Source organism: Mariniflexile aquimaris, assembly GCF_042676825.1.
GTDB lineage: Bacteria > Bacteroidota > Bacteroidia > Flavobacteriales > Flavobacteriaceae > Mariniflexile > Mariniflexile aquimaris.
Window position 1 is genome coordinate 922,745 of the sequence record NZ_JBHTIB010000002.1, and the last position, 57,671, is coordinate 980,415.

The window sequence follows — 57,671 nt, forward strand, 5'->3', positions numbered from 1 at the left end:
TTGGCGTGCAAGAATTAGGGCAGTTAGATCGGGAATTTAAAAAAGAACAGAAGCTCGATTTAATGCATATAGCTATTTGTAAATTACTAACTCCTTATGGCTATTACACGCTAGATTTTGTCGATGCCGAAGGTTGGCCGCATTATAAAGCCATAGAAAGTTTGCCAAATTTAAAAGCTGGCGAACAAAGTGTTTTAATGAAAGAAGCCATAGTAAACTATTTTCTTGAAACCGAATATATCGATTAATTTTTGGGCGTTACCACAAGGGTCGGGCTTTCTGTTGCAATCTTTTTTGTGTCATCCCAAAGAAATAGTTTAATTTTCTATGGCAATCTCATAATCAAAAGAGAAGGCGTATCAGTTTGCAAAAAAGGATTTCCACTTCAATCCCTAACGCAACCAGTTAACTTTTTAAAGACATTACCAAGTAAATTGTTTGTTGGCTATGGCAATTGCTTTACTTTTTAAAAGATTAGTTGGTAGTTTCCGCTTCGTAATGAGGATATTTTGATTAAATTTGCCGTCTTATTAAGGATGTTATGATAGACAAGATAAAAGAATTAATAGCCGAAGCCGAAGCCTTTAAAGCACAAACTAAAGAAGAGGTAGAAGCTTTCAGAATAAAATTTTTGGGTAAAAAGGGACTTCTAAATGAGTTTTTTGCAGAGTTTAAAAACGTTGCAAACGATCAGAAAAAGGAATTCGGACAAACCATAAATACCCTTAAAAAAACAGCCGAGGATAAGGTAAATGCCTTAAAAGAAGAGCTTGAGAGTAAAGTCGAGGTAAAAGGGGTTTATGGCGATTTATCAAGACCAGGAGATCCCATTCAATTGGGTGCGCGTCATCCTATATCCATAGTAAAAAATCAAATTATTGATATTTTTTCAAACATAGGTTTTAATGTAAGTGAAGGTCCGGAAATTGAAGACGACTGGCACAATTTTACGGCATTAAACTTGCCAGAATATCATCCGGCACGCGATATGCAGGATACCTTCTTTATTCAAACCAATCCAGATATCTTATTGCGTACCCACACCAGTTCGGTACAGGTACGTTATATGGAAAATAATCAGCCACCTATTCGTACTATTTCACCAGGTCGCGTGTATAGAAACGAAGCCATTTCGGCGCGTTCGCACTGCTTTTTTCATCAGGTAGAAGGTTTGTATATAGATAAGAATGTAAGTTTTGCAGATTTAAAACAAACACTTCAATATTTTACTACCCAAATGTTTGGTAAAAGTAAAATACGCTTACGTCCGTCGTACTTCCCATTTACAGAACCAAGTGCAGAAATAGATGTGTATTGGGGTTTAGAAACAGAATCAGATTATCGTATAACCAAAGGAACCGGATGGTTAGAAATTGGTGGTTGCGGTATGGTAGACCCTAACGTGCTCGAAAACTGTAAAATCGATTCTAAAGAATATTCTGGTTTTGCGTTTGGTGTTGGAGTAGACCGTATAGCTATGCTACTGCATCAAATAAGCGATATTCGTTTACTAAGCGAGAACGATGTTAGGTTTTTAGAGCAGTTTAAATCTGCGTTATAATTTTGAAAAAAGATATTGAAATCCCTAAGGTTGAAGACGTTTATATTGCCGTTGTTAATGAGTATAACGATATTTATAAAACTCAAGATTGGAACGCCTATATTATCAATACCAAAGAAGTTGATTTAGAAATGGTGCTTATTGTTAGCACGGGTTACACCGATGAAAAAATAACATCAACCTTTAGGAAAAAGCTAGATGTTTTACCTAAAAAAAGTTACGCCAAAATAGAGTTGATGCAAGAAGAATTATTTGCATTAAACAACACTTTTAAAGTGTCTTTTTTTGAAGGAAACAGAATGTTCGATAAAACCTATTTGTTTAGAAAAAACACCATTAATTTAAAAGCTTTACAGCCAATTCCTTTAATGGAAGCACGAGGTGTGCTGGTGAAATAATAAATTCCTGTGAAGACAGGAATCTCATTAAATTTAGACTTGTATATAATTGGAAGTTCTGAATTGCATTAGGGATAGTAGTGGAAACCCTTTTTTGAGGCACGAAAAAAAGATTGTAACCCTTCGACTGCGCTCAGGATAAACTTTAAGCCCGACCCAGCTCCTATACTTGTTTCAGGAAAAGGGTAACGCCCAAATAAACAGATTGCTTCACGTTGTTCGCAATGACGAATTAATCCACCTTCCCTTTAAAAGTGAAGGATTTAAATACCGATTAACTTTTAGTCAAATGACTAGGAAATTCTCCTCCTTTTGAAGGAGGAGTGGATTCTATTTCGACACCTCGAAATAGAAGACGAGGTGGTTATTCGCCATTTTTAAAATTGCTAATAATTTCATTTAAAACTCCCTGTAAATTTTCAAACACTAATTTGTTTTCAAAGCGAATAACATTGAAACCTAAAAACTCTAGTTGTTTTGTTCGTTCAAAATCGTATTGTTGTTGTGCAAAGTCTAAATGATAGGCGCCGTCTAATTCGATAATGAGCTTTTCTTTCGCACAATAAAAATCGACAATAAAGTTTTTAATGCTATGTTGCCTTCTAAATTTTCTACCTTGTAATTGGCTTTTTTGAAGGTATTTCCACAAAGTAGCTTCAGCAGATGTTAAATTTTTTCTGAGTGCTTTTCTGCGTTCTTCAAGATGTTTTAAATTGTGAATGTTTTGTTTCATGGTGTTTAACCCTTCCGTCTTTCATTTTTATCAAAATGAAATCCACCTTCCCTTAAAAAAGGGAAGGAATTGAAGTGCAGTCATCAATCCAACTTCTCGGTTAATTTTTTAAACGTTTTTTTCGGGTCTTTACCTTCGTAAAGTATGTCGTAAACCGCATTTATAATAGGTAAACGCGTTTTCTTTTTGTTTTTTTCGTTAAGTATGTGGGCACTTTTAGTAGCGTAATACCCTTCGGCAACCATACTCATTTCCATTTGGGCCGATTTTACGGTGTAACCTTTTCCAATCATGTTTCCAAACATGCGGTTTCTGGAAAAAACGGAGTAACCTGTAACTAATAAATCGCCCAAATACGCCGAATTGTTAATGTTACGTTTCATTTTATGCATCTTTTTAATAAAACGTTTCATTTCACGAATGGAGTTACTCATAAGTACACTCTGGAAATTATCACCATACCCTAAACCGTGTGCAATTCCTGCAGCAATAGCATAAATATTTTTTAGCATAACGGCATATTCCACGCCTATTATATCGTCGCTAATTTTAGTTTTAATATAATCGCTAGAAAGTTTGTCGGCTATTTCCTGAGCTTTTTCAGCATCAGAACATGATATTGTTAAATAAGATAAGCGTTCTAAAGCCACCTCTTCTGCATGGCAAGGGCCAGCAATAACCGCAATGTTATTATAGGGTACTTTATAAGCCGCATGAAAATGTTCTCCCACTAAAAGTCCAGACTCGGGCATAATACCTTTTACAGCCGATACAATTATTTTATTAGAGATATCAACAGTTAATTTTTCTAATTCACTATGTATAAATGCAGAAGGAATAACAAAAATTAAAACATCGGCATAATCGGCAATTTCGTTAATATCATTACTAAGCTTTAATTGGTTTATATGAAATTCAACCGAACTTAAATAATTAGGGTTATGATACTCTCTTAATAAATGCTCTTTGGTGTAAACACTGCGCATATACCACCCCACTTCATCTAAATTTTCACAAAGCATTTTTACAATGGCAGTTGCCCAACTCCCCGCACCAAAAACCGCGTATTTTAAAGGTTTATTCATAATAAGAATGATTGTTAGTGATTCAAAAATACATAAAATATCATTGAAAGTTAAGAGATGAAAACAATAACATTTCTTTTTTGGCACGCGTTTTGAAAACTAATAAAATAGAAACTATAAAAACGTTTGATTATGAAGACTATAAAATTACTTTTCGCATTTGCTTTATCAGCAACCTTATTTACTTCTTGTTACACAGAAGTGATTGTAGACGATTATAATCCTGCACCTCAAATATCATTAAATCAATTATTGAATTCTTACGAGTTGTGGTATGTAGATATTAATGCTACTAAAGGGTATGGAGAAACACCTTTTTTGCAAAAAGCTTTTACCATATCGTTTAGAAGTGGGAATGTTTATGCGAATAATAATATAGTAGGTCTTGGAAATACAGGAAACGGTTTTGGTATTAAGGTAGGAAACTACGATGCGTATGATATGATATTAGATGTATACCATGTTATTGATGGGTTTGAAACTTTTGATATTTATCAGATTGATAACAATACCATCGAACTTTATAATCCAAATAACGATACCTCGTACTTTTTAGATGGCTACCAACGCAGTAATTTCGATTACGATTTTGTATTCTACGATAACATTCATTATTTCTTACAAGAATACAATGCTTGGGAAAAAGTATTTACCAGTAATTACGGAGCTATAAATGAATTTGATAACGAAAACTTTTTACAATTTTTATCTGGTGGTAACGATTCGGAGTTTAGAAGTTCTCAAGACCCTAAAGGCACCAATGTTAATAATTTATATTGGGATTATACAGGTTTGTATGGCGTTGGAAATATAGCTGGGAATAACAAGCTTAAAACTTTAACATTAGATTATGATTATTTCGACAATGAATATTTCGAATTGAGCGTTATTAATGATGGAAGGATAGAATTGTACCATAACGCTTCTGGAACAGCTTATGAGTTTGTAGGCAGAGGTTATATTCAATATTTAAAAACTACAGATTCCAAAGGGAAATCTGTAACAACAGAAAAAATGCGTAAGTATAGAAAAGATAAAGTAGAAAACCCTAGAGAAAGTACTAGAGTTTTATAAAAACTTGGTTGGTTATTTAGTTAGAAACCGTTTAAAGATTTGTTCTTTAGGCGGTTTCTTTTTTTATTTTATGTTCTTTTTTAAAACAATCAATTTCTTACAAATAATATAATATTATAGATGAAATGTTGTGTTAGTGCGTAACACAACGATTAAATTGCTCTAATTACTATTAGTATTTTATCTTTATCTAAACCTACTTAATTTTTATGTTATGAGAAAATTTACTCTTTTAATAGGGGCATTTCTGGTTCTAACATTTAGCGGTTGCAATTTAGAACCGATAAGCGATCTTGACGCCAGTGAATCAGCGAAAAAACCTATTAAAAATGTAGAGAATACGAATCTACCAACCAATGACTATGTTAATCTAAACGATGGAACCCATTGCGAAGTTATACGTTTAATGGCGGGCCAGCATTATGAAGCAGGTATTATTACGGTTGATAATGATGGACAAAATCTTATTATAACCTATTCAACAAATGGCGACTGGACCATTAATGCGACACATTTAAGCATCATAGATTGCAGTTCGGAGAGTTTTCCAACTACGAATGCTGGAAATCCTAAAATTGGACTTTTTAAATATAGCGATACTTTTGAAGATGGCGTAAATGTAGTTGTCTATTCAATACCTTTATCTGAAGTAAGTGAAAACTATTGTTTCGCTGCACACGCAGAAGTTTTGGGTCCAACTGGCGAAGAAACTGCCTGGGGAGAAGGTAAAGACTTTGGCGGCAAAAGTTGGGCTATGTATGTTGAAGCTAATTTAAGCGACTGTAATGGAGGAGGTTTAGGTTACGGATAAAACTTAAATCAAGTCTATTTATAAAAATTCATCTCATCCAAATACTCCCAAACATGTTCTGGTAGCATGGGTTTTATGTTTTTACCTGCTTTAATAGCATTACGTATAAAAGTGGAAGAGAGTTCCATTTTCGGGGCATCGATGTTGTGAATTTTTTCGTGCCCATCAAATTGATGTTTCTCCCGATAACTATCGGGATTATCATCTGAAACGCGTGGATACACATAAATGTCGTGATTTTCAAGAATAACATCGTAGTTTTTCCATTTATGAAAACTTTTTAAATTGTCTTCGCCCATAATTAACGAAAACTCATAATCTGGATATTTTTCCTGTAAATATGCGAGGGTGTTAACCGTGTAATTGGGTTGTGGTAAGCTAAATTCTATATCGCAAGGTTTTAGTTTGGTGTAGTCTTTCGTGGCGCGATATACCATTTCTAATCGCTGATGGTCATCTAATAAAGTACTTTTCTTTTTAAAGGGATTATGCGGTGTTACAACAAACCAAACCTGATTTAAATCGCTGTGTTCTACTATATGGTTGGCAATTACCAAATGCCCAATATGTATGGGGTTGAAAGAGCCAAAATACAGTCCGATTTTCATATGTTAGTTTAAGAATTTACAAAATCGCTTACCAGTTTTTCGGCTTTAGCAAGTGCTTGTTCCAAATCGTCGTTTACAACAATAACATCGAAAAGAGGTGCTGTGGCTAATTCTGCCGAGGCTTTAGCAACGCGCATACTTATTTTTTCTTCGGTTTCTGTTTTGCGATTTTTAAGTCTTATTTTTAGTTCGTCTATACTTGGTGGTTTTACAAAAATAGCCAATGTTTGTTCTGGAAATTTTCGTTTTATTCGCAATCCGCCCGATACGTCTATATCAAAAATGACGTTTTTACCTAAGGCCCAAATACGCTCAACTTCGGTTTTTAAGGTACCGTAAAAATTATCGCGGTACACTTCTTCCCATTCTAAAAACTCGTCGTTTTTAATCTTGTTTTTAAATTCTTTTAAAGAAAGGTAGTAGTAATCTTTTCCATCAACTTCGTTACCGCGTCTTTCTCTAGAGGTTGCCGAAATTGAAAACTCTAAGTTTAAATCTTTAATACCTAATAGATGCCTAACAATGGTTGTTTTTCCAGAGCCAGAGGGCGCCGAAAAAACAATAAGCTTTCCTTTATGTGTAGTTTCTTGTTTTGTCACTAATATTTTTGTTTTTAAGGACTCGGTAGCAAGCAACCAGAAACCTTGAATTTACTGAAAACTGATACTGAATACTGCAATCTAATTAAAGTACATTTAATAATTGTTCTTTAATTTTCTCCAATTCATCTTTCATTTGTACCACCAATTGCTGCATGGGCGCATAATTACTTTTAGAACCAATGGTGTTAATCTCTCGACCCATTTCCTGACTTATAAATCCTAATTTTTTTCCGTTAGAATCATCAGAATTTATACTATCAATAAAATAATTTAAATGATTTTTTAAACGGACTTTTTCTTCAGTAATATCAAATTTTTCAATGTAATATACCAATTCCTGTTCAAAGCGGTTTTCGTCGTATTTATCTTTTAATTCTTCAACACCTTTTAATAAGCGCTCGCGAACGCCAACAATTCTTTCAGGATCCATCGCCATAACTTGTTCCAATAAATCATCAATAATTGCGACGCGTTGGTTAAAATCTTTTTCTAAAACCTCACCTTCATCTAAACGATGGTTTATTAAATCTTTAATAGCCACATTGATTTCATTTTGAATGAGCTCCCATTCGTTTTCGTCAATTTCTTCACGAACCGTATTTAAAGCATCCGGAAAACGAACCGCCATTTTTAACAATTCAATTGGGTCACCATCAACAACTTGTCGTAATTGTTCAATGTATTGTTTTACTACGGGTGTGTTGATTTGGGTTGAGGTATCTTCGGCAGTGGCTTCAACATATATAGAAAAATCTATTTTGCCACGTTCTAAAGTATCGGCAAGTAACTTTCTAATAGTCAGCTCTTTTTCCCTATAAATAGAAGGCATTCTTGCGTTTAAATCTAAGCTTTTACTGTTTAACGATTTTAACTCTATAGTTACTTTTTTAGTTGGTAATTGCAACACAGATTTTCCGTAACCTGTCATCGAATATATCATAAACATTTGTATTAAGGTTTACAAAGGTAATTAAATCCGAAGGTTTAGAAAATAGAATATACGTTCTTTTACTTTTAGGTTAAAAGGTTGTATTTATTAATATTTTTATAGCTTAAAGAATTAAATGTTTCGTTATTTTTTATGGAACAGGTAAGAGGTGAATAAAATAAACCATCGTAATATCGTAATACCGAAAACGAGTTTGGAGCGTTGTTTAAAAAATAACAACTACAATATTCGCATAAGGGAAGTAAATGGATTAATTAATACAAACTAATTATTACTAAACTGCGGGTATTGTAGTTGCTAATCACTAATATACGAAATATTTTTGAAACATACATCATAAAACATTCATAATTAACAACTTATAGTTAAATTAGGATGTAGAAATCTATAATCAGCACTGGTTTCTTCAAGAAAACCGTAAGCTAATGTTTCTAATTAATTTGGCGATGATTAAAAAGTCGTTTAAGCACCCACTAATTAGCTCCTATGTATTTGTTTATTTTATAATTTATTCAAAACAAAAAACCTATAAATCATTGATTGTGAATGATTTATAGGTTTGCAAGTACTCAAGGTGGGAATCGAACCCACACTCCTAAGAACCGGATTTTGAATCCGGCGCGTCTACCAATTCCGCCACTTGAGCTTAAACAGGGTAGCAAAAATAAATATTTTTTCCATAATAATCATAAAAATACTGGTCAATATACTTTTTAGGTTAAAATAAATGTATAAATTTGCACCTCGTTTAAAATAAGGCGCGCTTTTGCGCTATAAAACAACAAGTTAAGTATGCCAATTGTAATTACCGAGGCGAAAATTTTTGCATGTACTCAAAGTAAAGTGTTGGGTGAAAAAATTGCTAAATCTTTTGGAGCCGATTTAGGAAAGGTTATTACCTCCACGTACAGCGATGGCGAATTTCAGCCATCATACGAAGAGTCCATCAGAGGAACGCGTATTTTTATAATTGGTTCTACCAATCCGGGTCCGGAAAACTTGATGGAAATGTTGTTGATGATTGATGCGGCTAAACGCGCTTCAGCAAGACATATCACCGCTGTTTTACCATATTTTGGATGGGCAAGACAAGATAGAAAAGACAAACCTAGAGTGCCAATTGCTGCTAAATTAGTAGCTAAAATGTTGGAAGCAGCAGGCGCTACTAGAATTATAACCATGGATTTGCATGCAGATCAAATTCAAGGGTTTTTTGAAAAACCGGTAGATCATTTGTTTGCATCAACCATTTTTCTGCCGTATTTGCAAAGCTTAAATTTAGATAATTTAACCATTGCTTCGCCAGATATGGGTGGCTCAAAAAGAGCATATGCCTACTCGAAAGCATTAGAATGCGATGTAGTAATTTGTTATAAACAACGTGCTAAAGCCAATATCATTTCGCACATGGAGTTAATTGGCGATGTTACTGGCAAAAATGTAGTATTAGTAGATGATATGGTTGATACTGCTGGTACTTTAACAAAGGCAGCCGACTTAATGATGGAGCGTGGTGCATTAAGCGTGAGAGCCATTTGTACGCATCCGGTGTTATCTGGTAAAGCATACGATAATTTAAACAATTCGAAACTAGAAGAGCTTATAGTAACCGATTCTATACCCGTTAAACCTTTAAGCGATAAAATTAAAGTTTTAAGTTGCGCCGATTTATTTGCCGAGGTTATGGAAAAAGTACATAATAACAAGTCTATTAGTTCAAAATTTGTTATGTAATCTCGTTATAGAAACAAGATAGCATAACAACAGTATTAATAAATAATAGTAATAATAAATAAATAAATTTTAAATGAAATCAATTACAATCAACGGATCTCAAAGAGAAAGCGTGGGCAAAAAAGCAACAAAAGCCTTACGTAATGCTGGTCAGGTTCCTTGCGTATTATACGGAGGAGATAAGCCAGTTCATTTCAGTGCAGAAGAATTAGCGTTCTCACCACTTGTATACACACCAAATGCGCATACAGTTGTGATTGCTCTAGAAAATGGTGAAAAATTCAATGCTGTTTTACAAGACATTCAATTTCACCCTGTAACCGATAAAATTTTACACATCGACTTTTATCAATTGTTTGAAGACAAAGAAATTACTATGGAAATTCCATTAGTATTCGTTGGAAATTCAAGAGGTGTTAAAAATGGTGGTGTTTTACGTAAAAACAGACGTTCTTTAAGAGTAAAAGCATTACCAGCAAACTTGCCAGATTTTATCGAAGCAGATATTACGCCGCTTAAAATTGGTAACAAACTTTACATTACAACGTTGGCAAACGATGCATACAAATTTATGCACCCAGACAATACAGTTGTATGTTTAGTAAGACGTTCAAGAGCTTCAGTAGATGCTTTCGAAGAGGAAGAAGAAGAAGCAGCAGCAGAGGCAGCAGCAGAAGTAGCAGCCGAAGAAGCAGCATCTCAAGAATAAATAAATTCTTAGTAAAAAACTTAAAGCATCCTGATAACTTCGGGATGCTTTTTTGTTTTTACACCAAAAGCTATTTGGGCGTTACCCTCCCGATAGCTATCGGGACGGGTCGGGCTTTCGCAAGTCGCGCTCTGCGAGGCGCTCCAACAATTGCTCAATCCCTAACGCACCCATCAGCCAATAACAAAGCAAATCCAAAGTTTTAGAAAACAAAAATGTATTTTTGCTAAAAATTTTAAAAATCAAAAAATATCATGTGGCAATTTTTATTAAACCTGTTTAAAAAGAAAAGCCCACAAGACGAACAAGATACCATGAAAAAGTATTTAATAGTAGGGCTAGGAAATATCGGTGAAAAATACGCTAATACCCGACACAACATAGGCTTTAAAATATTAGACCATTTTGCATCACAAGAAAACTTCATTTTCGAAACCCAAAAACTGGGCGATGTTGCCACCTATAAATTAAAGGGCAGAACGTTTATATTTCTAAAACCAAGCACCTACATGAATTTAAGTGGAAAAGCAGTCGTGTATTGGCTAACAAAAGAAAATATTCCTTTAGAAAACATGCTGGTTGTAACAGACGATTTAAACCTACCATTTGGTAGCATCCGAGTTAAAACCAAAGGAAGCGACGGTGGTCACAATGGTTTAAAAGACATTCAAGAAAAATTAAACACCACGGTTTATAACCGATTCCGGTTTGGAATAAGCGATGCCTTCAATAAAGGGCAACAAGTAGATTACGTTTTAGGAGAATGGACCGACGAAGAAAACAAAAACCTTAAAGAACGTTTAGATAAATCTATCGAGCTCATAAAATCATTTGCATTGGCCGGTATTAATATTACCATGAATACTTTTAATGGTAAATAAGTTGTAAGATTAAGTGGAGTATAAACCTAATTTCTACTTAATAACTATCTTCTTAGTAGACCTTCTTACCCCATCATTAACATCTAAAATATACATGCCAGATTGTACATTGTTTAATTGTATTTCCTGACTAAAATCACCAGCATCGTTAGGGTACGTGTTAGCGTAAATATGTCGTCCTCTAATATCAAAGACATTTACATTAATATTGCGTTCTATTGCGCCATTTAATTGAACACTAAAGCTGCCATTGTTTGGGTTCGGAAACACAATAAAATTTTCGAAACCAAATTCTTCAATAGATAAAGTTGGTATTACATTAATCGTGTAGTCTTCAACTTCACCATCAAATCCGTTTTCGCAGGCTACAGGTAAACCGTCATCTTTATATTTTGTAGATACACGCATTATGGTACTTCCTAAAGGTGCTGTAACAGGAACGGTAATAGAACGAGGCGATAAAGCAGTTGTTCCGTTCGATACATTTGTGGCATCTCCTAAATTATATTCTTCGCCAGCATCATCAAAGCTACAGTTTTGGTTCCAGTCTATCCATACTTTGGTCGCAGTTGTATAATCGCCGTCTGTATTGACTCTAACCGTTATATTATAAGAGCTATTTCTGTTAACGGTAGTCGACGTTGCGGTGTAATCGCTATATCCCGAAGGTTTTGCAGACGATTTGTTTATAGTATTAAATTGTACCAAAGTCGTACTTGTGTTGTAATCGAAATTAGCAATCGATGAACAAAGTCCGTTATAAAAAGGAAAATTAATGCTTTTATTTTTAGACTTTGTTGAGGCAGTTCCTGTAATAGTAATCGGGTAATCTGCTTGTGTAACCCCTGTTAAGTTGCTAATTGTCATAGTAACTTCTCCCGATGTATTTAAACTAGCAGGCGAGAAAGTAACAGTAGAACTTCCCGGATTTCCAGAGGCACTAAATACCGTTGTTTCCGAAAAACCATTCGCCGTAGCATAATTAAAGTGATATGTTGCGGTGGTTTCGGCACAAGCTATAGGGTCTAAAGTTTCTTCAACTATAAAAAAATCTGGTTCTGTCGAAATTGAAAAATCAAAATCAGAAACATCGTAAAAGATGTTATCGGCAGCTTCAATCAAAACTCTAGCGGTACTGATATTAGACATTGTAGGCACTGTATAAGTAAATGAGCCATCATTAGGGGTATTAGAAGCTATGGTTGTTGGAAACGTAGCACCTCTATCTATCGATAGTTTAATATTTACATTTTGGCAATTAATAGTTGCATTTGTAGTTTGTCCTACGGCCCAGTTAATTGCAACATTGCTTCCAGGAGTCCAATTTACTGGATTTGTAATCGTAAAAGGTGTAACATCTTCAACCGTAATTTTCATAGTGTCGTAACTACTTTGTGCACCAGTAGGGTTAGTTGTTGTGCGGTCTCTAACGGTTAATGCCCAATTTAAAGTTCGTCCCACCGTCGACACAGTTTCCCAATCGCTTCCCAGACTCGGATTTGTTTGTGTTGTATTACCTGCTAAAACGCTACTGAATTTTGGAATGTATCTGTTTGAAGAGGTTGTTGGCGGTAAAGAGCGGTTCATGGAACCAGAAGTTAAATCTGGTCCGAAATTTAAATAATTTACCATGCCACTATCAATTTGCTCCCAACAATAGGTTAAATTATCATTATCAGCATCGGTAGCCGAACCTTTTAAAATATAGGCGGTTCCTGCTGGAATGGAATAATCATTACCCGCATTTGCTACAGGCGGATTATTCAAAATTGCTACCTCTGTTTGGCAAGTTTTATCAACTAAATTATCTAAGATCTGTTTGATGCTTTGGTAATGAAAATAAGTATCGCTATTTGAGGCTACGTTATTAGAGCCTTCCAAACCGGCATAAGCCATAATTGTGGTACCACTTCCTGGTTCTGAATTGACTCCCGTACCTTCAGTTTCGAAAGCAAAGGTGTGATTAGCACCCATTTGATGCCCTATTTCGTGAATTACAAAATCAATATCGAAGGTGTCTCCTTCAGGTATTCCGTTTGAAGGTGATGTAAAACCACTTCCTTTCGAGCCATTAACACAAACACAGCCAATACAACCTGCGTTTCCACCACCACCGGTAGCACCAAATAAGTGCCCAATATCGTAAGCGCTTTCTCCAATAACGCTGGTTAAGGTATTTTGAAGTTCTGTACTCCAAGCACCATCGGCGCCTATGTTTGCTGGCGAATACGGATCGCTCGAGGCATTGGTATAAATTAAATTAGGCGCATTTACTAGTTCGAAAGTAATGGCCATATCGGTTTCAAATATTTCATTAACTCGACTTAATGTCGCATTAATAGCGGCTAAAGCATCTGCCACAGCATCACCATTAGCAGCGTTTCCGTCGTTGTGATACGCGGTATATTCGCCCGTTACAGAAATGGCTACCTTAAATTTTTGAAGGGTTTTAGTATTGGCACCTCCTTCATTTAGACTCGATTTTGATGCGATGTCGTTTTTACTAGCAGCGTCATTGGTATTCCCGAATGTTTTACAGGTAAATCGATTCGTTTTACTGTTTTTAGCATTTCGCGAATAAAGAATATATTCTGCAGATCCTTTTGATGCGGGTTGCATAAAAACATCTGGTCTATCAACATAAGTTATCATGGTTTGAACGCCCTGCGGAGACACACTCATTCGTAATCGCGTGCCAGAATTATCGTTGCTAATACCTACATACGATTTAATTTCTGGGTACAAAGCAGCCAAATCTTTAGAAAAAACAGAAGCTTCATAAATGGTGAAAGCGATTAAATTACCGTCTTCAGAAGGAATATTTATAATGGTAGAGCTCTTTTTTGAACTATCATTTTTTAATGTAGCGTTTGAAAGTGATGCTTTAAACGAGGCCATATTAAGTTCGAAAGCCTGTACTTTGTTGGCGTCTAAATTTAACTTAGAAACAGATTTGGTATCTTTAATGGATTCAAGTTTTTTCCAAGACGGATTTTGAGCAATAACCGAAAATATAGACAAAAACATTGCTATTGAAAAAACATAATGTAGTTTTGCTTTCATAAAAATATTTGGAGCGATTTTATTAAACAGCGGTAACAAATCTAACTTTTTTTAATCAAATTAGCAATTAAAGGCTTGCTATGAGCAAAATAAAAAATATCAACGCATACAATTCCTCAGAACCTACAATAGTTACTATTGGTACTTTTGATGGAGTTCATATTGGGCATCAAAAAATAATTAATCGTTTAATAAGTATCGGAAAAGAAGCAGAATTAAAATCTGTAATCCTTACATTTTTTCCGCATCCGCGCATGGTTTTGCAAAAAGATTCCAATATCAAACTTATTAATACCATCGATGAGCGTCGTGCTATTTTACAGGAATTAGGCTTAGATTATTTGTTAGTAAAGAAGTTTACAAAAGCGTTTTCACGCCTTTCGGCAGAAAATTTTGTAAAGCAAATATTAGTGGATAAGCTGAATGCAAAAAAAGTAATTATTGGTTACGACCACAGATTTGGTAGAAACAGAAATGCCGATATTAACGATTTAAAGGTTTATGGCGCTGAATATGGATTTGAAGTTGAAGAAATATCCGCACAAGATATCAACGATGTAGCGGTGAGTTCTACTAAAATTAGAAAAGCTCTTATTGAAGGCGATATCGATAAGGCAAATGCCTACTTAGGTTACAATTTTATGTTAACTGGAAAAGTGGTTAAAGGAAAAGCACTAGGACGAGAGCTAGAATATCCTACCGCTAATATTCAAATAGATGAAGATTATAAACTAATTCCTAAACACGGCGCTTATATTGTGAGTTCTATAATTGAACACAAACTGGTTTACGGCATGATGAATATTGGCTTCAATCCAACGGTTGAAGGTGAGGTAGAAACCATTGAAGTCCACTTTTTTAATTTCAATAAAAACATTTACAGGAAAACAATTCAGATTGATGTGCTGCATCGTTTACGCGATGAGCAAAAATTCGATTCTGTCGATGCCTTAAAACACCAGTTATTAAGAGATAAAGAAGCATCTCTTAACTATATAAATGCTCATTTTAAATAATTCCATTTTACGCTTAAAAGAATCACAAATATCTAGGCAATTCATTAAATTTGTCCCTTAAATTTTCAAAACATGTTACAAGTCCCTTTTATAAGAGAAAACAAAGATTTGGTAATAACCCGGTTAGCAAAACGAAATATTGATGCTACAGAAATGATTAATAACGTTATTTCTTTAGACGAAGATAGAAGACGTATTCAAACCGAGTTAGATAATACCTTGGCAGAATCGAATGCACTTTCAAAGGAAATAGGGAACCTATATAAATCGGGCGAAACTCAAAAAGCAAATCTGTTAAAAGAGAAAACAGGTCAGTTAAAAGAGGCATCAAAAGAATTAAACGATGCCCTTAATTCAACATCTGAAGCTTTAAATCAACTACTGTATAAAATTCCAAATGTTCCAAATGAGATTGTTCCAGAAGGAAAATTAGATACTGATAATGTTGAAGTATACAAAGAAGGCGACATTCCTGTATTGCACGAGGGCGCTTTACCGCATTGGGACTTGGCTAAGAAGTACGATATTATTGATTTCGAATTAGGTAACAAAATTACGGGGGCAGGTTTTCCGGTTTATAAAGGAAAAGGTGCTCGTTTACAACGCGCCTTAATAGCCTATTTTTTAGATAAAAATACAGCTGCGGGTTACACAGAATACCAGTTGCCACATTTGGTGAACGAAGCTTCAGGTTTTGGCACAGGGCAATTGCCAGATAAAGAAGGGCAAATGTACCATGTAACCGAAGATAATTTGTATTTAATTCCAACCGCAGAAGTTCCGGGAACTAATATTTTTAGAGATGTGGTTTTGAATGAAAGCGAATTACCAATAGGCATTACCGGATACACACCATGTTTTCGTCGCGAAGCAGGAAGTTATGGCGCCCATGTTCGTGGATTAAACAGATTACATCAGTTTGATAAAGTAGAAATTTTACGTGTAGAACACCCAAGTAAATCGTATGAAGCTTTAGATGCTATGGTAGAGCATGTAAAAACGATTTTGCAAGAATTAAAATTGCCATATAGAATACTTAGACTTTGTGGTGGCGATTTAGGCTTTACCTCGTCTTTAACTTACGATTTTGAAGTATTCTCAACCGCACAAGATAGATGGTTGGAAATTTCATCTGTCTCAAATTTTGAAACCTTTCAAGCAAATCGTTTAAAATTGCGTTTTAAAAACAGCGAAGGTAAAAACGAATTGGCACATACACTAAACGGAAGCTCGTTAGCATTGCCTCGTGTTTTAGCAGGTATTTTAGAAAATTATCAAACAAAAGACGGTATTGTAATTCCAGAAATTCTTCAACCATATACCGGTTTTAAAATCATTGATTAAAAACAAATTTCAAACATAAATTCTGAATTTAAAACCTACAATATTGTAGGTTTTTTTCAATAGTATCGATAAAGTGCAATATTTAAACGTTTTTAAACGAATAAATTACCGTTTTCTTTGAGTTTTTCACAATAATATCGATGTTAGTGGTACCAAATCTATTAAACCTGGTAACCATGAAAAATATTAAACGATTGGTAATTTTAATTACATTAATTTTTTTCGCAAGTCAAGTGTTGTTTTCAGATTTTGAAATCACGAAATCTGAAATCAATTTAACTGCAATTGCGAACAAATAGGGATTTATTTCTAAAAAAAAGACTGTCCCCAATCTAGTACAACGTTTTTTATATTAACGGTAGTTAATGGAACATTTATTTTGGTTGGTTAGTGCCCGAATTTTAATTCGGGCATTTTTTTTATAATTATATTAGCAATATCTACAATTCACATTTGTTATATTTACCCAATCATGAGACTGCTATTCATTTTTTGCTTACTAATTAGCTCCCAAATATTCTCGCAAGAGGATAGTAATGCTCGAGACTATTTTAATAACGGCGATTTTGAAAAGGCATTATATGAGTATAAAGAGTTATATGCTAAAGCACCCTCTAACCTTACCTATATTTCTCAAATAGTATCGGCGCATCAGCAATTAGAACAATATGCCGAAGCCGAAGCTTTTTTATTAAAACTTCTTGAACGGGTTAATTACCCTGCTTTTTTGGTAGAACTAGGATACAATTATCAACTACAAAACAAGTTAGAAAAAGCAAATACAGCTTATAACAAAGCGTTGGCAAGTATTAACGAAAAACCAAGTAATGTATTTTCGGTAGCCAAAAGTTTTCAAAATCATGTATTGTTAAATGAAGCAATTGCCGCCTACGAAAATGCAATGACGCTGAATACAGAATTTAATTTTAAATTGCAATTAGCACAATTATATGGCGAACAGGGAAATATTGAAAAAATGTTTACCAATTATATAGATTTTGCCGAAGCGAATCCGGTTGCCCTCGGAACTATAAAAAAAGCGATTAACGAATTTATTAGCGAAAATCCTGAAACCGAAAACAACCTGTTGCTGCGAAAAATTTTGCTTAAAAAATTACAGCAAGAACCTAATTTAATTTGGAACGATTTGTTGAGTTGGTTATTTATTCAGCAGAAAGAATATAAAAAGGCATTTTTACAAGAAAAGGCAATTTATAACAGAGAACTTTTAAGTTTGGACAGAATTGAAGAATTAGCTTTAATTGCAGCGAATGATGATAAATTTGAAGAAGCTAAAGAGATTTTTGCATTTATAATTAGTGCCGGACATGATTTAGATTCGGTGCTTGAAGCCAATTATAACTTACTTCAAATAGAAACAAAATTAAGCACTAAAGAAAATTACGAAGCTATAGATTTAAAATATCAGGAGTTGTTAAAACAATTCGGCACGTTTTCTCAAACCTTAAAAATGCAAATTGCTTACGCTCATTTTTTGGCATTTTATAAGAATGAAACTAAAAAAGCTACCGAGCTTTTAGAGAAAGTTTTGGAGTTGCCTTTAACCGAAATTCAACAAGCCGAAGTAAAACTGGAGTTGGGAGATATTTTGGTGCTACAAGAAAAATTTAACGAAGCGTTAATTTACTTTACTCAGATACAACGAAATTTAAAAAACAGCACCATTTCGCAACAGGCCCGTTTTAAAGTGGCACAGGCCAGTTACTATAAAGGCGATTTTAAATGGGCTGAATCACAACTTAAAATTTTAAAAGCGTCCACTTCGCAACTCATCGCTAATGATGCCCTCGATTTAAAATTACTTATTTCAGACAATAAATATGAAGATTCCCTGCAAACAGCCTTAAAGCTTTATGCTAAAGCAGATTTATTGGCGTTTCAAAACAGAGTAGACGAATCTATAACGGTGTTAGATAAAATATTAGCAGAGCATAAAACAGAGCCTATCATGGCACAAGCACTTTTTAAGCAAGCACAATTGTTTACGCTGAAAGGGCAATTCGCGAAAGCCGAAGCCAACTACGAATCGATTATTGATAATTACAGGGAAGGTGTTTTAATTGATGATGCCTACTATATGTTAGCAGAACTCAACGAAAATCAATTAAACAACCCAGAAAAAGCAAAAACATTATACGAGAAAATTATATTTAATCATGCCGATAGTATTTATTTTGTAGAAGCCCGAAGGCGTTATCGAGCTTTACGAGGTGATGCTATTAATTAGATTGATAGACTTATTAGAGCAGTTAGATTGTTAGACAGATTAGATTGTTAGACATGTTAGATTGTTAGACATGTTAGATTTTTAGATTAGTTAGACCCAACGCTTAAAACCGAATACCTAAAACCCAACACCCAACACCTAAAACCCAAAAGCAATGATAATATATAATGTCACTTCAAATATAGACGAAAGCATCCATACCGATTGGCTTACCTGGATGAAAGAAGAACACATTCCGCAAGTATTAGCCACCGGAAAGTTTGAAAAAGCAACTTTAGTGAGAGTATTAGTTGAAGAAGACATGGGCGGTGTTACCTATTCTGTGCAGTACAAAACAAATTCTAAAGAAGCTTTAGAAGGCTATTATAAAGATTATGCCCCAAAATTAAGGGCAGAAGGTTTAAAAAAGTTTGCCGACAAAGTCTTATCTTTTAGAACTGAGCTTCAAATTATAGACGAGTATTCCGTTACTTTTAATTAAAAAAGAGAGGTAACGGCAGATTATTAACAACAATCATCGCAGCTTCATACCATTGCGAGAAAATCTTTTTATATTCGTGTTTTCGTGGCATAACCCAATTCCTAATAATCAATTCTAATGACAGTAAAAGCAAAAAAACATTTAGGGCAACATTTTTTAAATGATGAAACCATTGCTCAAAAAATTGCCGATACGCTTTCTTTAAACGGCTACAAGACCGTTTTAGAAATTGGTCCGGGAATGGGTGTATTAACAAAATATTTACTACAAAAAGATGTAACCACGCACGTTATTGAAATCGATACAGAATCGGTAGCATATTTACAAGCCAATTATTTAAATCTAGCCTCTAGAATTATTGAAAAAGATTTTTTAAAATACGATTTAAACGAGGTGTTTAAAGGCGAGCCTTTCGCTATTATTGGCAATTTCCCCTATAATATTTCAACGCAAATTGTGTTTAAAACCTTGGAGATGCGCGACCAGATTCCGGAGTTTTCAGGCATGTTTCAAAAAGAAGTAGCCGAACGTATTTGCTCTCAAGAAGGCTCTAAAGTTTATGGTATTTTATCTGTTTTAACACAGGCGTTTTACAAAGCAGAATATCTGTTTACGGTACCGCCAAATGTGTTTACACCACCGCCAAAGGTAGAGTCTGGGGTATTGCGATTAACGCGAAAAGCTGATTATACATTGCCATGCAACGAAGCGTTATTTTTTAAAGTGGTAAAGCAAGCATTTCAGCAACGAAGAAAAACCATGCGTAACAGTTTAAAAACATTCAATTTAAGCGATAATTTAAGAGAAGATAGTATCTTTGATAAAAGACCAGAACAATTAAATGTTCAACAATTTATAGAACTTACGCAGTTAATAGAAAAAGATAGTTAAGCAACAAATTTTGGCCGAAGAAATAGAAAATATAGGGTTTGAATTAACAGATGAACTCTTAATAAAAGTTGAACAACTTATCGCTTTAAAAAAAGATAAGGAACTTCAAAAATTATTAAGAGATTTTCACCATGCCGATATTGCTGAAATTCTAGACGAACTCGATTTAGAAGAAGCTATCTATGTAATTAAGCTGTTAGATTCCGAAACGACTGCCGATATCTTGATGGAACTCGATGAAGACAATCGAGAAAAAGTATTAAGAAACCTGTCGTCTAAAGAAATTGCCGATGAGATTGGTGAGTTAGATACCGATGACGCGGCCGACATTATTTCAGAATTACCCGAAGATCGTCAGCACGAAGTTATTTCGCATATTGAAGACGAAGAACATAAAGCCGAAATTAAAGAACTCCTCACTTATCATGAAGATACGGCTGGTGGTTTAATGGCCAAAGAGCTCGTAAAAGTGTACGATACCTGGACTGTTGCCGGGTGTTTACGCAGAATTAGAGGGCAAGCAAAAGAAGTTACCAGAGTTCACTCCATATATGTTGTAGACAAACAAAACCGATTAATCGGCAGGCTTTCTTTAAAAGATTTAATCGTTGCTAAAAGCGATCAAAAAATTGAAGATATTTATATTTCGAGTGTAGATAGTGTTAATGTACACGACGATGCCGAAGATGTTGCCAGAGTGATGCAGAAATACGATTTAGAAGCCATTCCGGTGGTAGATAACAATCAAAAACTTTTAGGCAGAATTACCATCGACGACATAGTAGACGTCATGAAAGAAGAAGCCGAAAAAGACTATCAATTGGCAGCGGGTATCACCAGCGACGTAGAAGCCGACGATAGCATTTGGGAACTTACCAAAGCACGACTTCCTTGGCTTTTAATAGGTATGTTTGGTGGTATTGGTGCTGCGAGCATCATCAATGGGTTTAGCGACGCCATGTTAAAATTCCCAGCACTGTTAATGTTTATACCCCTAATACAAGCAACTGCAGGAAATGTAGGCGTACAATCCTCGGCCATTGTGGTGCAAGGATTAGCCAACGACACTATAGATGGTAGCCTATTTAAAAGACTCTTAAAAGAATTCGCCTTGGGCTTGGTAAATGGGTTGGCTATCGCGCTCATTGTATTACTAATTAGTCATTTCGCATTTCACACTACCTATTTAGAGTCGTTAACCATTTGCATCGCACTAATTTCGGTAATCATTATGGCGGCAATCATAGGAACTTTTATCCCCATATTTTTAGATAAACGCGGTATCGATGCCGCAGTAGCAACCGGTCCGTTCATCACCACAAGCAACGATATTTTTGGTATTTTACTCTATTTCTTAATAGCTAAAGCAATTTTAGGATTTTAAAAAATTTAGGCGTTACCTTTATCTTGAGCGCAGTCGAAAGGTTACAAGTCCTCACTCTCCCGACGCTTCGGGACAATCGCTAACGCAGCTTATCAGCAAAGTTCAGTACTACTCATTCAATTTTAGTTTTTTTTATTTAAAACTTCCTAAATTTACAGCCTAATACTAGTCTATGAAAATCCTTCATCTCGATACCAATCACCCACTCTTAATAAATCAATTACAAGAACTTGGTTTCATCAATCACGAAGATTATGTATCTTCAAAACAAGCCATAGAGGCTAAAATTTCAGAATATGATGGCATCATATTAAGAAGCCGTTTTTCAATCGACAAACAATTTTTAGATGCCGCAACCAATCTTAAGTTTATTGGTCGTGTAGGTGCGGGGTTAGAGAATATAGATTGTGATTACGCTATTTCAAAAGGCATCGAACTTATTGCAGCACCAGAAGGGAATCGAAATGCTGTGGGCGAGCATGCATTGGGTATGTTACTATCATTATTAAATAAACTAAACAAAGCAGATCGCGAAGTGAGAACTGGTAAATGGTTGCGCGAAGTCAATCGCGGAATAGAACTCGATGGCAGAACAGTAGGACTTATTGGTTACGGTAATATGGGAAAAGCGTTTGCTAAAAAACTTAGAGGATTCGATGTTGAGGTGTTGTGTTACGATATAAAAGAGCATGTGGACGATGCTAATGCTACACAAGTGTCGTTAAAAGAATTTCAAGAAAAGGTTGAGGTTGTTAGTTTACATACGCCACAAACACCTTTAACTTTAGGTATGATTGATTCACAATTTATTAATGCCTTTAAAAACCCGTTTTGGTTTATAAATACGGCACGCGGAAAAAGTGTAGTGACTCAAGATTTGGTTTCTGCTTTAAAAAGCGGCAAGATTTTAGGCGCTGGTTTAGATGTGTTAGAATACGAAAAATCATCGTTCGAGGATATGTTTACTAGCAGCATGCCAGAACCGTTTCAATATTTAATTCAGGCGGAAAATGTATTATTAACACCACATGTGGCAGGATGGACTATAGAAAGTAAAGAAAAATTAGCACAAACCATTGTAGATAAGATTAAAGCAAAATTTTGTTAATGTTACATCTTGTTTGAATCATCCAGTCGGTCAATAAAACTACTTAGTTGTATTCTGGAATGCCTACTTTTCCCATAAAGCAAATAGAACCCGTTTCCTTTTCTGTGATGGCAAAAATAAAAGGCCTGTTTAATAAAAAGTGTTTTGGGTCTCCTGCAGAGGTAGTTTCAATACCAACAACAGTTACCGCCGCAGCTTCAGTACCTTTTTCATTAACATCAATAAAAGTCTTTTGTAATACAAACGAAATTTTGGTGGGGATATCACTTAAACCACTAAAATTAGCATTATCACTAAAAGCAATTCCCAGACCCAAATTAATCAGGGCGTCGTTAAATTCTTTTTTATAAGAAAACGTAAACTTAGGAATCGTAATTTTTAAATTTTGTGTCGAATAACTTTTTTGCCACTCAATCCAGTTGTCATTATTCATAATTGCTATAACATCATCCGTTGTTTTTTCTACATTCGGAAGCATAAGTGTCATAATATATTTGTCATTTTTATATGGCAGTTCTACTGAAGAAAATACGGAATTTGAAAAGTATTTCAAATCGTTATTAAGCGTCATCATGTCTACTTGTTGTACCAAGCCAGTGCTTAAATTAAAAGGTAATTTTTTCGTGTCTTGAGGATCAAAACGGTACTTCCAATCGCTTTTAAAATAAAGCGCATTGATGGCGTATAACACAGCATTCGCTGAAATATCATCTAATACAATCGGGATTTTTCCATGGGTTTTATTGGATGCCCAATTGTTTATGGATGCCAAAGTTTTTGGGTCGCTAAAATCTTTGTTTTGTACTTCGGCAAAATAGTAGGTTCTGTTGGTTTTCAAAAAATTTTCATTTACTGGGAACGTATTATTTATCCACAGTGAATTAGCAATCTCGAAGCTTGTCCCAGAAGCGTTGCGCGTTAAGTTTTCTATAATATTTTGGTTTACCAAATTAGCTTCTTCTAAAGTAATGTTGTCGTAATTAAAAACATTAGAGAAGGCTTGCTTAGTTTCGCCAGCAGCACCATTATAAACCATGCCTAAAGCGAGTGAAGCACTCACAGGAGAAATCATGAAATTATCTTCAGTTTCAGAATCTGAAATTTCCTTTAACATGGAAAAAGCAAAAATATTATTAGCCGAAACAAGTTGGCTTCCTTTTGCAATGCTGTTAAAAGGTTCTAAGGGTGTTTCTTCTTCTGTACTACAAGATTGAAAAGTAATAAAGCATACTAAAATTGCGATAGAGGCGGAGTACATGTTTACTATTTTCATGGAATTGTTTTTAGTATCTTATTAGATAGATGTACAAAGTAACTAAAGGTTGCTTCGAATAAACAAAAAAGATTGTGAAATTAAAATTATAGAATTTTGTTAACTTTATAAAAATTAAGCTAACGCCATGCAGTACAAAGCGGACTCACCCGAAGAATATATCAACCAACTTCCCGAAGAAAGGCAAGCACCCATAAAAAAGTTGCGTGAAATCATCAAAAAAAATCTACCCAAAGGCTTCGAAGAAACTATAAGTTACGGGATGATTGGTTATGTTGTGCCACATTCCATTTATCCAGATGGCTACCATTGTACACCAGAGTTACCGCTCCCATTTATGAATATTGCTTCTCAAAAGAACTTTATAGCGGTGTATAGTTCTAGTGTTTATGCAACAACAGAATTGAATGATTGGTTTGTAAATCAATACCCAAAACATTGTAAACGCAAACTTGATATGGGCAAAAGTTGCATCCGGTTTAAATATATCGATGACATACCATACGATTTAATTGGAGAACTCGCCTCTAAAATGACCGTTGAAGAATGGATTGCCATTTATGAAAAGAATATTAAAAAGTAATTTATAAAACATAACGATATGAAATTAGGAGCCTTTTCAATTAGCCTTAGTGTAAAAGACATTAAAGTTTCGAAGGAGTTTTACGAAACGCTTGGTTTTTCGGTATTTGCTGGGGATATGGAAAAAAATTATCTCATCATGAAAAACGGCAATGCTTTGGTAGGTTTATTCCAAGGTATGTTCGAAAATAATATCTTAACATTTAATCCAGGTTGGGATGAAAATGCTAATACGTTAGATGCGTTCGATGATGTTAGAACCATTCAAAAGCATTTAAAAAGCTCTGGAATAAAACTTGAAAGTGAAGCCGATGAAAACAGCAAAGGGCCTGCAAGTTTTGTGGTTTTAGATCCCGATGGCAATGCCATACTTGTTGATCAACATGTTTAATTCAATCTGAATGAAATGAAAAAAAGAGTTACAGGTATTGGTGGGTTGTTTTTTAAATCTAAAGACCCAAAAGCTGCGAAAGCGTGGTATCAAAAACATTTAGGTTTTAATACAGACGATTATGGAAGTACCTTTTGGTGGCAGGATAAGGAAGGTAATGATTGTTCTACACAATGGAGTCCGTTTCCTGAGGAGACCAAATATTTCGAGCCTTCAAAAAAGGACTTTATGTTTAATTATAGAGTCGAGAATTTAGAAGCCTTACTAAAAGTTTTAAAAGCCGAAGGTGTTACCGTTGTTGGCGACATGCAAGAGTTCGAATACGGTAAATTTGGGTGGATTTTAGATAACGATGGCAATAAAATAGAACTTTGGGAACCAATAGATAAAGCCTTTTTATAATTTAATTCTATTTTTGCCAGAACTTAGAACCCAATACCTAATACCCAAAACCAAACACCTATTTTAATATTTTGACATATCTAAATCTTCTTCAATCGTATAATTTAACGGTAGTACACTGGTTATTTATTTTTCTGGCTGTTTTTATTTTAGGATTATCAAAATCGGGCATCAAAGGTATCGGAATATTAATTGTGGTTATTTTAGCCTTTGTTTTTGGCGAAAAAGCATCTACCGGGGTTTTGTTACCCATGTTAATTTTCGCCGATATTTTCGCGGTAGTTTATTATAATAAACATGCACAATGGCATTTTATAAAAAAACTGTTGCCTTCAATGGTTATAGGGGTTTTGGTAGGCGTTTGGGTAGGTAATGACATTTCTGAAGATTTATTTAAGCAAATAATGGCCGTAATTATTATAGGTTCGGTATTTATTATGTTTATCATGGAAAGACGAAAATCGGCCAGCGTACCAACCAACAAATGGTTTTCAAATTCGGCCGGATTTCTCGCTGGTTTTACTACTATGATTGGGAATTTAGCAGGCCCCATTTCAGATATTTATTTCCTCGCCATGCGTTTACCCAAGAACGAGTTTATTGGTACAGCAGCATGGTTATTCTTTATTATAAATGTGTTTAAACTACCCTTTCATATTTTTATTTGGAAAACTATTACCGTAGAGTCTTTGGTTTTAAATTCGGTATTAATCATACCTGTTATTGTTGGGTTTTTCTTAGGGGCTTATATTGTTAAATTAATTTCGAACGTAAATTACAGACGTTTTGTACTTATTGTCACCGTTCTTGGTGGAATAATTATGTTAGTACGATAGGGAAGGTTTATTATTTTTAAGTGTTTATTATTTAGTTACTTGCTGGTATTTAGACCTGTTTTTTTATTAACTTTGATAGGTAATCAATAAAATTAATTCGCCATGGCTGATAAAAAGAATCTAAAAGAGGACCTAAACGATATGTTAGGTGATGCGAAAGAAAGTGCTAAAAAAGCAGTAGATAAAGCAGAAGATTTTGCAGATGAAGCTAAAGAAAAAGCTAAAGAAGTTTTTGAAGATGTAAAAGAAACAGCATCTGAGTTTGCTGATGACGCCAAACAAGTTTTAAGCGATGGTAAAAATGTGGCAATTATTGCTCATATTACACTTATTGGTTGGATTATAGCATTGATTATGAATAGCAACAATAAGAACGAATTCGCCTCGTTTTATATCCGGCAAATGTTAGGATTAATGATTTTGGCATTTCTTCTGTCTTTTGTGCCTATGTTAGGTTGGTTTTTAAATTTAGGAATGATAGTGCTTTGGATAATAAGTTTAATGGGAGCTTTCGAAGGCCAAAAAAAGTTGGTTCCTATAGTTGGCGAGTATTTCCAAGATTGGTTTAAGTCTGTTTAAATAAAAGACAATACAAAAAATGTTTCCGATTTATTATGTAACACTTAGTTAGATAATAACTTTAACTTTCATTGTTCTCGCTAAGTTTACGCTCTAATTCAGCTTGAAATTCTTCCATAACAGGGCGAACGGTACTTTCTGGTAGGTCTGCTATTTTAATGTACATTAAGCCATCAACAGCATTGTTAAACAAGGGATCTACGTTAAATGCTACTAATTTGGCATTTTGTTTTATATACTTTTTTAGTAGTACTGGTAGGCGTAATGCTCCTGGTTCTATTTCGTCAATAACTTTATCGAATTTATTTAAATCGGCTTCTGTTTCATCAAAAACAAAGTCTTTATCGGCGTCTTTTAACTTTACTTTAAATTCTTTTTTAGGATGTACATATTGCGCTATGTATGGATCGTAATAATGCGATTTCATAAACTCAATCATCAACGATTTCGAGAAGTTCGAAAACTGATTGCTTATACTTACACCGCCAATTAAAAACTTGTGCTCTGGATAACGTAATGTGGTATGCACAATCCCTTTCCAAAGTAAAAACAGCGGCATTGGTTTTTGCTGGTATTCTTTAATAATGAAAGCGCGTCCCATTTCGATAGACTGACTCATCATTTTAAACAATTCTGGTTCAAACCTAAAAAGATCGTGTAAATAAAAACCATCAATACCGTAGCGTTCAAAAATTTTAGACCCTAATCCCATACGGTAGGCACCTGCAAGTACATTACTTTCGTTATCCCATAAAAACATGTGGTGATAGTAATCATCAAAAGCATCTAAATCGATGGATTCGTTAGTACCTTCACCAACTTCTCTAAAGGTTATTTCACGCAACCTTCCAATTTCTCGTAAAATGTTCGGAATTTGTGAGGCTTGTGCCAAAAACACCTCGTAGTTTTTACTTTGTAATAAACGCGAATCGTCTTTTCGTAAGGCTTCCACCTCTTCAATCATTAAATTTGTTTCAACCGGTGTTACAATATTTTTTGGAACTTTAGGTGTTTTTAAGGTTGACTGAATGTTATCTAATATTTTTGATTTGTCTTCAAATGAATTTGAAAGCATATAGGTTTTACGGCGTACAAATTCTGAAAATTCATCGAGTGAAACATACTCTTTTTGATCGTCTACCGAGATAGGTTTTCCTATTCTAACCTTAATAACGCGACGTTTTTGGGTTAACAATTCCGAAGGCAGTTTAGCGGTTCTTAGTGTATCGTTAATTTTAGAAAGTTTGTAAAATAATTTACTGTTTTTAGCATGAAAATAAATAGGAACCACTGGCACTTCGGCTTTTTTAACCAATTTCATAGCAGCATCTTCCCAAGGTCTGTCTACCATTAGCTTGCCATCTCTATAGGTAGAAACTTCGCCCGCAGGAAAAATTCCTAATGGATGCCCTTCGCGTAAATGTACAATGGCATTTTTAAAACCAGAAAGGCTAGATTTAACATCCTTTCTGTCTTCAAAAGGATTTACAGGCATAATATAAGGCTTTAGCGGTTCTATTCTGTGGAGTAAAAAGTTGGCTATTATTTTAAAATCGCTGCGCTGTTCTAGCATTAATTTTAAAAGTAAAATGCCATCAATACCACCTAGCGGATGGTTAGACACCGTAATATAAGGCCCTTCTTTTGGTAGGCGCTTTAAATCTTCTTCAGGTATTTCAAATTTAATTTGAAAATCATCTAAAATGGCATCTAAAAAACAAAGGTCTTTTAGGTGTTTGTTTTTGTTATATATTTTGTTAAGCGTTGATATTTTAAGCACCTTCATTAATAGCCAACCAATAAATGTTCCTATAAAGCCATAGTTATCTATGTTTATTGCTTTAGCCACTTCTTTAGCTGTAACTAATCCGGTATCTTGATGTTTGCTCATGCCTGTAAATGTACTAAATTGTTTATTTACTTACTATTTGAACTGTTTCTTGGGTTAATTGTTTTAATAACACGGTTTTACCTTCTTCAATTTGATTTATTGCGGCCTGATTGTAATGGCGAATGGTGTAAAGCGAGACGTTTTCATGGCAAGTAACCTTAAATTTTGCCTTTAAATGATGCAATAATTTATCGAGATTATTGTAAATATTGTCTACACAAACCGAAAAGCTAATGGCTGAATTTTGAATAACATCCACTTTCATTTTAAAGGAATGCAGTAGGTTGAATATTTCGCTAATATTTTCTTCAACGATGTACGAGAAATCTAACGATGACAGCGATATTAAAACCTGATTTTTCTTAACAATAAAGCATGGAACCATAGGTTCGAGCGCTATATTTTTCCCTATGCGCGTTCCGGGAGCTTCTGGATTTAAAAACGATTTTACAAACAGTGGAATTTCTTTTCCTTGCAATGGCTGCAGCGTTTTTGGGTGAATAACCGATGCACCATAAAACGCCAATTCGATTGCTTCGCGGTAACTTATTTTATGTAATAGTTGCGCATTTTCAAAATAACGCGGGTCGGCATTTAAAACGCCAGGAACATCTTTCCAAATGGTTACACTTTCGGCATTTAAGCAATAGGCATAAATAGCAGCGGTATAATCGCTTCCTTCTCTTCCTAAAGTGGTTGTAAAGTTGTTAGGGTCGCTACCCAAAAATCCCTGGGTAATATTTAAAACAGATTTATTAAAATTGGCCGTTATTAACCGTTGAGTTTCGTCCCAATTAACATTAGCACGTCTGTAATAATTATCGGTTTTTATTTGTTCGCGTACATCTATCCAGTTGTTTTTTAAACCAATTTCGTTTAAATAGGCGCTAATAATTAGGGTAGAAACCAGTTCGCCAAAGCCAATTACTTGGTCGTAAACAAAGTTATAATCGGGTGATTTGTTCGATTTTAAAAAACTGTTAAGCTCGTCGAAAAATGAGGCAACTTTTTTATAAACTGGATGCTGTTCGTTGGGAAATAAATCTAGCAGAATTTCATTATGGTACTTTTTAACCTCTTGAAGCGAACTTTGTAATTCGGGTCTATTTTCAAAATAATTCTTTATAACAACTTCTAAAGCATTGGTTGTTTTTCCCATGGCAGAAACTACAATGAGTGTGTTTTTATAGCCAACTTTTTGCAATACTCCGGCAATATTTTTAACACCATTTGCGTCTTTTACTGAGGCGCCACCAAATTTAAATACTTGCATGTTATAGCTTTGAAATGTAGTTTTTTATGCTTTGTTCGTCCATATGTACCACGCGCCATTCGTCTTTAATCGCGGCGCCTTTTTGTTTGTAAAATTTTATGGCGGGTTCGTTCCAATCTAAAACCTCCCAATTAATACGTTTTACACCTAAATTATGGCCGTATTTAACGATTTCATCTAAAAGCGCCGAACCAATACCACTGCCTCTTGCTGATTCGTTAACAATAAGATCTTCTAAATGAATGGCTTTACCTTTCCAAGTAGAATAGCGTTGATACCCCAAGGCAATGCCTTCAATTTTCGAATCTATTTCGGCCACAAAGCAAAAAAATGCTGGGTGTTCGCCAAAGCCATCTTTTTCTAAATCGTCTACGGTAATAATAACGGCATCGGGCTCATTTTCAAAGTGTGCTAATTGATTAATTAAAGCCAGCACCTGTGGCATATCTTCTTTTTTAGCTTTTCTAATTGTGAAAATCATAATATTTTGTAATTATTTCAAAGATAACTTAAAGTTGAATATATCAAAAGGTAATCTTATGCGAAAACGTTGTAGTTCATGAAAAAAAAATAGATATTTGTAATATAAAAATCACATTTATATGGCTCATAAAAATCAAACACTCGGCGAATTTATAATTGAAAATCAATCTTCTTTTAAATATTCTTCGGGAGAATTATCCAGTCTACTAAACTCCATTCGATTGGCAGCTAAAATTGTAAATCATGAAGTAAACAAAGCCGGATTGGTAGATATTATAGGCGCTGCGGGCGATACCAATATACAAGGAGAAGACCAGCAAAAATTAGATGTGTATGCTAATGAAAAATTTATTCAAACACTAACCAAGCGAAATATTGTTTGTGGAATTGCCAGTGAAGAAGAAGACAATTTTATTTCGGTAAACAGTATTGATGAAAACCACCAAAACAAATATATAGTTTTAATTGACCCTTTAGATGGTTCGTCTAATATTGATGTAAATGTATCGGTTGGTACTATTTTCTCAATTTACAGACGGGTTACGCCTATTGGAACCCCAGTAACTATTGAAGATTTCTTGCAAAAAGGCAGCAAACAAGTAGCAGCAGGCTATGTGGTTTATGGAACTTCTACTATGATTGTGTATACAACTGGCGATGGTGTTAATGGGTTTACCTTAAATCCGGCAATCGGTTCGTTTTACTTATCGCATCCAGATATGAAATTTCCTGAAGATGGTAATATTTATTCTGTAAATGAAGGGAACTATATTCACTTTCCGCAAGGCATAAAAAATTATATAAAATATTGCCAGAAGGAAGAAGGAGACCGACCATATACCTCGAGATATATTGGCTCTTTGGTGTCTGATTTTCACAGAAACATGATAAAAGGAGGGATTTATATATATCCGCAAAGTTCTAAAAACCCTAACGGAAAATTGCGCTTATTGTATGAATGTAACCCAATGGCGTTTTTAGCTGAACAGGCTTCTGGGAAAGCAAGCGATGGGTTTACAAGAATTATGGATATTCAACCTACCGAATTGCATGAACGCGTTCCATTTATTTGCGGCAGTATAAATATGGTTGAAAAGGCAGAAGAATTTATGCGTGATGCACAATAAATGAATGATAATATAAAAAAAATGCGAACTGTTTAGTTCGCATTTTTTTTAGTAGATATCTTCAACGTTATCCTTAATCCAACTAAGGCATTCATTGAACGATTCAAATAAATATTCTTTCGGAATTAAATCTGGAATGATATCAATTCGTTCCATCATCAATTTTGGTTGGTTAAGTAAACCTACAAACAATACCGTAATGTTGTCTTTTCTTAAATCTACCAAAACATCTTCCATAGCATACAACCCAGACTGGTCTATATAAGGCATTTTTTCTAAACGAATAACCACCGTAGAGGCTGTTTTAGGGATTTGTTTAGCAAGTATTTGAAAATCGCTCGTAGAACCAAAAAACAACGGACCTTTAATATGTTTTATAAAAACTTCTTCTTTTAATTTTTCAGGGAAACCAATTTCATCTTTCCATGCTTCTTCTTTTAATGGTTTAACATCAGAACTAAGCGCGGTTAAATCTCCGATTTTTTTCATAAACATAAGCGAAGCAATAATTAAACCTATTCCTACGGCATAAACCAAATTCCATAAACTGGAGAGTAGCAAAACGACCATCATTATTATAACCTCCGAACTCACTCTAAATGGTCCAATTTTGGCATCTCTTGGTAAACTAGGTATGGCTTTAAGTCCTTTATAATCCATAACACCAATTCCAACTGTTATTAATATTCCAGCTAATACGGCAGCAGGAATTCTTGATGCTACTGGCCCTAATGCTAATAAGATAAATAGTAGTATAATACCCGCTATCATTCCCGAAAGCTTGGTTTTACCACCCGATTTTATATTAACAACCGTTCTAATAGTTGCTCCTGCTCCTGGCAATCCGCCAAAAATGGCTCCAATACTATTACCTATACCTTGCCCGATAAGCTCTTTATTTGGCTGGTGTTTGGTTTTAGTCATATTATCAGCAACAACACTCGTTAGTAAGGAATCTATTGCCCCTAAAAGTGCTAGGGTTAGTGAGGTAAATATATAGGGGGATAAAGCAGTAAAACTAAAGCTAGTTATAATTTCTAGGTTAGGTATTGGTAACCCAGAAGGTATTTCTTCAATGGGTCTGTAGTCTAAACCAAACCCAACGGCAACTCCAGACACAATTAATAAGGCTACAAGCGTACTTGGTATAGCCGTGGTGATGCGTTTAAAACCGTAAATAATAAATATGGTTGCAAGTGCCAAAATTAATTCCAACCAACTTATTTGTTGAAGGGCTTGCGGTAATACTTTTAAAGTTCCTAAAACTCCTGATGCATTATTTGAAGCAAGTGTTTTAGACTCTTTAAGGATGTCTTCTTGGGTTATTTTACTTGCTCTGTCAACCGTTTCGGTAAAATCTTCTAAAACTAAAATATCTTCTCCAGCCTCCTCTTTTAAAATGTTTTCTAATATGATGGCTTCAGCCTCAGGTTTAAATGTTTCAACGTAGGCTTTGTCTTCTTTAGGATAATATCCAATAGCCGGGAGAATTTGAGTTACCAAGATAATAACGCCAATGGCCGTCATAAAACCAGAAACCACGGGGTAGGGTATGTACTTAATATATTTTCCAAAACCAACAAGTCCTAGACCAATTTGTAGTAAACCACCAAGTAAAAATACCGTTAAAATAATTGGCAGGGCCTTATTTATATCGCCATCATTTGCAGCCAGAATACCAGCTATTACCACCATACTTACTGCCGTCATTGGAGCCGTTGGACCAGAAATTTGAGTATTGGTACCACCAAATAACGCTGCAAAAAAGCTTAAGAATATCGCCCCATATAATCCGGCACTTGGTCCTAATCCAGAAGAAACTCCAAATGCAAGGGCTAGAGGTAATGCTACAATTCCAGCTGTAATACCGCCAAATGCATCTCCTTTAATATTTGTAAATAAGTGCTTCATATAAATAGCTATTAGGTTAAAAATCTCTCTAATTTAGTTATATTAAGTCAGAAAAAAAACCAACACCATAAAAAGTGTTGGTTTGTTAATTGTAATTACCTTTTTACTAAAAGTTTATAAATGTTATGATATTGAATTGATCACGACCCGAAGTTTCAAAAAACTGATTCATATAGCCAGCTTCTAGTTTTATACTTTTATTTAATTGATAACCAATGCCTCCATAAAGCCTATTTCTATCAAAAATTGCGGTTTTAGTATTTAAAAATATTTCATTGTAAGCCGATAAATAATAGTTGCTACTTTGGGAAATGGGAACATTTAAGCCTAAAAAGTACCGAAAGCGCATTTTAAAATCGTCTTCCACAAAGCGCTGTTCAAAGCGATAGCGATGGTTCAGTTTTACGCTTCCTATAAATTGAGACGCTGTAAATTGCTGAAAGATTCTATGCTCGTTAACACTTATTTTATCATCGGTTTCATCTATATAATTTTTAGATAAAATATAGCCATAACCTAGTAAAACATTGTTTTTTCCTTCGTTAAAAGTATAGCCTAAACCAGTTCTTAAAAGTAATTGTTCTAAATCTCCAACGGCGTTATAGTTTCTGTATTGAACTTCGTTATGAAGATTCCATTTGGAGTTTATTTGTTTATTTCCAATATAAATTAACCAGTTGCCAAAGTCGCTATTTTGACTAAAAGCAATAAAAGGTAGTGTTACTAATGCAAGTAACACTATCTTTTTAATGGTATTTTTTGTTTTGGTTAAAATCAAAACCTAGTGTTCAAAAAATTTAACTTCACCTGTATTGATATCGTACATGGCACCTACAATCAAGATTTCGCCATTTTTTTCCATCTCGGTCAGAATAGGACTTTCGGCGTGAATGCGGTCGATAGTTAATAGCACGTTTTTTTCTGCTACGTTATCTACAAAGTCTAAATTTTTAGAATTTCTTAAACTAGCATCTATTGGTTCTGTAACAGCGTTAACGGCTGGAGTGATTTTTTCAATAAGTTTTGTTAAATTACCCATTTTAGCGTCATCGCAAGCGCCTTTTACGGCTCCGCAACTGGTATGGCCTAAAACAACTATTAGCTTTGTTCCAGCCAGTTTACATGCAAATTCCATACTACCTAAAATGTCTTCGTTTACAAAGTTTCCAGCGATACGTACACTAAAAATATCGCCTAAACCTTGATCGAAAACCAATTCTGCCGATACTCTAGAATCTATACAGCTTAATATGGTAGCAAATGGAAATTGGCCATCGCTGGTGTCATTTACCTGTTCTAATAAATTACGGTTTGCTTTTAAATTATTTTGAAATCTTAAATTTCCTTCTTTTAAATATTGTAACGACTTTTGAGGCGTCATAGTAGCCTGCGTTTCTCTTGTGTGTGCTTTCATAATATTTTTACTTTTAAAGTTTAATTATTCTTTTATAAATCTGTAATAAGATTATTGTATTAATTGATGCCCGTTCCTGTTAATAAGACAGAGACATTAAGCTTATTTACGAGATCTTTAATACTAGAATTTATAGATTCTGCTTTTTTTGTGTTCTGATAATCTCTATTTAAACATAACAAATTAACATGACTTTTTACCAGATATTTTGAAATGTTATTTAATGCATTATCGTTTGATTCAAATACATATTCTCGGGTTTCTATGTCTGGCAAACTATTTTCTGTTTCTTTTAAATCGTTTGAATTTTTAATTATTTTGAACGATTTAAGTGGTTTCTGAGCATTTTCGAGTAAGTTCTCAGCAAAATCTATATTAAAAGCATTTTTAACGTTATTTAAAACGCCTAATGACAACTCCCCATTCGGATCTAAAGTATTTTTACTATCGGCTATCATTATAACCCCTTCAAATGTTTTTAAAATTACATCAGTAACACGATCTCCAACAATATTAAAGGTTTTAGATTTCCTTTTTCCTAAAACAATAATATCTGGTTTATGCTCTTTAATGTACAATAAAATTTCATCTTTTACATTACCAAAAGAAAAAGAAGACTGAATGTTCACACCATATTCGGTCGAAATGGGTTCTATAATCTCCTGTAATTTCTTTTCTGTTTTTGGATACTCTTTGTTGATGGTTCTCATTGCTGAAAGTTGATTTTCTTTTGCAACTATGTCGGTAGGTTTTCGCACATAAAACATTTGAATATCGCCATTAATCATTTTTGCCAAACTAACGGCACTTTTTAAAACCGTGCTCGTTGATTTTTTCATATCAGAAAGCACTAAAATTTTATATTTATTTTTTTTCATGATATTTAATTTTAACTTAAACTTAATTCTGATTTCGGTCTTTGATTAAAGAATTCTATAAAACTTTCCGGATTTTCAACAATACCTCGTTTAGAAACTAACTTGATATCGATGTGTCTTTCTTTTGCTTTATATAGAAAATCTTCTAATATTTCGATAACATCGTTGTCCAAATACCTAGTTTTTATCAGATTGATTTCTAAATAAGTATCTCGTGGCAAACTATCCAATTCTTTTAGAATAGCACCTTTGTTAAAAAAGGTAACTTCTTCAGCAAGGGTCATTTTTATTTTATGTTTCCCGTTACTTTTATCTTCAATATGAAGAAAGTGAGAGTTTTGGTAGCTTTTTAATAAAATAACTACAATACCAACTAAAAGCCCTAAACTGATGCCTACTAATAAATCTGTAAAAATGATACCAACTACGGTTGCGAAAAATGGAACCCACTGTTTCCAACCTAAATTGTACATTTTTTTGAATAAAGACGGTTTAGCTAGTTTATACCCTACTACCAATAAAATGGCGGCTAGTACCGATAACGGAATCATGTTAAGCAAGCGTGGAATTAATATTACTGATACTAATAAAAGAAAGCCATGAAAGATGGTTGATAATTTGCTTTTGCCTCCAGACTGTACATTTGCAGAACTTCTTACAATTACTTGGGTAATTGGTAAACCGCCAATCAAGCCAGAAACGATATTTCCAGCACCTTGTGCAAATAGCTCTCTATTGGTAGGTGTAACGTTTTTTTCTGGATCTAGTTTATCTGAAGCCTCCACACACAATAAAGTTTCTAAACTTGCCACTAGGGCGATGGTAAAAGCAACAACCCAAACTTCAGTATTGGTAATGACAGCAAAATTTGGAAAACTAAATTGATTAAAAAATGAGGTAGCATCTTCTGGGATCGGCACACTAACCAAGTGTTTTGGTAAAATGGATAAACCAGTATTGCCACTTGTTACAAAAACATAAATAATTCCGATTACTACAGCCACTAAAGGTCCTTGTATTACTTGAAAAAATTTCGCTTTTTTAGAAAGTACTAAATCCCAAAACAGAATGATAGTTAATCCAATAGCTCCAATTAATAGTGATCCTAAAGTAATATTGTTAGTAATGTTTAATATGGCGCTAAAGGTATTTTCACCTGATGCTGCCATAAAGCTATCCGCCCCAGTTGGTTCGGCATCATAGCCAAAAAAATGTGGAATTTGTTTTAAGATGATAATGATTCCAATCCCGGTAAGCATGCCTTTAATAACCGACGACGGAAAATAATAACCAATTACTCCAGCCTTGAGTATTCCAAATATGATTTGGATGATACCTGCTATTACTACCGCTACTAGAAAATTTTGATAACCGCCTAAAGCGCCAATGGCAGTTAGTACAATGGCAGCTAAACCTGCGGCTGGTCCGCTTACGCCCACTTTAGAGCCACTTAATCCTCCAACAACAATTCCTCCAACAATTCCAGCTATTACTCCTGAAAAGAGTGGTGCTCCACTGGCAAGAGCGATTCCTAAACATAATGGTAAGGCAACAAAAAATACAACGATACTTGCAGGCAAGTCGTTTTTAATAGTTTTAAACATATTATAATAATTTTTTACCCTTTGAGTATAGTCAAAAGGTGTTAAACGTGAAATTTAGATTTTTCAAAAAATCTATAAAGCCGAAAATTATAATATGATGTGTTCCGGGGGCGGGGAAATTAAATTGAGATGCGGTTTTGGATAGGTTTTAAATCTATAACTAAAAAACTGAGAACTCTTTAAGTTGAAGTGTGAAACGGTTTCACTTGAAACTAACGAAAAAGGCGACACAACGCTCTTTACTTTACCATTTTCTTCTTCTTCTGTTATAGAATAAAATATAGAAGTATCAATAGTATCATCTAATGCAACAATTACTGAAGGCGCAATAATAAGCGCCATAAATAGTGTTGTAAAAAATATTGCTATTGCCTTTTTATGCATCTAATTTTTTTATTAAAAAGCCAAATATAAAAATTACGGGCTCTTAAAAGTGTTAAATAAAGTTTAAATTAATTTAAAATGAAAACTCCTTTTTATGCAAATAAAAAGGAGTTTTGCGGTTTTTGTATTTTATAAAGCAACTAAATCGCCTGCTTCATTTTTTGTAGGCAAATCTGATTTGCCCATTAAATAAATATCAACTTGTCGTGCAGCTTCTCTACCTTCAGAAATCGCCCAAACGATTAAGGATTGTCCTCTGCGCATATCACCTGCAGTAAATATATTAGGAATATTGGTTTGGTATTTACCATATTCTGCTTTATAGTTAGAACGCGCATCTTTCTCCAATCCTAATTGATCTGCAATGGTGCTTTCAGGACCTGTAAAACCTAATGCTAATAAAGCTAAATCGCATGGCCATGTTTTTTCGGTGCCTTCAATTTCAATTAATTGCGGACGTTGTCCTGGTACCATTTTCCAGTCGACATTAACCGTTTTTAAAGCGATTAATGTACCGTTTTCATCTTTTATAAACTCTTTAGTGTTTATTAACCAGTTTCTTTCAACACCTTCTTCGTGGGATGACGATGTTTTTAACTGTAATGGCCAATAAGGCCAAGGCGTTTGAGGAGAACGATGCCCTGGTGGTTTTGGCATAATCTCGAAATTCACAACCGATTTAGCGCCTTGTCTGTTTGATGTGCCAACGCAGTCTGAACCCGTATCTCCACCACCAATAACAATGACATTTTTATTGGTCGCTAATACTTGATCTTTAACTTCTTTACCAAATACAACTTTAGTTTGTTGCGTTAAGAAATCCATAGCTTGTACCACGCCATCTGCATCTGCTCCTGGGGTTGGTAAACCTCTTCTTTCGGTAGCACCACCGCATAAAACTACGGCATCAAACTTTTTCAATTGTTTAACATCGTAATTAACGCCTACGTTTACATTCGTTTTAAAAGTAATGCCTTCGGCTTCTAAAATGGTAACTCTTCGATCTATGATACCTTTTTCCATTTTAAAATTAGGAATACCGTAGCGAAGTAATCCACCAACTTCATCATCTCTTTCAAAAACAGTTACGGTATGGCCAGCTCTATTTAATTGTTGTGCGGCAGCTAATCCAGCTGGTCCTGAACCTACAATAGCAATGGTTTTACCAGTTCTTGATTTTGGAGGTTGCGGTTTTATCCAGCCTTCTTTAAAGGCACGTTCCACAATATTTTTTTCTATAGTTTCGATTGAAACGGGGTCTGCGATAATACCTAAAACACACGATTTTTCACATGGTGCAGGACATAAACGACCCGTAAATTCTGGAAAATTGTTTGTGGAATGTAATATCCAACTCGCTTTTTGCCATTCACCTTGGTGTACCATATGATTGAAATCTGGTATAAGATTTCCTAGAGGGCAACCACTGTGGCAAAAAGGTATGCCACAATCCATACAACGCGACCCTTGATGTTTTAGTTCGGTTTCGCTTAAAGGAATGGTAAATTCATTATAATTTTTTACGCGTTCTTCTACGGGCGCGTTTTTTTCATCTTGTCTTTCAAATTCTTTAAATCCTGTTACTTTTCCCATGACACTATGCTGTTGTTAATTCTTCTACCATTTGTTCTTCTGTTTCTAAACGTTTTAATGCACGTTTGTATTCGGTAGGCATTACTTTTACAAAATTTTTCAAACTAGTTTCCCAATTTGCTAATAATTCTTTACCTCGGTTGCTATTCGTATAACTCACATGATTTTCAATCATACTTCTTAAATCATCGGCATCTTCATTTAATACCTGCTCGAATTCAATAGATTCCGTATTACATAATCCGTTGGTAAATTTATTTTCCGGATCGTATACATAAGCAATTCCGCCACTCATACCCGCTGCAAAGTTTCGTCCTGTTTTACCAAGAACCACCACTTTTCCACCAGTCATATATTCGCAACCATGGTCTCCTACGCCTTCTACTACGGCAATAGCGCCTGAGTTACGTACTGCGAAGCGTTCTCCAGCAATACCGTTAATGTACGCTTGACCTTGAATTGCGCCAAACAAACAAACATTACCTACAATAATATTGTTTTCGGCAATAAAATCTGCTTTCGCAGGTTTCTTAACAATTAATTTTGCACCAGATAAGCCTTTACCTAAATAATCGTTGGTATTACCTTCAATTGTAAATGTTAAGCCATTAGCGCCAAAAGCACCAAAACTTTGTCCGGCAGATCCTGTAAAGTTAATATTTAACGTATCTTCTGGTAAGCCTAAATGGCCATATACTTTAGAGATTTCGTTACTAACAATGGCTCCTACCGTACGATTTGTATTGTGAATAGGATATTCCAAAGTCATTTTTTCTTTACGGTATAAGGCTCTGTGTGAATCTTTTAATATTTTAAAATCGAGAACATCGTCTAAATTATGATCTTGAGTTTCTGTATTTCTAACAATTAAATGTTTATAAGCTTCTGGTCTGTGTAAAATAGCAGACAAGTCTAAACCTTTTGCTTTATAATGCGTAATTGCTTTATTAGCATTTATTTTATGAGTTTGTCCAACCATTTCGGCTAAAGTTCTAAACCCTAATTGTGCCATGATACCTCTTAATTCTTCAGCAATGTAATAGAAGAAATTAATAACGTGTTCTGGTGTGCCTTTAAAGTTTTTACGTAACTCTTTATCTTGAGTTGCAATACCTACCGGACAAGTATTTAAATGACATTTGCGCATCATAATACATCCAGAGGCTACCAGAGGTGCTGTGGCAAAACCAAATTCTTCAGCTCCTAATAAAGCGGCAATGGCCACATCTCTACCAGTTTTTAACTGTCCGTCGCATTCTACAACAATTCTACTTCTTAAATTGTTTAATACTAGTGTTTGTTGTGCTTCGGCAAGACCAAGTTCCCAAGGTAAGCCAGCATGTTTTAAAGACGTTAATGGAGAAGCTCCAGTACCACCATCGTAACCTGCAATAAGTACGACATCGGCTTTTGCTTTTGCTACACCGGCTGCAATGGTACCAACACCTACTTCAGATACTAATTTTACATTAATTCTGGCATCTCTATTGGCATTTTTTAAATCGAATATTAATTGTGCCAAATCTTCAATAGAATAAATATCGTGATGCGGCGGCGGTGAAATTAAACCTACAAATGGTGTTGAATTTCGTGCTGCTGCAATCCATGGTAATACTTTTTCGCCAGGTAACTGTCCACCTTCACCAGGTTTTGCACCCTGTGCCATTTTAATTTGAATTTCTCTGGCATTGGTTAGGTAGTGTGATGTTACTCCAAATCTACCAGAGGCTACTTGTTTAATAGCCGAGTTTCTGCTGTCACCGTTCGAATCTGGATGGAAGCGTTTTCTGTCTTCACCACCTTCACCTGAGTTCGATTTACCACCAATACGATTCATGGCAATCGCAAGATTTTCGTGCGCTTCTCTAGAAATAGACCCGTAAGACATTGCTCCTGTTTTGAAACGTTTTACAATTTCGGTCCAAGGTTCTACTTCATCTATCGAAATAGGGTCTAAGTTATCAAATTCAAACAATCCACGAATGGTCATTAAATTTTCGGCTTGTTCGTTTACTGCCTTGGCATAAACATCATAACTTGCCTGATCGCTTAATCTAACAGCTTGTTGTAATTTTGCTACCGTAGTTGGGTTAAACATATGGCGTTCGCCACCACGTCTCCATCTGTAATCGCCACCAATATTTAATCCTAATCGTTTGTCAATTAAATTATCTGGGTATGCGTATTTATAACGTTCGGTAATTTCTTTTTCTATTTCATACAAACCAATACCTTCAATTCTAGAAGTGGTGTATGGGAAATATTTTTCTACAAAGGCAGAATTGAATCCTACAATTTCAAAAATCTGAGAACCTCTATACGAATGCAGCGTAGAAATTCCGATTTTATTCATAATTTTTAAAATCCCTGAACCAATCGCTTTGTTGAAATTGGTAACAGCTTTGTCTTCATCCATGCCTTTTATGAAACCTTCTTTTACTTGCGCTCTGATGATTTCATTCACCATATAAGGGTTAATAGCACTAGCGCCATAACCAAATAAGGTGGCAAAATGATGCGGTTCGCGTGGTTCTGCCGATTCGATAATGATATCGAAATAAGAACGTTTGCGCAGGCGGTTTAATTGGTGATTTACATAAGAACAAGCCAACAATGCCGGAATAGGTGCAAAATCTTTATTAACACCTCTGTCTGATAATATAATAATATTAACACCATTGTCTATTGCTTTTGAAACTTGCGTGATCATATTCTCTAAAGCATCTTCTAAGCCATTAAGACCTTGAGCTTTAGGGTAAAGCATGTGGATAGTTTCTGCTTTGAAACTTTCAATAGAAATGGTTCTAATTTTTTCTAAATCGGCATTAGAAATTACCGGATTTTGAATTCTTAATTTTCTACACTGTCGTTTCGTGATGCTAAAAATATTTCGGTCTTTCCCTAAATTTAAAGCAATATCTGTTACGATTTCTTCTCGAATACCATCTAATGGCGGGTTTGTAACTTGTGCAAATAACTGTTTAAAGTAGTTTGGTATAAGTTGCGGACGGTCTGATAGCACCGCTAAAGGCGTATCTGTTCCCATCGATCCTAAAGCTTCTTTTCCAGAAATGGCCATTGGCGTAATAACATCCTGTATATCTTCGAACGTATAATTAAATAAACGTTGTCTGGTTTTTACATCAATGGTTTCTATTGGGCAAGTTTCGTTGGTATATGGTACATCTTTTAGGTGCAAACGTGTTTCGTCTAACCATTTTTTATAAGGTCTTTCAGAAACAATTTTGCTTTTTATTTCTTCATCTTCAATAATACGACCAGCGTTCATATCAACCAAGAACATTTTTCCTGGTTCGAGTCTCCCGTGTCTTTCAACATCTTCAGGGTCTATATCAACAACTCCTATTTCAGAAGACATGATAATTTTACCGCTTTTTGTAACCGTATATCTTGAAGGTCTTAAACCGTTTCTGTCTAATAAGGCTCCAATGTAATCGCCGTCTGTAAATGGTACAGATGCCGGACCATCCCAAGGCTCCATAATACAACAGTTGTATTCGTAAAATGCTTTACGTTCTGGCGACATGGTTTTGTGTTTTTCCCATGCTTCCGGAATCATCATCATCATTATTTCTGGGAGCGATCTGTCGGTGTGTGTTAATAATTCAACCACCATATCCATTGATGCAGAATCTGATTTCCCTGGTAATATGATTGGAAATAACTTTTCTATTTGAGGTCCAAAAACTTCACTTTTCATAATCTCTTCACGAACGCGCATTCTACTTACGTTTCCGCGAAGGGTATTAATTTCACCATTTTGACACATAAAGCGGAAAGGTTGTGCCAATTCCCAAGTAGGCATGGTGTTAGTGGAGAAACGTTGATGAACCAACGCTAAACGAGTTACTAAGTCGATTTGTTGTAAATCTGTATAATAAGGCCCAATGTCTTCGGGCATTATAATTCCTTTATATATAAGGGTGGTTGTAGATAAACTAGGCACATAAAAGTAACCACTTTCAGAAATTCGTGAGTTTCTAATAGTATGTTCGGTTATTTTACGTGCAGCGTATAATTTTGCTTTAAAAATGGCTTCGGTAATGTCTTCGGTTTTTGCAACAAATAGTTGCTCGATTAGAGGTTCTGAAGCTAAAGCGATTTCACCAAGTTGCGATGAATCTACTGGCACTTTTCTCCATCCTAGTATAGCAAGTCCTTGCGCTTTTATTTCTTTTTCGAAAATGTTTTTACAAAACGTATATTGATTGAACGTTTTTGGTAAAAATACCATCCCTACAGCATACTCTCTAGGCGCTGGAATGCTAAATTGGCAAACGCGATTAAAATATTCATGAGGAATATCTATTAATAAACCAGCACCATCACCCGTTTTTCCATCAGCACTTACACCACCACGGTGTTCTAACTTCACAAGAATCTCTAACGCATCATGAATGATCTGATTTGTTTTTTCTCCTTTTAGATTACAAATAAAACCTGCTCCACAATTTTCGTGTTCAAATTCAGGCGAATACATTCCTTGTTTCTTCAGCATAATCAACAAATATTGGTTTAAAATTTTGAGTTGGAACGCTAAGATATGACCTAGTTTTTGAAATACAATAGAGGGTAATTGATTATTTCGATTTTAGAAGTGAAGTCGAGCTTAAAATAATTATATATCAATAATACAGAGATTTTTTAATAAATATTCAATCGCTATATATAAGGTATAAATAACGTATTTGTGAAATTGTTATAATAAATGTGTGTATTAATAGAAATAATAGCATTAAAACGAGAAAAATACTGACAATTATTCAATTTCGACATTTGTTAAAAATTCAAAAAATCAAAATAATTTAAGGATACCACTAAAAAAATAGGGTAAAAACTAGAATATCGATAAAAATAAACTTTATACCCCTATTTTTTAAGGGGGTTTAAAACTTTTTGATATACATTTGGGTCATTCTTAAGGAACAAACCAAAAAAATTAATAACTTAAAAATTAAACATTATGAAAAAATTAATAACACTTTCAATGCTTCTAATGGGATCGGTATTATTTGCGCAGGAAGCGACGGAAGCGCCAAAATTTACTTTAAGTGGTAGTATTGATGCTTATTATAGAGCTAATTTTAATGCTCCAAATGATGAATTTGCACAAGCGCCAGGATCATCATTTGCTAATTTACCAGGTTTTGCTTTAGGTATGGCCAATGTAGTTGCTTCTTACGAAGGAGAAAAAGTTGGTTTCGTTGCCGATTTAGTATTTGGTCCAAGAGGAACAGGCTATTTTTGCTTCTCCAATGTATTCTGCAACTGGAAATATTGTTAATCAGTTATATGCTTACTGGAATGTAAGTGAAAGCGTGAAATTAACAATGGGTAACTTTAATACCTTCTTAGGGTATGAAGTAATTTCTCCTGTTGCTAACTTTAACTACAGTACATCTTATTTATTCTCTTACGGACCTTTCAGTCATACAGGTTTAAAAGCAGATTTTGCTTTGAGTGATGACTTTAGCTTAATGTTGGGTGTGATGAATGATACTGATGCAACTGAATTTAATCCAACTGGCGATTATGCATTTGGTGCACAATTAGGTTACAAAGGCCAATTCTTAAATTTATTAGTAGATCCTTCTTTCACTGAAATTGATTTCACTGGTGGATTTGATTTATCTGATTCATTCTTTTTAGGAATTAACGCTGCTTACTTAACAATAGAAAATGACGGTGGAGGTTTTGCAGGTGCTGCTTTATATCCACAATATGCTGTGTCTGATACCTTTACTTTAGGATTAAGAGGTGAGTATTTTGTAGAAGATGGTGATTTTGGAGCTATAGGTACTGGTGTTGCAGATTCTAGTGTATTTGCTACAACTTTAACAGGTAGTTTTTCTATTGATAACTTAACTATCAAACCAGAGATTCGTTTAGATTCTGCTTCTGATGATGCTTTCTTAGATAATGATTTTGCTGGACAAAAAAGCTTAAGCTCATTTGTTTTAGCTGCTATCTATTCTTTCTAATTAGAAGGACGAAAAAATATTTCACATAGTGGGCAATTGAATACTAATTGTTCGATTGCCCACTTTTTTATCTAACCCTAAAAAATTAATTATTATGTCTTTATTAAATATCTCTCTTTTAATTCAAGATACCACCGCTATTGATGCATTAGCAGAATCGGTTAAAGGTGATATGGGAATGCTTTGGATGTTAATATCTGGTATTCTTGTATTCTTTATGCAGGCTGGATTCTTCTTAGTTGAATCTGGAATGACAGATTCTAAGAATGCTGTTAACATAGCGATGAAAAATTTCCTTGATATTGCGGTAGGCTCTCTAGCTTTCTGGTTTATTGGGTATTCTTTAATGTATGGCGCCGACCAAGGTGGCGGGTTCTTCCACTGGGGAGGCTTTACATTTTCTCAAGGTGCTGCCGATTTATTCTTTCAAACAGTATTTGCTGCTACTGCTGCTACTATTGTTTCTGGAGCTATCGCCGGAAGAACCAAATATACAACCTATGCAATCTTTAGTATTATTTTAACGGCACTTATCTATCCAATCGCTGGTGGTTGGGAATGGAATGGTGGCTGGTTAAATACAGCATCATTTATGCCTGCTGAATTTATTGACTTTGCAGGATCTTCTATTGTTCACTCTGTTGGAGGATGGGCTGCTTTAGTTGCTGCATGGTTAGTAGGACCAAGAATTGGTAAATTCCTTGATGGGAAACCGGTTGAAATGCATGGTCACAACCAAATGTATGCTACTTTAGGGGTGTTTATCCTTTGGTTAGGATGGTTTGGTTTTAATGGTGGTTCTCAATTAGCTTGGGGTGGCGACGATTCTGCAGCTGCTTCTCAAGTAGTACTTGTAACAAACTTAGCTGCTTCGGCTGGTGCAATTGCTGCATTATTGTTTACTTGGATTAAAATGGGAAAACCAAATTTAGGAATGACTTTAAATGGTGCACTTGCTGGTCTTGTAAGTATTACGGCTGGATGTGGTAATATGGGCGAAGGTGGTGCTATATTAGCTGGTTTAATTGGTGGTATTCTTGTGGTACTTTCAATTGGATTTGTAGAAAAAACTTTAAAAATTGATGATGCTGTAGGCGCTATTTCTGTACACGGTGTTGCTGGAGCATGGGGTACCTTAGTTATTGGACTTTGGGGTGTAGATGGTGATACTGGAATTGGACTATTTAATGGTGGAGGCGCTGCTCAATTAGGTGCGCAAGCTATTGGTGTTATTGCCTATGCATTATGGGCTGTGGTAACATCGTTCATATTTTTATACATCATGAAAGTAACTGTTGGATTAAGAGTTACCGAAGAAGAAGAAATTGCAGGTCTTGATATTTCTGAACATGGATCTTTAGCTTATCCAGGTAAGAGACAAAGAGAAATAGAATAAACTGTTTTATAAATAAAAAATCGAGAAAAGCCTTATTAGTTTTAATAAGGCTTTTTTGGTGGTTAAAACCAAAATTATTTAAAACCCAAAAGCTTTTAAAGATTTATTGAATTTGAATATAACATTAAATAAATATATACTTATTATGAAAAAAATCGAAGCAATTATTAGAAAATCAAAATATCGTGTAGTGCAAGAAGCTCTGCATGCTGTTGGGGTTAATTTTTTCTCTTACTGGGACGTTACTGGTTTGGGAAATGAAAAAGAAGGTCATGTTTACCGCGGAATATCCTATAGTACAAGTGATATTCAGCGTAGGTACTTATCCATTGTTGTTAATGATGATTTTGAAGCAATAACAGTACAAACGATTCTTGAATCGGCATCAACCGGAGAGGTTGGTGATGGTAAATTATTCGTATCAGACATTACGGAATGTTACAGAATAAGAACCGGAGAAAAAGGAGGGGAAACCTTAAGATAAGTTGTTAAAATAATCATATAAAATATTTTAATCATGGAAGAAATAGTAAAAAATATAGCCGAAATAAATGGTGTATTAGACATTATGTGGATATTAATTGCAGGGGCATTGGTGTTCTTTATGCAAGCTGGATTTACACTTGTAGAAACTGGATTTACAAGATCTAAAAATACCATCAATATTATTATGAAAAACTTAATGGACTTTTGTATTGGGTCTGTTGGGTTTTGGTTAATTGGTTATGCACTTATGTATGGTGCAGATATAGGAAGTTTTATTGGAACTCCACAAATATTTTTTAATGATGCAGGCGAAATGCATAATTTATTCTTTCAAACCGTTTTTTGTGCCACTGCGGCGACTATTGTGTCGGGTGCTATAGCCGAAAGAACCAAATTTACAACCTATTTGGTGTTTTCGTTAACAATGACGGTGCTTATCTATCCGGTGTCTGGGCATTGGGTGTGGCAAGGTGATGGTTGGTTAACAGATCTTGGGTTTATAGATTTTGCTGGTTCTAGTGTGGTTCACTCTGTAGGTGGTTGGGCTGCCTTGGTTGCTGCAGCTTTAGTGGGGCCTCGAATTGGGAAATACACCAACGGAAAGTCTAATGCCATACCTGGTCATAGTATATTGTTAGGGGCATTAGGGGTGTTTATTCTTTGGATAGGCTGGTATGGTTTTAACGGTGGTTCTCAATTAGCAATTTCTGGAGATAACGTAACATCAGTATCGAATATAATAATTACAACAAATTTGGCTGGTGCAGCAGGAGCCCTTGCGGCAATGTTTTACACCTGGATAAAATATGGTAAGCCAGACGCTTCTATGACTTTAAATGGTGTGCTTGCAGGTTTGGTTGGTGTAACCGCTGGTTGTGCGGCTGTCGATAATTTTGGTGCTACAGCCATTGGTATTATCTGCGGAATTTTGGTAGTTGTGTCTATAGAGTTTGTAGATAAAAAATTGAAAGTGGACGACCCTGTAGGGGCGGTTTCGGTACACGGCGTTTGTGGTGCGGTAGGAACATTATGCGTTGGTTTATTTGCTATTGATGGCGGATTGTTTTACGGCGGCGGCTTTAAACAATTAGGCGTTCAGGCAATAGGTGTATTAGGCATTGGACTATGGGCTGTTGTGGCTTCTTTCGTTGTGTTGTTTATTCTTAAGAAGGTTATGGGATTACGTGTTTCTGAAAAAGAAGAAGTTGAAGGTCTCGATATTCACGAACATGGCATGGAAGCTTATCCAGATTTTAGATTAAACGAACATTAGCAATATCATATTTATTGAATAATACGATTTTTGAAAAGGGATCCTTAATAATTTAGGGGTCCTTTTGCTTTTTTTTCATTTTTCTGAACTTACCCCCTTGAATTTTACCCCCTTTTTAAATTTATTTTTATTTTTGGGTTTTCAAATTTAAAATTATAATCTAATGAAGAAAATTGAAGCGATTATTAGAAAGTCAAAATATCGTGTGGTCAGAGATGCATTGCATGAGGTTGGAGTCAACTTTTTCTCCTACTGGGATGTAACCGGAATAGGGAACGAAAAGGAAGGACATGTGTACAGAGGTGTGTCTTATAGTACAAGTGATATTCAACGCAGATATTTATCAATCGTTGTGAATGATGATTTTGAAGAAGCGACTATTCAGGCCATTCTTAAATCGGGAGGCACTGGAGAAGTTGGCGACGGAAAAATATTTGTTTCCGAAATAAAAGAATGCTACAGAATACGAACAGGCGAAAAAGGCGGTAATACTTTAAAATAATAATCCTTTAAAAAAATAATATATCATGGAATTACTTACAATAAATAATGTATGGATGATGATCTGTACAGCTCTTGTGTTTTTTATGCACTTAGGGTTCTCTCTTTTAGAAATAGGACTAACAAGACAAAAAAACACCATAAACATCTTATTTAAAAACATTTTTATCATTACAATTGGGTTGCTACTTTATTGCTTAGTAGGATTCAATTTAATGTATCCTGGAGAATTTAACGGGTTTTTAGGATTTGCAGGTTTTGGACTTGATTCGCCATTAACTGCTGAAGGTACTTTGGATTTAGCCTATAACGAAGGGTATACTTACTGGACCGATTTCTTGTTCCAAGGGATGTTTGCCGCTACCGCTGCTACCATTGTTTCTGGAGCAGTTGCAGAACGTGTTAAAATTTTACCGTTTATGATCTTTACAGTAATATATGTAGGTTTAGTTTACCCAATTGCCGGTTCTTGGAAATGGGGTGGTGGATTTTTAGATCAAATGGGCTTTTATGATTTTGCTGGTTCTACACTAGTACACTCTGTAGGTGGATGGGCAGCTGTTGTTGCCGTTTGTTTATTAGGCCCTCGTATTGGTAAATTTAAAGATGGAAAAGCGCAAGCAATTCCTGGTCATAACATCCCATTAGCTACTGCTGGTGTTTTAATTTTATGGTTAGGATGGTTCGGATTTAACGGAGGTTCTGTACTTTCAGCAGACCCAGAATTAACTTCAGTAACCTTAGTAACAACTTGTTTAGCTGCAGCAGCTGGTGGTGTGGTAGCTATGTTGGTTTCTACGGCTATGTACAAAAATTTAGACTTAACCATGTTCTTAAATGGTATTTTAGGAGGGTTAGTTGGTATCACAGCCGGAGCCGATGTTGTTAGTCCAACAAGTGCGGTTATTATTGGTGCTGTTGCTGGAGCTTTAATTGTTTTAGCTGTAAGTTTTATAGATAATAAATTAAAATTAGACGACCCAGTTGGTGCGATTGCAGTGCACTTAGTATGTGGAATCTGGGGAACATTAGCTGTAGGTATTTTTTCAACAAATCCAGATCATAGCTTCTTAACACAATTAATAGGTGTAGCTTGTTATGCAGCGTTCTGTTTAGCTACTGCTTTCATCATAATATTCACGCTTAAGAAAACTATGGGAATCCGAGTTTCTGAAAAAGAAGAGTTAGAAGGTTTAGATGGTTATGAGCACGGTATGGATGCATATCCTGATTTCAGGTTAAATGAACATTAATATTTAGTTTAGTTGATTCGAAAAGGATGTTTTGTTAATTTACAAAACATCCTTTTTTTTTGCAGTAACATGAAATAAGTATGCACTATATATTAATATTTCTTTATTTTTGAATAAACAAAAAAAATTAAAGAGTTATATAATGAAAAAAATAGAAGCAATAATTAGAAAATCTAAGTTTTTTGCAGTTAAAGACGCGCTTCATCAAGTTGGGGTTAACTTTTTTTCTTATTGGGATGTTACTGGGGTTGGTAATGAAAAGGAAGGGCATGTGTACCGAGGAATTTCTTATAGTACAAGCGATATACAACGTAGATATCTTTCAATAGTAGTAAATGATAGTTTTGAGGAAGCTACCATTCAAGCCATTCTTAAATCGGCAGCCACTGGCGAAGTAGGAGACGGCAAAATATTTGTATCAAATATTGAAGAGTCTTATAGAATTAGAACTGGCGCTAAAGGAGGAGATACTTTAAATTAACTTATTCATTACTCCATTTAGGGTATAAAAAAAATCGGCTGTCTTTTTAGGCAGCCGATTTTTTTATTCAATAATTTAAAAGTTATTACGCCGAATTTCTACTTGCGTTAATGTTACCAAAAAGAGAACGTGTAACTATTTTTTCAAATATTTTTATTTCCTCTTCGTTTGTAACCGGGTCTTTCTCCAATTCCTGAATTTTTTTAAGCGCATATTGTTGTATCGTAAGTAACGGAAGCACGATAGACTCTCTTACTGCAATAGAAGCTTTTCCAGAGGGTTCGTTTTCCATTAATTCTTTATAACCTGTAAGCTTTAATAATAATGCTTTGGTAGTAACATATTCGTTATAAATGATATTCCAGAAATCGCCAAACTCTTCGTCTTTAGACATGTATTTGGTTAAATCGAAAAAAGATTTCGACAATGCCATCATACTATTTTCTAACAATGTTTTAAAGAATTTAGAATTTTTGTAAAGTTGTTCTACTTTATAAAACTCACCATTGTCCTCATATTTTTTTAACGCTGTACCCACACCGTAGAATCCTGGAACGTTTTGTTTTAACTGACTCCAAGAACCCACAAAAGGGATGGCTCTTAAATCTGAAAAGACAAGCTTATCAGAGCTTCCTCGTTTTGATGGGCGACTCCCAATATTAGTTTTTGCATAATATTTTAAAGTACTCATGCGCTCCAAATAAGGAATAAACATCGCATGATTTTTAAAATCTTTATAGGCCTGGTAACTTGTATTGGCCAAATCGGTCATGACAATCTTATCGTCTGAAGACATTTCAAGTTTGTCCTTCCCTAATCTGTTAAACATACCAGAACTAATAAGCTGTTCTAGGTTATATTGTGAAGAATCTAAGGTTCCGAAATTAGAGCTAATAGTTTGGCCTTGAATGGTAAGTTGTACTTCTTTGTCTTCAATGTTTGGACCTAAAGAAGCATAAAACTGATGTGTTTTTCCACCTCCACGTGCTGGTGGTCCGCCACGACCATCAAAAAATATAGCCGTAACATCGTATTTACGAGACATTTCAGTTAATAACTCTTTGGCTCTGTAAATACCCCAGTTAGCCATTAAATAACCACCATCTTTAGTTCCGTCAGAAAAACCAAGCATAATGGTTTGTTTGTTACCTCGGCTCTTTAAATGAGCCATATATTCGGGGTTAGTATATAATTGCTCCATAACTTTTGGAGCGTTTTCTAAATCGGTAATGGTTTCAAATAACGGAACAACATCTACGGTTAATTGGTCGTTGAAAGCAACCATTTTAAGCATGGCAAAAAGTTGCATCACATTTAACGCCGTTTGATTGTTGCTTATAATATATCTATTAGCGCCACGTTCGCCATTATTTTCTTGAATAATTTTAATGCCTTCAATAGTTTTTAAGGTGTTATAAACCATTTCATCTTCAAAGGCTTCTATATCGATGTTTGCTGAACCTACTTTTGATAAAATATTTATTTGTTCATCTTCAGAAAGCTCGTGGTAGTTTTTCGGGAAATTTGCATTACCGTTTTTAATTAGATAGTCTATTACGGTGGTAAATACTGTATGGTGTATTCTACTGTCTTGTCTAATATCTAGAGTCGCAAAGTAGTAACCAAATAAATGTATTCTGTTTATTAGGTGGTTTATTTCAGAAACGTATAATGACTGAAATTCTGCAACCAATAGTTTTCTAATGCTTAATAATTCTGTTAAAAGCTCTTTTGCTGTTATAGCATCTGGATAATTTAAATCGATGCTGTAGTTGTATAAAATAGTCTCTAAGCGCACAATGCGTTCTTCTATACCTCTAAACGTAAGCTTACGTCTTAAATTTTTAAGATCGCCGTAGTATTTTTTTAATACCGCTTGTTTAAGCGAATCGGCAACTTTTAGTGTGGTGTCTGGTTTTACAAACGGATTCCCATCGCGGTCGCCACCTGGCCAAAAACCAATATTGATGATTTCATTATGTTTTTTGCTATCGTCGTAAATATTCTGCTGAATATAGTTGTAAATCTCACCAAAAGATTGATAAAATACATTTTCTAAATACCAGATTAAGCTTTTGGCTTCGTCGTACGGTGTTGGTTTTTCGTGTTTAAAAAACGGTGTTTTTCCTAATTGAGCAAATAAATCGTTAATACCAGAAAGGTTGTTTGTTTTAATCGCCTCGGTTAAATCGGTAATAATTCCAAGAACCGAACCAGGGTAAAATTGAGTTGGATGCGCCGTTAAAACAATACGCACTTTAAACTCTTCTAAATAACTTTGTAATTCTTCTAATTTGTTGTTAGATACAGCCGACTCTTTAAGATTCCTTAAAGTACCAATCCCTTCCATATTATTAACAACGGGGAAAGCGGCATCTTCAACAGCATCAAATAATACAACTTGTCTTTCAATGTATTGAATGAACCTGAAAAGCAAATTAATTTGACTTTGTTTCGTGCGTCGTGCTTGATATTTTTTAAAAAAAAGATCTACAATGGTTGTTGGGTCGTCTCCATTTGCGAATCCTTTTTGGCAGGTTTCATGAAATAAAGGAAGTAGTACCCCTGTTTTTGTTACGGAATCAAAAGGTAATGTCATAAATATACTGTTGTATATTTGATATTTTGATAAAACATGTTGATTAAATCGTGCTATTTTTGGTGCTACAGACATATTATAATTCTATTGAAAATTAAGCATAAAAGTAATGAAGCTTAAATTAATGAAGGCAGCCTTTTGTAAAATTTATTGATATTTTTTATTTCCCGAATTCTTATTAAGAATAATTAAATAAATTAATAGTTAAAGCCTAAAATTTATAATTAAAATACCAGTAGAATCCGTGAATTTAAAGTGAAATACAAAAGTTGGCTTGTTCTAAAGTATGACAAATGTCATATATCGTGTTCTTTTTAACTTATACCTTCGCCCTTTTATTTTGTTTAATCACTTGTAATACATGTAGTTTATATAAAATATTTATAAAAAAAACGAAAAAGGACTAAGAGCTTTTCTTTTAATTAAATAGAAATAATAGCAGATGAAAAACGCACACACCTTTCACATTCCCGTAATGGGCATTGGATTTACAATCGACTCACCTTTAAAAGTAGCACAATACGGCATAGATTCAGTAATTTCTTTAGTAGATGATATTTTGCTGGAAAAACTACGAAAAATGTACAGCGAAAAATTTGAAATTCCGTATACTGAAATAACAGATAAAATTGAAGATTTTAGAGCGAAACGAATCACCTCATACTTAAATATGATGAGTGATTTAGTGGATAAAAAATTTGAAGCTTTAAAAAATTCCACACACGAAAAGAGTGAGGAGTTAAAAGCTTATGTAAATATGCTTCCATCAGGTTCTCTGATAAAAGCAGAATTTAACAAGCTTACAGAAAAGGGCATCAATTTTCAGGAACTTAAAAACTGGGCATCCCAAAATTTATCAAAGGGAAGTATTGATGTTAATATTATGACCAAAGTCGATAAAGACAATTATATAAAAAACGAACAACTTCCTGTAGAGTTTAACGATGCACATGCCGCTTTACGTGGTTTTGCAAACAGTAAGTTAAAATCGTCTGTGATTCTTTCAGCAGGAATGAATCCGAGATTGTATGCTTATATGAGTCAGTTCGACGATTTTTATCCTTCGGCATCAGGAGAATTTACAAAGAAGATTATTTTAAAAGTAAGCGATTACAGATCGGCTTTAATTCAAGGTAAATTTTTAGCTAAAAAAGGCTTATGGGTATCAGAATACCGCATTGAGTCTGGCTTAAATTGTGGCGGTCATGCTTTTGCCACCGATGGCTATTTATTAGGTCCTGTTTTAGCAGAATTTAAAGAAAAAAGAAATGAGCTAAGAAGCTCGATAGAAAGTATATTAAATCAGGAGTTAGTCAATCAAGGGCGTGCAGTTTCAAGTGTTCCGTTGGAATTAAAAATTTCTGCTCAAGGCGGTGTAGGAACACATGAAGAGCACGAATTTTTACTTAATCAATATGAGCTAGACTCTATTGGTTGGGGTACTCCCTTTTTATTAGTTCCAGAGGCCACAACGGTAGACGATAGAACGTTGAATAAATTGGTAGCTGCCAAAGAAGAAGATTTGTATTTAAGCGATATTTCGCCTTTAGGCATTCCTTTCAATAATCTAAGAGATAACACTAAAGATTTAGAAAAAGAAGCTTTAATTAATAAAGGCAGACCCGGAAGTGCTTGCCCTAAAAAGTTTGTAGCTTTAAATAAAGAATTTAAAGAAAAAGGTATTTGTACAGCATCAAGAGAATATCAGCATTTAAAATTAAAAGAATTAGATAGTCAGAATTTAACTTTAAAAGCGTATCAAAAGGAATTTAATAAAATAACCGAGAAATCTTGTACTTGTGTAGGTTTAGGAACTTCTGCATTGTTAGCATATAATTTAGAAACTAGGGTTGAAGGCGAAGGTGTTTCTATTTGCCCAGGTCCTAACATGGCGTACTATTCTAAAATTATGAGTTTAAAAAACATGACCGACCATATTTACGGAAGAGATAACATGATTTCTAGAACCGATCGCCCAAATTTATTTATCAAGGAACTTGGTATTTATATCGAGTATTTAAAGAATAAATTAGAGGAAGCAAAATCAGCAATGACAGCGAAAGAAGAGAAATATCTTGTAACATTTACTAATAATTTAAATGAAGGTATTTCGTATTACAAATCACTATTTAGCGATCTTAAAAACAGCTTCCAGGAAATAAAAGAAGAAGTTTTACATGAGTTAGAAAAAGGTGAAAAAACTTTAAAAGTAATAAGCCTGCAAATTCAGGATATGGCACTAGAAAACATGAAGCCTAAACTTGCTGTATAGGCAGTGTAATTTGCGATTTTTTAAATTTTACTAAATAATTAAACTTTTGTTTATAAAGAATTTAAAGTTTTGAGAAAACCATAAAATGGACTCGATAAGGGTTCATTTTTTGGGTTTATCTCAGTACAATAAAATTTTAATTAAGATATTTGTAAAAAGTAAAACCTTGGCATAACTATTGGTTTTACTTAATTATAATCAAATAGTTTTAATTAAAATGGACTTAGTAAAAGAAATAAAACGCCTTAAGGAAGAGAAAAACGCGGTTATACTTGCGCATTATTATCAAGTTCCAGAAATACAGGATATTGCTGATTACGTGGGTGATAGCTTGCAATTATCTCAAAAAGCTGCCGAAACAGATGCTGATATTATTGTATTCGCTGGGGTTCATTTTATGGCCGAAACTGCCAAAATTTTAAATCCGACAAAAACGGTTGTATTACCAGATTTAAAAGCAGGATGTTCATTGGCAGATTCTTGTCCGCCCGAGGCTTTCGAAAAATTCACAAAGGCACATCCAGACCATGTGGTTATAACTTATGTAAACTGTTCAGCTGAAATTAAGGCTTTAAGCGATATTGTTTGCACCTCTTCCAACGCTTTAAAAATTGTTAATTCTGTTCCAAAAGACACCCCTATTATTTTCGCGCCAGATAAGAATTTAGGTAAATATATTATTAGTCAAACAGGTAGAGACATGTTGCTTTGGGATGGTAGTTGTATTGTTCATGAAGCTTTCTCTATCGATAAACTCATTGCCTTACACAAAAAATATCCAGATCATAAAATTATTGCTCACCCAGAATCTGAAACACATATTTTAGATACGGCGGCCTATATTGGTTCTACATCGGGGATGATTAATTTTGTAAAAGAACATCCTCAAGAAAAATTTATTGTGGCTACTGAAGCTGGTATTTTACATAAAATGCAGCAGGAAATGCCCAATACAGAATTGGTTCCTGCACCTGCAAAAGAAGATAATACTTGCGCTTGTAGCGAATGTCATTTTATGAAAATGAATACACTTCAAAAATTATATGATTGCTTGTTAAACGAATCGCCTCAAATTGAGGTGCCAGAACATATTAGAAAACGCGCGTTACTTCCAATTGAGCGCATGTTAGAATTATCAAAATAACATGGTTACAGCAAATTATTTAGTTATCGGTTCGGGGGTTGCAGGTTTAACGTTTGCGGTTAAAATTGCCGAAAAATTTCCAAACAGAAATGTTATTATTGTAACTAAAGCCAATGAAGACGAATCGAACACCAAATATGCTCAAGGTGGTGTGGCAGTTGTATTAAATAAAGAGAAAGATTCCTTTAATAAACATATTGAAGATACCCTAATTGCAGGAGATGGATTGTGTGACAAGGAGGTGGTAGAAATGGTTATAAAAGAAGGTCCCGACCGACTTGAAGAACTCATGCTATGGGGAGCTAATTTTGATTTGGATGACAGTGGTGAATTCGATTTAGGAAAAGAAGGTGGTCATTCTGAGTATCGTGTGGTGCATCATAAAGACATCACGGGGTTTGAAGTAGAACGCGCCTTGTTAAAACGTGCTCACCAATTAGCCAATATTAGTATTTTGCCGCATCACTTTGCGATAGATTTGGTAACAAATCACCATATAAAAGACAGTAATGAAGAAGAATTAGTGTGTTATGGTGCCTATATTTTTAATCAGAAAACAGGCGACATATTTACAATTAAAGCAGATAGTACGCTTTTAGCTTCTGGTGGAATTGGCTGTGTTTATGGGCATACTACTAATCCCGTAATAGCTACGGGCGATGGAATTGCCATGGCCTACAGAGCCAAGGCGCTGATTCAAGATATGGAATTTGTGCAGTTTCACCCCACAGCTTTATATGAACCTAAAGGAGAATCGTCATTTTTAATTTCTGAGGCAGTACGAGGTTTTGGTGCCTACCTGCGCGATAAAAATGGTCACCGATTTATGCTTGATTATGATGAACGCGCAGAATTAGCTTCGCGTGATATTGTGTCGCAAAGCATCGATAACGAATTAAAAAAATCGGGAGAATCAAATGTGTTTTTAGATTGTACACATTTAGATCTAGACGCTTTTAAAAA

50 protein-coding genes, 1 tRNA gene and 1 pseudogene (2 of these 52 running past the window's edge) are annotated in these 57,671 nt (G+C 34.7%); 32 read left to right on the plus strand and 20 right to left on the minus strand.

Annotated elements, in window-relative coordinates; all coding sequences use genetic code 11:
• The 3 genes from ACFQ0I_RS04115 to ACFQ0I_RS04125 form a co-directional block, all read left to right on the plus strand.
• Positions 1-248, plus strand: the 3' portion of a protein-coding gene (locus ACFQ0I_RS04115; protein WP_379939609.1) for a hypothetical protein. The gene continues 109 nt to the left of window position 1, outside the view; only the last 248 of its 357 coding nucleotides appear in the window; the start codon falls outside the window, past its left edge; it ends in the stop codon at positions 246-248.
• A gap of 293 nt (positions 249-541) precedes the next feature.
• Entirely contained in the window at positions 542-1,561 is a 1,020-nt protein-coding gene (gene pheS / locus ACFQ0I_RS04120) for a phenylalanine--tRNA ligase subunit alpha (RefSeq protein ID WP_379939611.1), read from the plus strand.
• A 2-nt stretch (positions 1,562-1,563) separates the two neighbouring features.
• Positions 1,564-1,959 (plus strand): hypothetical protein, encoded by a 396-nt coding sequence (locus ACFQ0I_RS04125; protein WP_379939613.1) that lies wholly within the window; start codon positions 1,564-1,566, stop codon positions 1,957-1,959.
• A gap of 364 nt (positions 1,960-2,323) precedes the next feature.
• On the opposite strand, the gene ACFQ0I_RS04130 is transcribed toward ACFQ0I_RS04125, so the two are convergent.
• The gene (locus ACFQ0I_RS04130; RefSeq protein ID WP_379939615.1) at positions 2,324-2,692 is read right to left on the minus strand and encodes an endonuclease domain-containing protein; all 369 of its coding nucleotides are present in this window, start codon (positions 2,690-2,692) and stop codon (positions 2,324-2,326) included.
• Positions 2,693-2,775: 83 nt separating this feature from the next.
• Positions 2,776-3,777, minus strand: a complete 1,002-nt coding sequence (locus ACFQ0I_RS04135; protein ID WP_379939617.1) for an NAD(P)H-dependent glycerol-3-phosphate dehydrogenase — start codon at positions 3,775-3,777, stop codon at positions 2,776-2,778.
• 132 nt (positions 3,778-3,909) lie between these two features.
• Between ACFQ0I_RS04135 and ACFQ0I_RS04140 the strand changes: the two genes are divergently transcribed.
• Positions 3,910-4,851 carry a nicotinic acid mononucleotide adenyltransferase gene (locus tag ACFQ0I_RS04140; RefSeq protein WP_379939619.1) on the plus strand — a complete coding sequence of 314 codons (942 nt, stop codon included), beginning with the start codon at positions 3,910-3,912 and terminating at the stop codon, positions 4,849-4,851.
• Between the two features lie 214 nt (positions 4,852-5,065).
• Complete coding sequence (locus ACFQ0I_RS04145; protein WP_379939621.1) at positions 5,066-5,662, plus strand: hypothetical protein; 597 nt, start codon at positions 5,066-5,068, stop codon at positions 5,660-5,662.
• A gap of 14 nt (positions 5,663-5,676) precedes the next feature.
• On the opposite strand, the gene nadD is transcribed toward ACFQ0I_RS04145, so the two are convergent.
• From nadD to ACFQ0I_RS04165, 4 genes are all read right to left on the minus strand, one after another.
• Positions 5,677-6,270 carry a nicotinate (nicotinamide) nucleotide adenylyltransferase gene (nadD, locus tag ACFQ0I_RS04150; protein WP_379939623.1) on the minus strand — a complete coding sequence of 198 codons (594 nt, stop codon included), beginning with the start codon at positions 6,268-6,270 and terminating at the stop codon, positions 5,677-5,679.
• A gap of 8 nt (positions 6,271-6,278) precedes the next feature.
• Positions 6,279-6,869 carry a guanylate kinase gene (gmk, locus tag ACFQ0I_RS04155; RefSeq protein WP_379939625.1) on the minus strand — a complete coding sequence of 197 codons (591 nt, stop codon included), beginning with the start codon at positions 6,867-6,869 and terminating at the stop codon, positions 6,279-6,281.
• Positions 6,870-6,954: 85 nt separating this feature from the next.
• Positions 6,955-7,812: a YicC/YloC family endoribonuclease gene (locus ACFQ0I_RS04160; RefSeq protein WP_379939954.1), complete on the minus strand. Its 858-nt coding sequence runs from the start codon at positions 7,810-7,812 to the stop codon at positions 6,955-6,957.
• A 575-nt stretch (positions 7,813-8,387) separates the two neighbouring features.
• A tRNA-Leu gene (locus ACFQ0I_RS04165) sits at positions 8,388-8,467 on the minus strand.
• A gap of 146 nt (positions 8,468-8,613) precedes the next feature.
• Here ACFQ0I_RS04165 and ACFQ0I_RS04170 point away from each other — a divergent pair.
• The 3 genes from ACFQ0I_RS04170 to pth all read left to right on the plus strand — a co-directional run bounded on the left by ACFQ0I_RS04170 (position 8,614) and on the right by pth (position 11,145).
• A complete protein-coding gene (locus tag ACFQ0I_RS04170; protein WP_379939627.1) occupies positions 8,614-9,555 on the plus strand; it encodes a ribose-phosphate pyrophosphokinase in 942 nt (313 codons plus the stop codon).
• Between the two features lie 73 nt (positions 9,556-9,628).
• Positions 9,629-10,264 (plus strand): 50S ribosomal protein L25/general stress protein Ctc, encoded by a 636-nt coding sequence (locus tag ACFQ0I_RS04175; protein ID WP_379939629.1) that lies wholly within the window; start codon positions 9,629-9,631, stop codon positions 10,262-10,264.
• A 254-nt stretch (positions 10,265-10,518) separates the two neighbouring features.
• On the plus strand, positions 10,519-11,145 hold the full coding sequence (gene pth / locus ACFQ0I_RS04180; RefSeq protein ID WP_379939631.1) for an aminoacyl-tRNA hydrolase: 627 nt from the start codon (positions 10,519-10,521) through the stop codon (positions 11,143-11,145).
• Positions 11,146-11,178: 33 nt separating this feature from the next.
• Here pth and ACFQ0I_RS04185 read toward each other — a convergent pair whose 3' ends face one another.
• Complete coding sequence (locus ACFQ0I_RS04185) at positions 11,179-14,208, minus strand: zinc-dependent metalloprotease (protein WP_379939633.1); 3,030 nt, start codon at positions 14,206-14,208, stop codon at positions 11,179-11,181.
• Between the two features lie 80 nt (positions 14,209-14,288).
• Here ACFQ0I_RS04185 and ACFQ0I_RS04190 point away from each other — a divergent pair, with 80 nt between their 5' ends.
• From ACFQ0I_RS04190 to ACFQ0I_RS04225, 8 genes are all read left to right on the plus strand, one after another.
• Complete coding sequence (locus ACFQ0I_RS04190; protein ID WP_379939634.1) at positions 14,289-15,224, plus strand: bifunctional riboflavin kinase/FAD synthetase; 936 nt, start codon at positions 14,289-14,291, stop codon at positions 15,222-15,224.
• Between the two features lie 72 nt (positions 15,225-15,296).
• Positions 15,297-16,568: a serine--tRNA ligase gene (gene serS / locus ACFQ0I_RS04195; protein WP_379939637.1), complete on the plus strand. Its 1,272-nt coding sequence runs from the start codon at positions 15,297-15,299 to the stop codon at positions 16,566-16,568.
• Positions 16,569-16,744: 176 nt separating this feature from the next.
• Positions 16,745-16,867 carry a hypothetical protein gene (locus ACFQ0I_RS04200; protein WP_379939639.1) on the plus strand — a complete coding sequence of 41 codons (123 nt, stop codon included), beginning with the start codon at positions 16,745-16,747 and terminating at the stop codon, positions 16,865-16,867.
• A gap of 173 nt (positions 16,868-17,040) precedes the next feature.
• Positions 17,041-18,816, plus strand: coding sequence for a tetratricopeptide repeat protein (locus ACFQ0I_RS04205; RefSeq protein WP_379939641.1), 1,776 nt, complete (start codon positions 17,041-17,043; stop codon positions 18,814-18,816).
• Between the two features lie 154 nt (positions 18,817-18,970).
• The gene (locus tag ACFQ0I_RS04210; protein WP_379939643.1) at positions 18,971-19,297 is read left to right on the plus strand and encodes a DUF4286 family protein; all 327 of its coding nucleotides are present in this window, start codon (positions 18,971-18,973) and stop codon (positions 19,295-19,297) included.
• 117 nt (positions 19,298-19,414) lie between these two features.
• The gene (gene rsmA, locus ACFQ0I_RS04215) at positions 19,415-20,188 is read left to right on the plus strand and encodes a 16S rRNA (adenine(1518)-N(6)/adenine(1519)-N(6))-dimethyltransferase RsmA (protein WP_379939646.1); all 774 of its coding nucleotides are present in this window, start codon (positions 19,415-19,417) and stop codon (positions 20,186-20,188) included.
• A 10-nt stretch (positions 20,189-20,198) separates the two neighbouring features.
• Positions 20,199-21,572: a magnesium transporter gene (gene mgtE, locus ACFQ0I_RS04220; RefSeq protein WP_379939648.1), complete on the plus strand. Its 1,374-nt coding sequence runs from the start codon at positions 20,199-20,201 to the stop codon at positions 21,570-21,572.
• Positions 21,573-21,744: 172 nt separating this feature from the next.
• Complete coding sequence (locus tag ACFQ0I_RS04225) at positions 21,745-22,680, plus strand: 2-hydroxyacid dehydrogenase (protein WP_379939650.1); 936 nt, start codon at positions 21,745-21,747, stop codon at positions 22,678-22,680.
• 43 nt (positions 22,681-22,723) lie between these two features.
• Here ACFQ0I_RS04225 and ACFQ0I_RS04230 read toward each other — a convergent pair whose 3' ends face one another.
• Complete coding sequence (locus tag ACFQ0I_RS04230; protein WP_379939652.1) at positions 22,724-23,953, minus strand: serpin family protein; 1,230 nt, start codon at positions 23,951-23,953, stop codon at positions 22,724-22,726.
• A gap of 127 nt (positions 23,954-24,080) precedes the next feature.
• On the opposite strand from ACFQ0I_RS04230, the gene ACFQ0I_RS04235 reads away from it, so the two are divergent.
• From ACFQ0I_RS04235 to ACFQ0I_RS04255, 5 genes are all read left to right on the plus strand, one after another.
• Positions 24,081-24,536: a DUF1801 domain-containing protein gene (locus ACFQ0I_RS04235; protein WP_379939654.1), complete on the plus strand. Its 456-nt coding sequence runs from the start codon at positions 24,081-24,083 to the stop codon at positions 24,534-24,536.
• A gap of 18 nt (positions 24,537-24,554) precedes the next feature.
• Positions 24,555-24,926, plus strand: coding sequence for a VOC family protein (locus ACFQ0I_RS04240; RefSeq protein ID WP_379939656.1), 372 nt, complete (start codon positions 24,555-24,557; stop codon positions 24,924-24,926).
• Positions 24,927-24,941: 15 nt separating this feature from the next.
• Positions 24,942-25,328, plus strand: coding sequence for a VOC family protein (locus ACFQ0I_RS04245; protein ID WP_379939658.1), 387 nt, complete (start codon positions 24,942-24,944; stop codon positions 25,326-25,328).
• Between the two features lie 71 nt (positions 25,329-25,399).
• Entirely contained in the window at positions 25,400-26,164 is a 765-nt protein-coding gene (locus tag ACFQ0I_RS04250; RefSeq protein ID WP_379939659.1) for a sulfite exporter TauE/SafE family protein, read from the plus strand.
• 102 nt (positions 26,165-26,266) lie between these two features.
• Positions 26,267-26,743, plus strand: a complete 477-nt coding sequence (locus ACFQ0I_RS04255) for a YtxH domain-containing protein (protein WP_379939661.1) — start codon at positions 26,267-26,269, stop codon at positions 26,741-26,743.
• Between the two features lie 61 nt (positions 26,744-26,804).
• Here the strand turns inward: ACFQ0I_RS04255 and ACFQ0I_RS04260 are convergent, their stop codons facing one another.
• From ACFQ0I_RS04260 to ACFQ0I_RS04270, 3 genes are read right to left on the minus strand one after another with little or no spacing between them, the layout of a single operon-like run.
• Positions 26,805-28,634: a GNAT family N-acyltransferase gene (locus tag ACFQ0I_RS04260; RefSeq protein WP_379939663.1), complete on the minus strand. Its 1,830-nt coding sequence runs from the start codon at positions 28,632-28,634 to the stop codon at positions 26,805-26,807.
• A gap of 22 nt (positions 28,635-28,656) precedes the next feature.
• Positions 28,657-29,907: an aspartate kinase gene (locus tag ACFQ0I_RS04265; RefSeq protein ID WP_379939666.1), complete on the minus strand. Its 1,251-nt coding sequence runs from the start codon at positions 29,905-29,907 to the stop codon at positions 28,657-28,659.
• 1 nt (position 29,908) lies between these two features.
• Positions 29,909-30,388: a GNAT family N-acetyltransferase gene (locus ACFQ0I_RS04270; protein WP_379939669.1), complete on the minus strand. Its 480-nt coding sequence runs from the start codon at positions 30,386-30,388 to the stop codon at positions 29,909-29,911.
• Positions 30,389-30,509: 121 nt separating this feature from the next.
• On the opposite strand from ACFQ0I_RS04270, the gene fbp reads away from it, so the two are divergent.
• Complete coding sequence (gene fbp / locus ACFQ0I_RS04275) at positions 30,510-31,517, plus strand: class 1 fructose-bisphosphatase (protein WP_379939671.1); 1,008 nt, start codon at positions 30,510-30,512, stop codon at positions 31,515-31,517.
• 48 nt (positions 31,518-31,565) lie between these two features.
• Here the strand turns inward: fbp and ACFQ0I_RS04280 are convergent, their stop codons facing one another.
• The 8 genes from ACFQ0I_RS04280 to gltB all read right to left on the minus strand — a co-directional run bounded on the left by ACFQ0I_RS04280 (position 31,566) and on the right by gltB (position 43,820).
• Entirely contained in the window at positions 31,566-33,428 is a 1,863-nt protein-coding gene (locus tag ACFQ0I_RS04280) for a SulP family inorganic anion transporter (protein WP_379939673.1), read from the minus strand.
• Positions 33,429-33,534: 106 nt separating this feature from the next.
• Entirely contained in the window at positions 33,535-34,206 is a 672-nt protein-coding gene (locus ACFQ0I_RS04285) for a DUF2490 domain-containing protein (RefSeq protein WP_379939675.1), read from the minus strand.
• 3 nt (positions 34,207-34,209) lie between these two features.
• Positions 34,210-34,842: a carbonic anhydrase family protein gene (locus ACFQ0I_RS04290; protein WP_379939677.1), complete on the minus strand. Its 633-nt coding sequence runs from the start codon at positions 34,840-34,842 to the stop codon at positions 34,210-34,212.
• 59 nt (positions 34,843-34,901) lie between these two features.
• Complete coding sequence (locus tag ACFQ0I_RS04295; protein WP_379939680.1) at positions 34,902-35,720, minus strand: universal stress protein; 819 nt, start codon at positions 35,718-35,720, stop codon at positions 34,902-34,904.
• 11 nt (positions 35,721-35,731) lie between these two features.
• Positions 35,732-37,324 carry a SulP family inorganic anion transporter gene (locus tag ACFQ0I_RS04300; protein WP_379939682.1) on the minus strand — a complete coding sequence of 531 codons (1,593 nt, stop codon included), beginning with the start codon at positions 37,322-37,324 and terminating at the stop codon, positions 35,732-35,734.
• 87 nt (positions 37,325-37,411) lie between these two features.
• Positions 37,412-37,708: a hypothetical protein gene (locus ACFQ0I_RS04305; protein ID WP_379939684.1), complete on the minus strand. Its 297-nt coding sequence runs from the start codon at positions 37,706-37,708 to the stop codon at positions 37,412-37,414.
• A 129-nt stretch (positions 37,709-37,837) separates the two neighbouring features.
• Complete coding sequence (locus ACFQ0I_RS04310) at positions 37,838-39,301, minus strand: glutamate synthase subunit beta (protein ID WP_379939686.1); 1,464 nt, start codon at positions 39,299-39,301, stop codon at positions 37,838-37,840.
• Between the two features lie 4 nt (positions 39,302-39,305).
• On the minus strand, positions 39,306-43,820 hold the full coding sequence (gltB, locus tag ACFQ0I_RS04315) for a glutamate synthase large subunit (protein WP_379939688.1): 4,515 nt from the start codon (positions 43,818-43,820) through the stop codon (positions 39,306-39,308).
• A 465-nt stretch (positions 43,821-44,285) separates the two neighbouring features.
• Here gltB and ACFQ0I_RS04320 point away from each other — a divergent pair.
• The 7 genes and pseudogenes from ACFQ0I_RS04320 (at position 44,286) to ACFQ0I_RS04350 (ending at position 50,693) form a co-directional block, all read left to right on the plus strand.
• Positions 44,286-45,303: pseudogene (locus tag ACFQ0I_RS04320) on the plus strand (porin).
• Between the two features lie 94 nt (positions 45,304-45,397).
• Entirely contained in the window at positions 45,398-46,699 is a 1,302-nt protein-coding gene (locus ACFQ0I_RS04325) for an ammonium transporter (RefSeq protein WP_379939690.1), read from the plus strand.
• A 145-nt stretch (positions 46,700-46,844) separates the two neighbouring features.
• Entirely contained in the window at positions 46,845-47,183 is a 339-nt protein-coding gene (locus ACFQ0I_RS04330) for a P-II family nitrogen regulator (RefSeq protein ID WP_379939692.1), read from the plus strand.
• 33 nt (positions 47,184-47,216) lie between these two features.
• Positions 47,217-48,458 carry an ammonium transporter gene (locus ACFQ0I_RS04335; protein WP_379939694.1) on the plus strand — a complete coding sequence of 414 codons (1,242 nt, stop codon included), beginning with the start codon at positions 47,217-47,219 and terminating at the stop codon, positions 48,456-48,458.
• A gap of 163 nt (positions 48,459-48,621) precedes the next feature.
• Positions 48,622-48,960, plus strand: coding sequence for a P-II family nitrogen regulator (locus ACFQ0I_RS04340; RefSeq protein WP_379939696.1), 339 nt, complete (start codon positions 48,622-48,624; stop codon positions 48,958-48,960).
• Positions 48,961-48,985: 25 nt separating this feature from the next.
• Positions 48,986-50,212 (plus strand): ammonium transporter, encoded by a 1,227-nt coding sequence (locus ACFQ0I_RS04345; RefSeq protein WP_379939698.1) that lies wholly within the window; start codon positions 48,986-48,988, stop codon positions 50,210-50,212.
• 142 nt (positions 50,213-50,354) lie between these two features.
• Positions 50,355-50,693: a P-II family nitrogen regulator gene (locus ACFQ0I_RS04350; RefSeq protein WP_379939700.1), complete on the plus strand. Its 339-nt coding sequence runs from the start codon at positions 50,355-50,357 to the stop codon at positions 50,691-50,693.
• An 85-nt stretch (positions 50,694-50,778) separates the two neighbouring features.
• On the opposite strand, the gene ACFQ0I_RS04355 is transcribed toward ACFQ0I_RS04350, so the two are convergent.
• A complete protein-coding gene (locus ACFQ0I_RS04355; RefSeq protein ID WP_379939702.1) occupies positions 50,779-53,367 on the minus strand; it encodes a phosphoenolpyruvate carboxylase in 2,589 nt (862 codons plus the stop codon).
• A gap of 367 nt (positions 53,368-53,734) precedes the next feature.
• Here ACFQ0I_RS04355 and ACFQ0I_RS04360 point away from each other — a divergent pair, with 367 nt between their 5' ends.
• From ACFQ0I_RS04360 to nadB, 3 genes are all read left to right on the plus strand, one after another.
• Positions 53,735-55,564, plus strand: a complete 1,830-nt coding sequence (locus ACFQ0I_RS04360) for a hypothetical protein (protein WP_379939704.1) — start codon at positions 53,735-53,737, stop codon at positions 55,562-55,564.
• A 217-nt stretch (positions 55,565-55,781) separates the two neighbouring features.
• A complete protein-coding gene (gene nadA / locus ACFQ0I_RS04365; RefSeq protein ID WP_379939706.1) occupies positions 55,782-56,708 on the plus strand; it encodes a quinolinate synthase NadA in 927 nt (308 codons plus the stop codon).
• 1 nt (position 56,709) lies between these two features.
• Positions 56,710-57,671, plus strand: the 5' portion of a protein-coding gene (gene nadB, locus ACFQ0I_RS04370; RefSeq protein WP_379939708.1) for an L-aspartate oxidase. 595 nt of this gene lie beyond the right edge of the window; the window shows 962 of its 1,557 coding nt (coding positions 1-962); it begins with the start codon at positions 56,710-56,712; the stop codon falls past the right edge of the window.

What these genes read in the sequence shown, in the direction of transcription:
- ACFQ0I_RS04355 (WP_379939702.1), bottom strand. Translation starts at nt 53,367, where the DNA reads ATGTCTGTAGCACCAAAAATAGCACGATTTAATCAACATGTTTTATCA.
- ACFQ0I_RS04255 (WP_379939661.1), top strand. Translation starts at nt 26,267, where the DNA reads ATGGCTGATAAAAAGAATCTAAAAGAGGACCTAAACGATATGTTAGGT.
- fbp (WP_379939671.1), top strand. Translation starts at nt 30,510, where the DNA reads ATGGCTCATAAAAATCAAACACTCGGCGAATTTATAATTGAAAATCAA.
- ACFQ0I_RS04245 (WP_379939658.1), top strand. Translation starts at nt 24,942, where the DNA reads ATGAAAAAAAGAGTTACAGGTATTGGTGGGTTGTTTTTTAAATCTAAA.
- ACFQ0I_RS04205 (WP_379939641.1), top strand. Translation starts at nt 17,041, where the DNA reads ATGAGACTGCTATTCATTTTTTGCTTACTAATTAGCTCCCAAATATTC.
- serS (WP_379939637.1), top strand. Translation starts at nt 15,297, where the DNA reads ATGTTACAAGTCCCTTTTATAAGAGAAAACAAAGATTTGGTAATAACC.
- ACFQ0I_RS04305 (WP_379939684.1), bottom strand. Translation starts at nt 37,708, where the DNA reads ATGCATAAAAAGGCAATAGCAATATTTTTTACAACACTATTTATGGCG.
- ACFQ0I_RS04260 (WP_379939663.1), bottom strand. Translation starts at nt 28,634, where the DNA reads ATGAGCAAACATCAAGATACCGGATTAGTTACAGCTAAAGAAGTGGCT.
- ACFQ0I_RS04130 (WP_379939615.1), bottom strand. Translation starts at nt 2,692, where the DNA reads ATGAAACAAAACATTCACAATTTAAAACATCTTGAAGAACGCAGAAAA.
- nadD (WP_379939623.1), bottom strand. Translation starts at nt 6,270, where the DNA reads ATGAAAATCGGACTGTATTTTGGCTCTTTCAACCCCATACATATTGGG.
- ACFQ0I_RS04145 (WP_379939621.1), top strand. Translation starts at nt 5,066, where the DNA reads ATGAGAAAATTTACTCTTTTAATAGGGGCATTTCTGGTTCTAACATTT.
- pth (WP_379939631.1), top strand. Translation starts at nt 10,519, where the DNA reads ATGTGGCAATTTTTATTAAACCTGTTTAAAAAGAAAAGCCCACAAGAC.
- ACFQ0I_RS04190 (WP_379939634.1), top strand. Translation starts at nt 14,289, where the DNA reads ATGAGCAAAATAAAAAATATCAACGCATACAATTCCTCAGAACCTACA.
- gltB (WP_379939688.1), bottom strand. Translation starts at nt 43,820, where the DNA reads ATGCTGAAGAAACAAGGAATGTATTCGCCTGAATTTGAACACGAAAAT.
- ACFQ0I_RS04200 (WP_379939639.1), top strand. Translation starts at nt 16,745, where the DNA reads ATGAAAAATATTAAACGATTGGTAATTTTAATTACATTAATTTTTTTC.
- ACFQ0I_RS04300 (WP_379939682.1), bottom strand. Translation starts at nt 37,324, where the DNA reads ATGTTTAAAACTATTAAAAACGACTTGCCTGCAAGTATCGTTGTATTT.
- ACFQ0I_RS04330 (WP_379939692.1), top strand. Translation starts at nt 46,845, where the DNA reads ATGAAAAAAATCGAAGCAATTATTAGAAAATCAAAATATCGTGTAGTG.
- ACFQ0I_RS04290 (WP_379939677.1), bottom strand. Translation starts at nt 34,842, where the DNA reads ATGAAAGCACACACAAGAGAAACGCAGGCTACTATGACGCCTCAAAAG.
- ACFQ0I_RS04230 (WP_379939652.1), bottom strand. Translation starts at nt 23,953, where the DNA reads ATGAAAATAGTAAACATGTACTCCGCCTCTATCGCAATTTTAGTATGC.
- ACFQ0I_RS04310 (WP_379939686.1), bottom strand. Translation starts at nt 39,301, where the DNA reads ATGGGAAAAGTAACAGGATTTAAAGAATTTGAAAGACAAGATGAAAAA.
- ACFQ0I_RS04235 (WP_379939654.1), top strand. Translation starts at nt 24,081, where the DNA reads ATGCAGTACAAAGCGGACTCACCCGAAGAATATATCAACCAACTTCCC.
- pheS (WP_379939611.1), top strand. Translation starts at nt 542, where the DNA reads ATGATAGACAAGATAAAAGAATTAATAGCCGAAGCCGAAGCCTTTAAA.
- ACFQ0I_RS04175 (WP_379939629.1), top strand. Translation starts at nt 9,629, where the DNA reads ATGAAATCAATTACAATCAACGGATCTCAAAGAGAAAGCGTGGGCAAA.
- nadA (WP_379939706.1), top strand. Translation starts at nt 55,782, where the DNA reads ATGGACTTAGTAAAAGAAATAAAACGCCTTAAGGAAGAGAAAAACGCG.
- ACFQ0I_RS04170 (WP_379939627.1), top strand. Translation starts at nt 8,614, where the DNA reads ATGCCAATTGTAATTACCGAGGCGAAAATTTTTGCATGTACTCAAAGT.
- ACFQ0I_RS04360 (WP_379939704.1), top strand. Translation starts at nt 53,735, where the DNA reads ATGAAAAACGCACACACCTTTCACATTCCCGTAATGGGCATTGGATTT.
- ACFQ0I_RS04140 (WP_379939619.1), top strand. Translation starts at nt 3,910, where the DNA reads ATGAAGACTATAAAATTACTTTTCGCATTTGCTTTATCAGCAACCTTA.
- ACFQ0I_RS04270 (WP_379939669.1), bottom strand. Translation starts at nt 30,388, where the DNA reads ATGATTTTCACAATTAGAAAAGCTAAAAAAGAAGATATGCCACAGGTG.
- rsmA (WP_379939646.1), top strand. Translation starts at nt 19,415, where the DNA reads ATGACAGTAAAAGCAAAAAAACATTTAGGGCAACATTTTTTAAATGAT.
- ACFQ0I_RS04160 (WP_379939954.1), bottom strand. Translation starts at nt 7,812, where the DNA reads ATGATATATTCGATGACAGGTTACGGAAAATCTGTGTTGCAATTACCA.
- ACFQ0I_RS04225 (WP_379939650.1), top strand. Translation starts at nt 21,745, where the DNA reads ATGAAAATCCTTCATCTCGATACCAATCACCCACTCTTAATAAATCAA.
- ACFQ0I_RS04340 (WP_379939696.1), top strand. Translation starts at nt 48,622, where the DNA reads ATGAAGAAAATTGAAGCGATTATTAGAAAGTCAAAATATCGTGTGGTC.
- ACFQ0I_RS04335 (WP_379939694.1), top strand. Translation starts at nt 47,217, where the DNA reads ATGGAAGAAATAGTAAAAAATATAGCCGAAATAAATGGTGTATTAGAC.
- ACFQ0I_RS04350 (WP_379939700.1), top strand. Translation starts at nt 50,355, where the DNA reads ATGAAAAAAATAGAAGCAATAATTAGAAAATCTAAGTTTTTTGCAGTT.
- ACFQ0I_RS04210 (WP_379939643.1), top strand. Translation starts at nt 18,971, where the DNA reads ATGATAATATATAATGTCACTTCAAATATAGACGAAAGCATCCATACC.
- ACFQ0I_RS04265 (WP_379939666.1), bottom strand. Translation starts at nt 29,907, where the DNA reads ATGCAAGTATTTAAATTTGGTGGCGCCTCAGTAAAAGACGCAAATGGT.
- ACFQ0I_RS04325 (WP_379939690.1), top strand. Translation starts at nt 45,398, where the DNA reads ATGTCTTTATTAAATATCTCTCTTTTAATTCAAGATACCACCGCTATT.
- ACFQ0I_RS04135 (WP_379939617.1), bottom strand. Translation starts at nt 3,777, where the DNA reads ATGAATAAACCTTTAAAATACGCGGTTTTTGGTGCGGGGAGTTGGGCA.
- ACFQ0I_RS04345 (WP_379939698.1), top strand. Translation starts at nt 48,986, where the DNA reads ATGGAATTACTTACAATAAATAATGTATGGATGATGATCTGTACAGCT.
- ACFQ0I_RS04280 (WP_379939673.1), bottom strand. Translation starts at nt 33,428, where the DNA reads ATGAAGCACTTATTTACAAATATTAAAGGAGATGCATTTGGCGGTATT.
- ACFQ0I_RS04295 (WP_379939680.1), bottom strand. Translation starts at nt 35,720, where the DNA reads ATGAAAAAAAATAAATATAAAATTTTAGTGCTTTCTGATATGAAAAAA.
- ACFQ0I_RS04240 (WP_379939656.1), top strand. Translation starts at nt 24,555, where the DNA reads ATGAAATTAGGAGCCTTTTCAATTAGCCTTAGTGTAAAAGACATTAAA.
- ACFQ0I_RS04185 (WP_379939633.1), bottom strand. Translation starts at nt 14,208, where the DNA reads ATGAAAGCAAAACTACATTATGTTTTTTCAATAGCAATGTTTTTGTCT.